This window comes from Neobacillus sp. GCM10023253, assembly GCF_042653105.1.
GTDB classification, from domain to species: Bacteria; Bacillota; Bacilli; order Bacillales; family Cytobacillaceae; genus Neobacillus; species Neobacillus citreus.
On the sequence record NZ_JBHSHV010000026.1, the window covers coordinates 57672 to 115342 of the forward strand.

45 protein-coding genes (2 of these 45 cut by a window edge) are annotated in these 57671 nt (G+C 44.6%); 3 read left to right on the forward strand and 42 right to left on the reverse strand.

Annotation, left to right across the window (positions count from 1 at the left end; genetic code table 11):
• The 11 genes from ACFPA1_RS22975 to ACFPA1_RS23025 all read right to left on the reverse strand — a co-directional run.
• Positions 1-554: the 5' portion of a DUF917 domain-containing protein gene (locus ACFPA1_RS22975; protein ID WP_378585993.1), read on the reverse strand. 508 nt of this gene lie to the left of the window's left edge; 554 of the gene's 1062 nt are visible here — the first part of the coding sequence; it begins with the start codon at positions 552-554; its stop codon lies off the left edge, out of view.
• Between the two features lie 60 nt (positions 555-614).
• Positions 615-2234: an OPT/YSL family transporter gene (locus ACFPA1_RS22980; RefSeq protein ID WP_378585995.1), complete on the reverse strand. Its 1620-nt coding sequence runs from the start codon at positions 2232-2234 to the stop codon at positions 615-617.
• 75 nt (positions 2235-2309) lie between these two features.
• Positions 2310-3209 (reverse strand): DMT family transporter, encoded by a 900-nt coding sequence (locus ACFPA1_RS22985; protein ID WP_378585998.1) that lies wholly within the window; start codon positions 3207-3209, stop codon positions 2310-2312.
• Positions 3210-3257: 48 nt separating this feature from the next.
• Positions 3258-3914: an aspartate/glutamate racemase family protein gene (locus ACFPA1_RS22990; protein ID WP_378586000.1), complete on the reverse strand. Its 657-nt coding sequence runs from the start codon at positions 3912-3914 to the stop codon at positions 3258-3260.
• Positions 3915-4075: 161 nt separating this feature from the next.
• Positions 4076-5602 carry a PucR family transcriptional regulator gene (locus tag ACFPA1_RS22995; RefSeq protein WP_378586003.1) on the reverse strand — a complete coding sequence of 509 codons (1527 nt, stop codon included), beginning with the start codon at positions 5600-5602 and terminating at the stop codon, positions 4076-4078.
• 137 nt (positions 5603-5739) lie between these two features.
• The gene (locus ACFPA1_RS23000) at positions 5740-6579 is read right to left on the reverse strand and encodes a sulfite exporter TauE/SafE family protein (protein WP_378586006.1); all 840 of its coding nucleotides are present in this window, start codon (positions 6577-6579) and stop codon (positions 5740-5742) included.
• A gap of 23 nt (positions 6580-6602) precedes the next feature.
• Positions 6603-7859 (reverse strand): anaerobic sulfatase maturase, encoded by a 1257-nt coding sequence (locus ACFPA1_RS23005; protein ID WP_378586008.1) that lies wholly within the window; start codon positions 7857-7859, stop codon positions 6603-6605.
• A gap of 42 nt (positions 7860-7901) precedes the next feature.
• On the reverse strand, positions 7902-9410 hold the full coding sequence (locus ACFPA1_RS23010; RefSeq protein WP_378586011.1) for a sulfatase: 1509 nt from the start codon (positions 9408-9410) through the stop codon (positions 7902-7904).
• Between the two features lie 59 nt (positions 9411-9469).
• Entirely contained in the window at positions 9470-10309 is an 840-nt protein-coding gene (locus ACFPA1_RS23015) for a carbohydrate ABC transporter permease (RefSeq protein WP_378586013.1), read from the reverse strand.
• A gap of 18 nt (positions 10310-10327) precedes the next feature.
• The gene (locus tag ACFPA1_RS23020; protein ID WP_378586016.1) at positions 10328-11209 is read right to left on the reverse strand and encodes a carbohydrate ABC transporter permease; all 882 of its coding nucleotides are present in this window, start codon (positions 11207-11209) and stop codon (positions 10328-10330) included.
• A gap of 64 nt (positions 11210-11273) precedes the next feature.
• The gene (locus ACFPA1_RS23025) at positions 11274-12578 is read right to left on the reverse strand and encodes an ABC transporter substrate-binding protein (protein WP_378586018.1); all 1305 of its coding nucleotides are present in this window, start codon (positions 12576-12578) and stop codon (positions 11274-11276) included.
• Positions 12579-12866: 288 nt separating this feature from the next.
• On the opposite strand from ACFPA1_RS23025, the gene ACFPA1_RS23030 reads away from it, so the two are divergent.
• Positions 12867-14279 (forward strand): sulfatase-like hydrolase/transferase, encoded by a 1413-nt coding sequence (locus tag ACFPA1_RS23030; RefSeq protein ID WP_378586021.1) that lies wholly within the window; start codon positions 12867-12869, stop codon positions 14277-14279.
• 384 nt (positions 14280-14663) lie between these two features.
• On the opposite strand, the gene ACFPA1_RS23035 is transcribed toward ACFPA1_RS23030, so the two are convergent.
• From ACFPA1_RS23035 to ACFPA1_RS23095, 13 genes are all read right to left on the reverse strand, one after another.
• Positions 14664-17288 carry a polysaccharide lyase 8 family protein gene (locus tag ACFPA1_RS23035; protein ID WP_378586024.1) on the reverse strand — a complete coding sequence of 875 codons (2625 nt, stop codon included), beginning with the start codon at positions 17286-17288 and terminating at the stop codon, positions 14664-14666.
• Positions 17289-17356: 68 nt separating this feature from the next.
• Positions 17357-18133 carry a 2-dehydro-3-deoxy-D-gluconate 5-dehydrogenase KduD gene (gene kduD / locus ACFPA1_RS23040; RefSeq protein ID WP_378586027.1) on the reverse strand — a complete coding sequence of 259 codons (777 nt, stop codon included), beginning with the start codon at positions 18131-18133 and terminating at the stop codon, positions 17357-17359.
• A 100-nt stretch (positions 18134-18233) separates the two neighbouring features.
• The gene (gene kduI / locus ACFPA1_RS23045; protein ID WP_378586029.1) at positions 18234-19064 is read right to left on the reverse strand and encodes a 5-dehydro-4-deoxy-D-glucuronate isomerase; all 831 of its coding nucleotides are present in this window, start codon (positions 19062-19064) and stop codon (positions 18234-18236) included.
• Positions 19065-19239: 175 nt separating this feature from the next.
• The gene (locus tag ACFPA1_RS23050; protein ID WP_378586032.1) at positions 19240-20253 is read right to left on the reverse strand and encodes a PfkB family carbohydrate kinase; all 1014 of its coding nucleotides are present in this window, start codon (positions 20251-20253) and stop codon (positions 19240-19242) included.
• Entirely contained in the window at positions 20250-20903 is a 654-nt protein-coding gene (locus ACFPA1_RS23055; RefSeq protein ID WP_378586034.1) for a bifunctional 4-hydroxy-2-oxoglutarate aldolase/2-dehydro-3-deoxy-phosphogluconate aldolase, read from the reverse strand. Before ACFPA1_RS23055 ends, ACFPA1_RS23050 begins: the two co-directional genes overlap by 4 nt.
• Before the next feature lie 12 nt (positions 20904-20915).
• Complete coding sequence (locus ACFPA1_RS23060; RefSeq protein ID WP_378586037.1) at positions 20916-21107, reverse strand: hypothetical protein; 192 nt, start codon at positions 21105-21107, stop codon at positions 20916-20918.
• A gap of 33 nt (positions 21108-21140) precedes the next feature.
• Positions 21141-21752: a YesL family protein gene (locus tag ACFPA1_RS23065; protein WP_378586040.1), complete on the reverse strand. Its 612-nt coding sequence runs from the start codon at positions 21750-21752 to the stop codon at positions 21141-21143.
• A gap of 32 nt (positions 21753-21784) precedes the next feature.
• Positions 21785-22984, reverse strand: a complete 1200-nt coding sequence (locus ACFPA1_RS23070) for a glycoside hydrolase family 88 protein (RefSeq protein WP_378586042.1) — start codon at positions 22982-22984, stop codon at positions 21785-21787.
• On the reverse strand, positions 22981-24414 hold the full coding sequence (locus ACFPA1_RS23075) for a sulfatase (RefSeq protein ID WP_378586045.1): 1434 nt from the start codon (positions 24412-24414) through the stop codon (positions 22981-22983). The genes ACFPA1_RS23070 and ACFPA1_RS23075 overlap by 4 nt, the downstream gene beginning before the upstream one ends.
• A 26-nt stretch (positions 24415-24440) precedes the next feature.
• A complete protein-coding gene (locus ACFPA1_RS23080; RefSeq protein ID WP_378586047.1) occupies positions 24441-27854 on the reverse strand; it encodes a polysaccharide lyase family 8 super-sandwich domain-containing protein in 3414 nt (1137 codons plus the stop codon).
• A 12-nt stretch (positions 27855-27866) separates the two neighbouring features.
• Positions 27867-28739 (reverse strand): carbohydrate ABC transporter permease, encoded by an 873-nt coding sequence (locus tag ACFPA1_RS23085; protein WP_213117518.1) that lies wholly within the window; start codon positions 28737-28739, stop codon positions 27867-27869.
• Positions 28740-28777: 38 nt separating this feature from the next.
• Complete coding sequence (locus tag ACFPA1_RS23090; RefSeq protein ID WP_378586051.1) at positions 28778-29677, reverse strand: carbohydrate ABC transporter permease; 900 nt, start codon at positions 29675-29677, stop codon at positions 28778-28780.
• Between the two features lie 76 nt (positions 29678-29753).
• Positions 29754-31055: an ABC transporter substrate-binding protein gene (locus ACFPA1_RS23095; protein WP_378586055.1), complete on the reverse strand. Its 1302-nt coding sequence runs from the start codon at positions 31053-31055 to the stop codon at positions 29754-29756.
• Positions 31056-31505: 450 nt separating this feature from the next.
• Here ACFPA1_RS23095 and ACFPA1_RS23100 point away from each other — a divergent pair, with 450 nt between their 5' ends.
• Both ACFPA1_RS23100 and ACFPA1_RS23105 read left to right on the forward strand, forming a co-directional pair.
• Entirely contained in the window at positions 31506-32678 is a 1173-nt protein-coding gene (locus tag ACFPA1_RS23100) for a sensor histidine kinase (protein ID WP_378586057.1), read from the forward strand.
• Between the two features lie 32 nt (positions 32679-32710).
• On the forward strand, positions 32711-33394 hold the full coding sequence (locus tag ACFPA1_RS23105) for a response regulator (protein WP_378586059.1): 684 nt from the start codon (positions 32711-32713) through the stop codon (positions 33392-33394).
• Between the two features lie 51 nt (positions 33395-33445).
• Here ACFPA1_RS23105 and ACFPA1_RS23110 read toward each other — a convergent pair whose 3' ends face one another.
• The 18 genes from ACFPA1_RS23110 to ACFPA1_RS23195 all read right to left on the reverse strand — a co-directional run.
• Positions 33446-36658 carry a chondroitinase family polysaccharide lyase gene (locus tag ACFPA1_RS23110; RefSeq protein ID WP_378586062.1) on the reverse strand — a complete coding sequence of 1071 codons (3213 nt, stop codon included), beginning with the start codon at positions 36656-36658 and terminating at the stop codon, positions 33446-33448.
• Positions 36659-36967: 309 nt separating this feature from the next.
• Entirely contained in the window at positions 36968-37969 is a 1002-nt protein-coding gene (gene lacD, locus ACFPA1_RS23115; RefSeq protein ID WP_378586065.1) for a tagatose-bisphosphate aldolase, read from the reverse strand.
• A gap of 15 nt (positions 37970-37984) precedes the next feature.
• Complete coding sequence (lacC, locus tag ACFPA1_RS23120) at positions 37985-38920, reverse strand: tagatose-6-phosphate kinase (RefSeq protein WP_378586068.1); 936 nt, start codon at positions 38918-38920, stop codon at positions 37985-37987.
• Positions 38917-40095, reverse strand: a complete 1179-nt coding sequence (gene nagA, locus ACFPA1_RS23125; RefSeq protein WP_378586071.1) for an N-acetylglucosamine-6-phosphate deacetylase — start codon at positions 40093-40095, stop codon at positions 38917-38919. Before nagA ends, lacC begins: the two co-directional genes overlap by 4 nt.
• A 41-nt stretch (positions 40096-40136) precedes the next feature.
• Positions 40137-41306 (reverse strand): SIS domain-containing protein, encoded by a 1170-nt coding sequence (locus ACFPA1_RS23130; protein WP_378586074.1) that lies wholly within the window; start codon positions 41304-41306, stop codon positions 40137-40139.
• Positions 41307-41319: 13 nt separating this feature from the next.
• Complete coding sequence (locus ACFPA1_RS23135; protein WP_378586076.1) at positions 41320-42222, reverse strand: ROK family protein; 903 nt, start codon at positions 42220-42222, stop codon at positions 41320-41322.
• Between the two features lie 179 nt (positions 42223-42401).
• On the reverse strand, positions 42402-43136 hold the full coding sequence (locus ACFPA1_RS23140; RefSeq protein ID WP_378586079.1) for a GntR family transcriptional regulator: 735 nt from the start codon (positions 43134-43136) through the stop codon (positions 42402-42404).
• Between the two features lie 147 nt (positions 43137-43283).
• Positions 43284-44201, reverse strand: coding sequence for a DMT family transporter (locus tag ACFPA1_RS23145; RefSeq protein WP_378586082.1), 918 nt, complete (start codon positions 44199-44201; stop codon positions 43284-43286).
• 150 nt (positions 44202-44351) lie between these two features.
• Positions 44352-45119, reverse strand: a complete 768-nt coding sequence (locus ACFPA1_RS23150) for an SDR family oxidoreductase (RefSeq protein WP_378586084.1) — start codon at positions 45117-45119, stop codon at positions 44352-44354.
• Positions 45120-45231: 112 nt separating this feature from the next.
• The gene (locus ACFPA1_RS23155) at positions 45232-45618 is read right to left on the reverse strand and encodes an FxsA family protein (protein WP_378586086.1); all 387 of its coding nucleotides are present in this window, start codon (positions 45616-45618) and stop codon (positions 45232-45234) included.
• Positions 45619-45660: 42 nt separating this feature from the next.
• Positions 45661-46146: an SRPBCC family protein gene (locus tag ACFPA1_RS23160; RefSeq protein WP_378586089.1), complete on the reverse strand. Its 486-nt coding sequence runs from the start codon at positions 46144-46146 to the stop codon at positions 45661-45663.
• Between the two features lie 152 nt (positions 46147-46298).
• The gene (locus ACFPA1_RS23165; protein ID WP_378586091.1) at positions 46299-46619 is read right to left on the reverse strand and encodes a hypothetical protein; all 321 of its coding nucleotides are present in this window, start codon (positions 46617-46619) and stop codon (positions 46299-46301) included.
• A 21-nt stretch (positions 46620-46640) separates the two neighbouring features.
• Positions 46641-52367 (reverse strand): hypothetical protein, encoded by a 5727-nt coding sequence (locus tag ACFPA1_RS23170; protein ID WP_378586094.1) that lies wholly within the window; start codon positions 52365-52367, stop codon positions 46641-46643.
• Between the two features lie 532 nt (positions 52368-52899).
• Positions 52900-53721, reverse strand: a complete 822-nt coding sequence (locus ACFPA1_RS23175) for a hypothetical protein (protein ID WP_378586096.1) — start codon at positions 53719-53721, stop codon at positions 52900-52902.
• A 12-nt stretch (positions 53722-53733) separates the two neighbouring features.
• Positions 53734-55422 carry a serine/threonine protein kinase gene (locus tag ACFPA1_RS23180; RefSeq protein ID WP_378586099.1) on the reverse strand — a complete coding sequence of 563 codons (1689 nt, stop codon included), beginning with the start codon at positions 55420-55422 and terminating at the stop codon, positions 53734-53736.
• A 15-nt stretch (positions 55423-55437) separates the two neighbouring features.
• Positions 55438-56208 (reverse strand): PP2C family protein-serine/threonine phosphatase, encoded by a 771-nt coding sequence (locus ACFPA1_RS23185; RefSeq protein ID WP_213143952.1) that lies wholly within the window; start codon positions 56206-56208, stop codon positions 55438-55440.
• A 143-nt stretch (positions 56209-56351) separates the two neighbouring features.
• A complete protein-coding gene (locus tag ACFPA1_RS23190; protein ID WP_378586102.1) occupies positions 56352-57614 on the reverse strand; it encodes an FHA domain-containing protein in 1263 nt (420 codons plus the stop codon).
• Positions 57615-57642: 28 nt separating this feature from the next.
• A protein-coding gene (locus ACFPA1_RS23195) for a WXG100 family type VII secretion target (RefSeq protein WP_378586104.1) crosses the window boundary here: on the reverse strand, positions 57643-57671 show its 3' end. The gene runs 277 nt beyond the window's last position; the window shows 29 of its 306 coding nt (coding positions 278-306); its start codon lies beyond the right edge, outside the window; the stop codon is at positions 57643-57645.

Below are 57671 nucleotides of genomic sequence, written 5' to 3' on the forward strand. Positions count from 1 at the left end.
GCCTCAACAGAAGCCTTCCGGACCATCGTGGCTACCTTATCAAGGGAACCAGTTAAACTTAGCTCCATAAAATTTGCACCTTTTCCACCAACGGCAGCCTGATGAGAAACATAATCAGACAGCTCAGAGAGATTCATCGACCCCATCGAGCCAGTTGGATGGGCCCGCCCGTTACAAGGTATGTCAATGACCGGAATGCCTGTTACAGCTGCTTGAAACCAGCCATTCACCGATGTTCCAGCGCCATTTTCATTTGTGATAATCCCCTGTATCGGCCGGCCGATTTTTTGTGAAAGCAGCTCCAGCGCTCTTGAATAATGGATCGGTTTCAAAAATTTATCCTTGGCTGCCGGTGCCCCGACTAATGACACAGTCACAAGCAAATCTTCATCTTTCAGTTCATCCACGGTATAAAGCTCAGGCTGGCCAACCTCAACAGCCAGATTGCCAATTTGCAGGCCCTCTTCGATCCAGCCTCCGCCTCCGCCGCCCAGAACGGCGCCGCCATACACTGCATATTCGACCATTTTTTTATCTAAGGTAATCTTTGTCAAAATATTTCGCCTCACTCTTTTAAAAATCGTTAACTGCTTGGACCGCTATTTTTTCAAAAATTACTTACCCATCTTGAAGATAGAGTTAAAGAAGCTGAATAATGCATCTCCGGCAATGAAGCCTGCCGCTAAAATGCTCATTGGCGCCTCTGCTTCTTTGCCTTTTGCTTTTGTCCAAATAATGCGGATTAAGATACCGCTAAGAACAGCCCAGCATGCATAAGGTGTTAGGATTAACAAACCTGTTGCAAACAAGACCCCTAATTGACGGCTTGGACCGCCGATAAACTGCACAATCGCACCAGGTATCGCCCAAAGAAGCAGCTTCAGGGCAACATCCGAAGAAGCACCTGCTTCAATTGTTGAAACATACACCGTATCAATCGGTGGAACGAGGTTTTGAGCAAAATAACCTTTGTACGTAACGATAACCGTTAATAAAGCAACACCGAAGCCAATCATGGCGGTAACATATTGCTGTTTTCTACCTGCCACCTCAAACTCTTTATCCTTACCTTCACCGCGAAGGATATGACCAGTCTTAAAGTCGTAGCCCATATCGGCAAAAGCAGGACCTGTAGCGGCGCTAAAACCGGCAAGCAATGCCAGAGCCACTGGAGGGAAACCAATCATCATCCCGATTAACAACGTGATAAATGCAACCGCAAAGGCCGGGAACCAACCGGAGTGCATGGCGGCAATCCCAACAATCAACTCGTGAACAAAGGCTGCAAATGCGGCAAAAACCATGAAACCAATCAACATGCCAGCGGACATATGGGTGATCATCCCGCCGGTAATAGCGATGATTAAAGCAATGGCTAGATACGCAATGAAACCAAGTCCAAGTGCCCGTTTTGCTTCCTTAATCGGGCGGGTAAAGGCCGCATCATCCGCTTCAATCGCGGCAGCCACCTCATTTTCGGTAGACTTGGAAGCTCCTTTTTGTTTTGCAAAAATTAACATTGAAACCTGGATTAAAGCAACAATACCTGCACCAATCATGATGCCGTGAGCAATATAAAGCTTGTTCACGTCAATTCCGAACCATGGAACCGAATACTGACGAATCATCAAACCGATTCCAAACATCGTAAGAGCCCAGATATTTCCGATAAACGCAACCCCGAACGCGGACATCGGAATATGCAGGAAGGAACCTAAAATCCCAATCCCAGTCCCTATTCCAAGAAGTCCGGCCCGCTTGCCGCCTTTATCCCCGGCAAGGATGGATTCCGCGGTTGCTACACCAGGCGCCCAAGTATTCTTTGCAGGGAAAAGCTTGGAATCAAATAGCTTATAAAGGATGCCAGCGTCGACAAACATAGCTAGCGCAGCACCAATTAACATTGGAAAAATCAATTCTGTTTTTCCCATTAAAAATGGAATACCGATTGGGATTAACAAGCTATTTGCTGCCCCAAACGTAGCGGCAGAAATAGACGTTTGAACAAGGTTCTGACGGTGAATCGATTTAAATCTCTTAAAAATTTCAATTGGTATCCTTGCAATTAACATGGCGATTAAAGCGCCAATGATCGAGGTATTAGGTGTTACCCCAAGGGTTGTAACGATTTGCATACCGATAATAGAACCAAATACTGCGGTGATAATCGTCAGAATGAGAGCTGCAGGCTCGAATACCCTAGGATGGCTTTTTTCGACTTTTTCATGATTCATATGATAGCCTCCAGTCAAAATTAGTGGTTTTAAAAAGATTTGAAAGAATGCAAAAACTCTCGGTACACAATTCTATTATTTTTCCAATGCCTTGTTTGCCTGAAAGAAGTTTTTCCTAAGAAAACCTCTTTGCACAGTTCCTAAAAGAATTCCGATAAACACAAGTCCCGCGCCGGCCAGCTTGGCGCCCGTAAGAGGCGTCTGATTAATGAAAAAGTCCAGCAGCATCGTCATGATCGGCTGAAGATTAAGCACAATCGCTGCTTTCGCTGCCCCTACATCATTCATAGCCTTATTCCAAAGCAGCGACGTTATACCTTGGCCAATCAGCACGGACAGGACGGCAAACATCCAAATGGATATAGACACGCTCCAGCCCACCTTCGTTCCTATGACTAGAAAGGGATCATAGATAACTGCAGCAAACAAAAAGCTATACGTTGTAATGATGAACGGTGATAGCCGTTTCGAAAGCAGCCTGACAAAGATGAGGTTGCACGCAAACGTCGTCGTTGCCCCCAGCAATAGTAAATCACCCACATTGAATCGGAATTGTCCTTTCACTGATAAAACAAAATATAATCCGATTATGGCTACTACACTTCCGAGAATCATCTGCGGTGTGATTTTTTCTTTTAGAAAGACCGCTGCCAAGCCGGCGGTAATGAGCGGCGCCATGCTAAAAATTAACGAGGCATTGGCCGCTGTGGAATACTTTAACCCGGTAAACAAAAAGACTTGGTTGGCTGTCAGTCCGATTAATCCGGCGCAGCAGAAAAGGATGAACTCCTTCCGCTTTAGCCGCGCAAAAGATTTGCTGAAAAAAGCGATCACGCAAAAGAATACCGAAATCACCGTCAAGCTGAAAGCGGATAGAAAATAAGGAGAAAATTCCTTTAGCAAGAACTGCCGGGCCAGATAGTTCCCTGCCCAAATCAGCACACAAGCCAAAAGGATGAGATAAGACTTAACCAAGGATTTACCCTTCTTTCAAAGGTGAACTAATGAAATACTTGACACCCATTACTGGACATTTTTTGAAAAAAGCTGCTTGTAAAGTGCGGAAGCAAATAATCCTTCTGCCTCCACGGCATCAATAATTGGAACCTGTAATTCTTCCCGGAGCAGGCCGGCCAATCCAATCGTTGAGAACCCGGTGCAGGCAAACACTATCGCCTTCGCTCCTTTGTTTAATAACTGCTGCGCAGCCTCTAATCCTTTCTCACGTCCGGACGGAGTCAGCAAATCGGTGGTGTTGGTTACACCTTCAGGGCGGACATAACCGACCAACTGATCACCCAAGAGGTTCTTGATTACGTCCGGCGCCGTTTCTGTAATCCCAAGAACGCCTACAGGCTGTCCAATAGCCAAAGCAGTAAGGGCCGCTGCACTTCCTGCTCCAATAACCGGGATGGAGATTTCTTCGCGAAGTTCCTTAATAGCTGGGTCAGCAGCACAACTAATCACCAAAACCTGACAGTCCTCCTGCTCCAGTTCTTTTCCCAATTGGACGATTTTAGGAACTGCCAGTTCCTCTGTTTCATCATTATAAATTCCTAAAGGCTGATCAGGAATGCATCTGCTGATGGTAGGGAGATCATAATTCTGTGATATAATTTTTCCGTGCTGTTCAAGGATTTCTTCCTTGTCCGTTGTAAAAACCCTTATCACACCAATCATTCGAACAACTCCTTTCTGATTGACTTTCTATAATTTCTGAAAAGATAGAAAGTATAGAATGTTTAAATTCTAAAATAGTTTTCCCCTCCTGAACACGTCCCAGCAAACCAAAAATAAAGAGGGTCCTTTGTGCCGTGAGCACAAAGGACCCAAAATAAGCCCTATTCATTTTTTAACAGATGATAGCTAAGACAAAAGAAAAGAACAACTCTTTCATGACTATTTTCGATGTCAAAACCGAATAGCTCGAGGGTTTTATCAATTCTGTATTTTACAGAATTTCGATGTAAAAACATATGCTTGGCTGTTTCCTTCAGGCTTCCGCGGGTAAATAAATAATAGTAAAAGGTTTTCAATAAGTCTGTTCCGTTCTTTTGGTCATATTGAGAAAGCCTTCCGATTCTTTTCTCAACAAATTTGTCTATATCTACATATTCCGCGGCATCCATGATTAACTGAAACAATTCGATTTCCTCAAAGGTAAAAACCTTTTTCATATTATCTACTCTCGAGCCCAACATAATCGCTGATTTAGCTTGCAAATAGCTTTGCTGTACGTCCCAAAGAAGCATCTTTTCGCCGAAGCCGAACCGAATTCCCTTCCATTCACAAATGCATGACTGCAATTTTTCCCGCCAAGTAGTCTGTTCCGTACGTTGATGATTCGATTGGGATTCCTGATTGTGAGAACCAAGCAGCAAAATCAGGCGATCTCCAAGCCAATGGATATGGGACTTTACAGGCAGCTTTTGTGATTCATCGGAAAGAAATCTACTTAGCTTTTCCATGAATGAAGAGATATCTGCCTTGTCGCCCTCAACGATGACTATTTCCCACAAGGCATCTGGTTTTAAGCCTAATTGGTTCCCTTTACTAATGATTTCCTGTTTAGACAACGGCAGACCGGACAGTAGTTCCTCAATAAAATTACTGCGCAGCTTTTTCTCAGTATCCAAAGCTGTTTTTCTTCTCATTAATTCCAGTGCAAAGACGAGCCGAGCTTGCTCGATACAAACCTGATCGAGTTCACCCAGTTCATCCTTATCAACGAACAGTTTACCCGCTGTTTCCTTGTCCACCCTTATCACCCAGGAACGCGCATGGGGGGAAGAATGGAAGTGGGCTTCAGATGGTGAAGCAACGATTGTTTCTCCAGTATTATCAATCAGCCAGATCGGAGAATTCAGCAATGCGGCAACATTATCTGCAACGGTTTGGATACCAGTGTTTTCGAGAACCAACATGGTGAGCATCTTATGAATTTCTTCCGATTTTCGAAGCAGAGAGGATTGCTTATCGATGATTTGTTCCATTACCGCCTGCGTAATATCTATGTAGGGAATTCCTTTTGGAAGCTGGATGATGGGTAAATCAAAAGTATTGCTCATTTGAATCATCGCAGCAGGAATTTCATGGATAAATCGTTCCGGCTTGATTGCTAGCGCCGCAGCATTAGCCTCCGCCATTTCCTTGACTAGTTTCGGAAGCAAGCCCAGTTCGTGACGGATGGAATAGGCAGTCGTCAGCAGCAGCATACCCTCCCGAAGCCAGCCGCTTATATCCGGCACCTCCATGATATCGATATATCTTACAATCCGGTTTAACCCTTTCTCCCCGCTAATCACCCTAGCATCCTTTAAAACCGGAAGTTGAAGCAGCTCATTCAAAGTAATCCCCGCAGAATTCACCAAACTCACCTATTTCGTAACAAAATAAACTATCAACAGTTTACCACAATCGTCCCGATTTATCGCATAAGCGAAGCACGGGGACGGTTCTTGTGCCTCACAATTGTGAGGCATCGGAACCGTCCCCGTGCTTCATTTTAGGAAAAATACATCCGAACCCCAATAAATATTAACAGTACAGATAGCATTTGGATGATGACTTTGCCGGGGATTTTTTGAGAGAGCAGGACCCCGATTTGTGAACCGACGATCACACCGATACCGCCAAAGATGACAGCTGGCCAATCAACATGGCCATAGAATAGCTGCGCCATCACACCGATCGTTGAATAAAGACATAGCGAAAAAATGGACGTGGCCGCCGCATTGTGCGTCGGTACTTTAAATACATAGATTAAGATGGGAACAAGAAGCCAGCCGCCGCCGATTCCGAGATAACTGGATAAAATGCCGATCACTAACCCGAGCGGGATCAGCCATTTTTTCAACGATTGGCTCTCTTTCTCGTCCTTGATAACCTCCGTATCAAAAGAACCCGCATTTCCCCCGGAAGCACTGACCGCTATGTATGCATACCCATCAGAAGGCTGGTGTCTTTTTAATTTATCCGGAAGATTTTTGGTAAATAAAAAGATACCCAATCCAACCAACAACGTAGCAAATATCACATAGAAGTAACTAGATGAATAGAGTTGGAGCAGCCAAACCCCAAGAAAGGAACCAGGCAGGGCACCAATAGCGAGCGTAAGCCCCGTTCTATATTGAATCTTCTCTTGCTTTGCATAACCAACTACACCAGACAAAGAATTAATTAACACGATAATAAGTCCTGATCCTGCAGCAATTGCAGGCTCCATTTTAAAAAGAAGCAGCAGTGCCGGCACAAAAATAAAGCCGCCGCCGGCACCGACAATCGTTCCATAACCTCCAGCCAGGATCCCAATCAGTAAAAGCAAGAAGCCTGTTGTTAGATCCATTTTCATTCCCCCATTAAGGAAAGTTAAACCATTTGAACAAATTTTTCACAGCATTTTTTGAACTTCTTCCCGCTCCCACACAGGCACAAATCATTTCTTTCAGGCTTTGGGCGCCCTGCCTTAAGATGATTTTGCAGCCATTGAAGCTTTATACTTTCTGCTAATCTTTCCATCCGTTCATGTCCATGCTTATAAACCTGCATGTAGCTTTCACAGAAATAATCTGGATTCACCTTCTCATCTGCTTGGTTCCAGGCTCGATTTCTTGGACAGCCGCCATGGCATAGCTTTAAGAACTCACAGCTTTTGCACTTCTCCGGCAAAGTAGGCTTCAAGCCAAGAAAATCATCATACTTTGGACTATTAAGGATGTCGATTAGTGAATCCTGACCAACATTCCCAAGCATATAATCATCATTAATATAAAAATCGCACGGATAGGCGTCGCCATTTTGTTCTAGAATCAGCGTTTTTGGACAGGTCTGACGGTGAATACATAATTCCGCCTCCTGATGCAGATAGGCACTCAGAATGTTATCGAAGAAACGGACAGACCGGTTCGGATTGCCGTCGTTATACCAGATGTCAAACGCCTCACATAAAAACTGACCGTATTGTTCCGGAGTAATCAGATATTGCCCCGGCTTATTTGGCTCCTGCGCCCGAAAGTCCATACAAGGTATAAACTGCACATGAGAAAAGCCTTCTTGCTGATAAAACTCCATCAGCTCTTTTGCCCGCCACACATTGTCTTGATGAATGACCGTTAAGATATTAAAATCGACATGATGCTTTCGCAAGTAATCAATTCCACGCATTACCCGGTCAAAGCTTCCCTTCCCATGCCCGGTCACCCTTCTCGCATCATTGACTTCCTTTGGGCCATCAAGACTGACACCAATGAGGAAATTGTATTGTTTAAAAAATCCTGCCCATTCCTCGGTAATCAGCGTCGCATTCGTTTGCAGCGAGTTGCTGATGATGGTATTTTTTGGTGCGTACTTTGCTTGCAGAAACACAACCTGTTTAAAAAAATCCAAGCCGGCTAATAGCGGTTCCCCTCCCTGCCAGGCAAAGGAGGCTACCCCGTTGGTCAGCACCATATATTCTTTGATGAATTTTTCAAGGATAGCTGGATCGATTTTATCAATTTTCCCGGGCTGGCCGCCGCAGCCGCTATAATAACAATAATCACAAGCGAGATTGCACGCTTCGGAAACGGTTTTCCACATGACACCGATATGTGAATGTTGTTGGGAAGTTAAACAGCCCTGCGCCATTTTGATTATCTCCTTCTTGTTGTAAAATTTGGTCCTTCGTCCTTATGCATGTGAAATTCTCGGCATTGGCAGCTGCTCTTTATGCAGCTCTGCCCAGGCGTATTTTAATAGAAGCTCTTTTTTCAACTCTTGATAGTCAGGATGGTCCCATAAATTATTTACTTCCTTTGGGTCCTCCTTGAGGTCAAATATTTCACCATAGGTTTGCCGATAATAGATGGTTATTTTATATCGATCATCCACGTAGGTTTTTTGATGAATAGTCGTTGGCTCGTGGCGGAACTCACATAGGATGTGATCCCTTGCTTTTTCTTTGCTGCCAAGCCAAACATCCTTTTGGTTTTCGCCCGACATAATGGGCGGGACAGGGATGCCGGCTATTGATAAAAAGGTCGGAGCCAAATCAACCAGCGATTGCATGGCATGCGATTCCTTTTGCGCTGGAACCTTGCCAGGATAGCGGACAATAAATGGAAGTTTAATCAAATCCTCATAATGAAACCCGCCTTTGTACTGCAACCCATGCTGGCCGAAGAAATGACCGTGATCTGTTGTAAACACAGCAATGGTATCATCGGCGATGCCCAATTCATCCAGCTTATCTAGAATCTTACCAATATACTTATCCATAAAACTAATCATACCATAGTAGTTCGCCACTAATTTTTTTCGGTCGTCTTCCGGCAGCAGGTGGGAGTGATAGCCGTGAATGCCAAAGCCTGTTTCCGCCAGGTAGGAAAAATCAGGATTCTCCTCCTGCGTCTTTTGAAAATGCGGCGGATTCTTCTCATGTTCTCCCGGGGAAAGTTCCGGAATCGTCAGCTTATCAGGGTCATACATTGAGGCCCACGGTTCAGGAACTAAATAAGGAGGATGCGGGTCGGGAAAACTCGCCCATAGGAAGAAATTTTCGTCCTGCTCTTGGTAGGTTTCGAGAAGCTCATTTGTTTTTTCCGCAATAAAACTATTATAGTGATATTCTTCAGGAATCCCCCACTGATAGGTGATAGACGGATCCATCGTTCCAGTTGGCGGCATATAATACTGCTTCCAGTCATGGTACCCCTTCTCCTCCAGCCAAGCCACATAATGCTGACCTACTAAATATTCATTGGTGTGGTTACGAAGCAGTTCGATTTTTTCAAAGCCATAGAATGGCTGATTGAAAGATTTCCAGAACTCGATATCCTGAAGGAGCGGCATTGACTCCAGCGACGTGTATTCATCCGTTGCTCGCGTCGGTTGGAAATGAGCTTTGCCTACAAGTGCAGTCCGATAGCCATTTTCAACGAAAACATCTCCGACTGTCAGATGATCCTCGTTTAGTTTTGTTCCTAGTGTCCAGGCACCGTGCTGGCTTGGATAGGTGCCAGTGATAATGGACGACCTTGCCGGCGTACAGGTAGGATTCGGACAATAGGCGCGCTGAAATGTCGTTCCTTCCCTTGCCAGCCGGTCGAGGTTCGGGGTTGAAATCTCAGGGTTAAAGGCACCGATTGTATCGTAGTGCTGCTGGTCGCTGGTGATTAGTAAGATATTTGGCTTTTTCATAATCTTAACACCCCTCCGATTGAAAAATATTATATTTGTATTCCGAAGGATTTGATAAGCTACTTCCCGCTTCCGGCTGTCATCCCTTCAATAACACGATCAGAGAGCCAGAAATAGAACAGTAGAATTGGGGTAATAACTATAATAACTCCTGCCAACAGTCCTACCCAATCCGAGTTATACTGCATGGATAAATAGAATTGATACAACCCAACTGACAACGTATATTTATCATCCACGTTTATATATGCTTTAGCTAAAAGAAACTCATTCCATAACCCCACGGCGTTTAAGGTTACCACTGTAATAATACCTGGTCGGGCCATAGGCAACATGATTTTCCAAAACGTTTGGTTTGCGGTAGCTCCATCAATAGCAGCAGCTTCCTCAATTTCTGTCGATAATGTGTTAAAAAAGCCAGTTAAAATAAAGATTGAAAACGGTAAGGATAAAGCAACATATACAACAATTAATCCAAAAAGGGTATTGATTATTCCCAGTTTTAATAGAACAAGATAAATAGGAATTAGGACTGCTTGATATGGAATCCCTATCCCAATAACAAATGAATTCGTGATAAATTCTCTTCCTTTAAAACCTATTCGGGACAATACGTAGGCAGCTGGAGCTGAAACTGCAACAATCCCGATAACAGACAGTGTAACTACAAAAATAGTATTTAAAAAGTAACTAGCTAAATCTGATTGTATCCATGCTGTATAATAATTTCCCCATTGAAATTCTTTTGGCCAAGACCAAATACTCGTAAATAGTTCCTGATTGGTTTTTAGGGATGATAGGAATACCCAAAAAAGCAACAATAAAATAAAGAGGGCCCATAGATAAACAAATCCCTTTCCAAGAAAAGAAAAAGCCCCGAAAAAAATCTTTTTTCCCATTATCGATTCCCCCCCAATTTAAAATTCATAAACATCTCGTCTAAATAACTTTCTTCCAAAAACTACAAAGATTACAACAATCAATACCATTGAAACCGCAATAGCACTTGAATATCCCAAATCATAAATCGGTGTCCGTTCACCAAACCCTAACAAATATTGATACAGTGCTGTATTCCAGATTCTCACTGGCGGTTCTGCTCCCCCTAGTGCAAAAAGGAAGTCAAACAAGCGGATAGCATGAATTCCCCATAGAATAATAGCAATGGACATTACATCCCAGATTAGGGGCAAGGTAATCTTCACGAAAATTTGAAAGGTTGAAGCTCCCTCGATTCTTGCTGCCTCAAAAAGTGTATTAGGAATCTTATCCACACCCGCAAGTAAAAGAACCAGATACAAACCTACACTATACCAAACAATACTTATGAGTGCTGACGACATGATATTTTGAGGCCCGGTCCAATTTATAGGATCTACATTAAACGCACCAAGAATTGAGTTAAATAATCCAATGTCATACCGATATAGATAATTCCAAATAACAGCCATAGCAACTGGAGCGATTATATGAGGGAAAAAAATAATGGCCCGAATTGCTTTTTTTGCCTTTAGTCCATGACTCATCAACGCAGTAAATAAAAAGCTGATGAGGAAAACATAAATTCCCCCGACTACTAAGATTAACATCATGTTTTTAAAAGAACTCCAATAAACAGGATCTCTAAAAATGCGAGAATAATTTTCTAAACCTACAAACTGCATTGCTTCGTTAAACCCAGACCACTTTTGAAAACTAATATACCCCCCATAAAAAGCTGGGATAAGGAAAAACCCTAGATATAATATAATAGCTGGCAATAAATAAGGAACAATGAGTTTTTTTCTACTTCGTTCCATCAAACAGCCTCCTTTAATGAACCCGTCTTCTAAGGGAGTAAGAAGACGGGTCACCTGTATTACCTTAATTTTTTTGCCAATACTTGATAGACTGAGCTTTTAATTCTTTTATAAAATCCGAAGCAGTAATTTCTCCAAAAACCAACTTATCATCTAATGGTAAAAACACTGTCTTCCACCATTCAGGATAAGCTTCTCTTAATCCATCATATACCGGGTGATAACCCGTACTTGTTTCAATCATAGATTTAAAATCTTTAAGAGTTTCTGGTGCTGGAATATCTTTACGAGAACTAATAACACTTGATTTACCACTTAATTCTTGCTGATATTTCTTCTGCATCGCAAAAGCTAAGAAGTCTTTTGCTGATCCCACGTTACCACCCTTAGGTACAGTCCAGCCAATTAAATAAAATTCTGTACTATGATAGTCCCCTTTACCACCTTCTACCTGAGGAAAAGGGAAAGCACGATAACTAAATCCTGCAGGGGCATAGGAACTTGTTTCCTTTGAAAGCCAGCTACCATTAAGAGTCATCCCCGATTTACCTTGGGCCCATGCAGTTTGTGCAGCTGGATATTGACTGCCCTGATATCCCTCCATAAAGAACCCTGCTTTAACGATTTCTTCAATTTTTTCAGCCGCTTGTAAGAAGCCCGGGTCATCCCATGATGCACCTGTTTTATCTCCAGCTGCCTCTTTGAATTTTGAAGGTCCGAGAATTCTATTCGTTAGCCAATAATAATAGTAAGCATTATAAAAATCGATATTTCCATCTTGAGCCAGCGGTGCGATACCTTCTGATTTCATCTTTTTACCGATTGAAACAAATTCATCCCATGTTTTTGGTGCAGATACCCCAAGTTCTTTAAATAACTTTTCGTTATAGTGAAAACCTGAATTAATCACTTCATAGGGAATAAAGACTACATTGTCTTTGTATGTTACTTTTTCTAGCAAGTTATCAATTAATACACTTTCAAATGGGACTTTTTCATTTGGTATCTGTTTTTCAAGTAAGTCGTTTAAAGGCTCTGTCAAATCCTTACTGATCAAAGTTCCCATCAATTCATCAAAAGATTTATCAGTCAAATCAGGTGCGTCGTTTGATAATGAAGCAGTTCGGACCTTTGCCAAAACCTGCCTCCCCATCCATTGAACGTCTATATCTACATTTGGATTAGCTTTTTCATAGTCATCAATGATTTTTTGAATGACGATCTGCTGAGCTTCACCTTTGTTCCACATGGACCAATACTTTAGTGTAACTTTGTCTGCTTTTGTACTCGAAGCCGAATTACTGCATGCTGTTGCCAGCAATAATGAAAAGATCATTAAACCAACCGTAAACAATTTTATTAGTTTCATTAGTACCCCCCTATTCTTCGAAACCCTTAATTGCCTTTATAACATCAACCGATAATTTGAAAAAATACTTTGTTGCATCCCACCCCCCAAGACTATTAAGCTCCGAATTTAATTCGTTCTGTAAATTGCATTTATTCTGAAATTTATTTATAATTATAAATGTTAACGGGTTGTTGGGTCAACCCGTTATAGGTATATAATTATTAAAATACTTTGTTGAACCCCTAACTACGCGGTGTTTCAGTGTAACAACAAAATATATAATCAAATTTCCTGGGAGGATTTCCTATGACTTTTAAAAACTCACAAAACAAGCCGAACATTGTTTTTATCCTTTCGGATGACCAAGGTGCATGGGCAATGGGGTGTGCAGGTAATACCGAAATTAAAACCCCAAATTTAGACCGTCTTGCAACAAATGGCATTAGATTTGAAAACTTTTTTTGTACTTCACCAGTGTGTTCACCTGCTAGAGCATCCATGCTAACGGGGCGTATCCCTTCTCAGCATGGAGTACATGATTGGATAAGAGAAGGTAATACAAAAGATAATCCAATTGAATACTTAGAAAACCAATTAACTTACGTAGATTTGTTAGCAAAAAGTAACTATACTTGTGGCATTAGCGGTAAGTGGCACCTAGGTAATAGCACGTTACCACAAAAAGGCTTTACCCATTGGTATGTACATGAATCAGGCGGCGGCCCATACTATAATGCCCCAATGATTCGTAATGGCGAAAGAATAATAGAACCGGAATACATTACAGATGCAATTACAAATGATGCCCTTCAATTCATTGATAAAAATTCAAAATCCGATCAACCTTTTTATTTGAGTGTCCATTACACAGCGCCTCATAGTCCATGGGTTGGTCATCACCCTCAGGAATACCTAGATTTATATTCAGATTGTACTTTTGATTCTTGCCCCATAGAAGAAAACCATCCATGGATGATCAAAAATCCACCTGGATATCAACATTCAAGAGAGAAGAATCTCCAGGGATACTATGCTGCAGTTTCTGCAATGGATATGAACATCGGACGTATTCTTGATAAACTTGAGCAACTTGGATTATCAGAAAATACACTTGTTTGTTTCTTTGGGGACAATGGTATGAACATGGGTCATCATGGAATTTGGGGAAAAGGAAATGGTACGTTCCCACAAAACATGTACGACACTTCTGTAAAAGTTCCAGCCATTTTGAGTCAACCCGGAAGAATTCCACTCGGCAAAGTAAACGATTCACTTTTAAGTGGCTATGATTTTATGCCTACCATCCTTGAGTATGTAGGTATTGAAAATCCTATCTCCAACGAACTCCCTGGAAAAAGTTTTAACTATATACTAGAAGATAAGGAGATAGAAGAAAGAGAGAGTGTCGTCGTTTTTGATGAATATGGTCCTGTAAGAATGATCAGAAGCAAGGAATGGAAATATGTTCATAGATATCCTTATGGACCTCACGAACTGTATGATTTAGTTAATGACCCAGACGAAAAGAATAATTTAATTGATGTGCCTCAACTGAACGATATTGTTTCTAAAATGAGAGAACAATTGGACGAATGGTTTTTCCAATTTGTAGACCCTGCTATAGACGGTGCCCGTGAACCTGTATACGGAAATGGTCAAATTTCATTAGCCGGAAAAAAGAGTAAGGGAAAGAAATCTTACGCAACATGGGATGAGTAATTAATAGAAAGATTTTTTAATAGAAAAAGATTTTTTAGATTAAAAGAAAGGCCGGTGGTTATTTTTGATTCACCGGCCTTTCTTATTATTCTTTCCAGTCATAACATCCCAATTTGCATCCTAAAGCGGTAGCATTTTAATCTACAAATATGCCTAACTCGACAATGGTAGCTTGAATTAAAGACATTTTAGACTCTTACTTATGCCGATTTGTCTTTTAAGAAGCCTCATCAAAGACATTTTTGTCTTCTTCTCATGCCGTTTTGTCTTTAAGAAGCTTCATCAAAGACATTTTTGCCTTCTTCTCATGCCGTTTTGTCTTTAAGAAGCCTCATCAAAGACATTTTTGACTTCTCCTCATGGTGTTTTGTCTCTAAAGCCAGATTACCCTTTAATCTTGAACTTAATTTCAAAGCTCTTTCCATTAGAATTCTTAGAGTCAATATGAATTAAAGCTTTTTTACTAGATACGGATACTTTCACACCCTCGCTTGCTTCCACTACTACTGGCTTCGGCAACGCAACTTCAAGCTTCATTTTTTCCAAGCTGAGCGTCGGGTCGGAGACGGCAACGGTTACCGTATCGCCATCCTTCTTTACTAGAATTGATGCTGGATTATAGGATGTTACATTACTGACCGTTCTCTTTTTATCACCAAAAAAGTTAAATCCTTTTAGCCCAAGCTTCGTCTGCTCAACAGCATGGACATCCTCGGTGTTAGCTAAAATTTTCACACCTGGATTATTTGCATACTGTTCCGTTTCGTTTTCACCAAAGTTCGGCAAAATTACATAAGCATATTTAGCATTTTGCGGATTTTCTCCATGTTCCATTCCTAAGGTAAAGAAGTTTTTAGTAACCTTAGTATCCGGATTGCCAGTACGGATTTTTCTTAGGCTTTCCGTTACCGTGTTTGTTGAAACCTGGATATTGGAAAGCTCAGGGAAGTAATAACCTACCTTTGTTCCTTCTCCATTCGTATTGAAATGAATCCATTTTAGGTCGTATTGACCATTAGCCGGGTTCGCTAATTTAACATTTTCATAGGTTTCCCCAGCCACGGAACTCGTTTCATTTTTGTCGAACATACGGTTATCAATAGTAGAAATAACCTCTCTCCCCAGCTGATCCTGAATACCAGAACCTAACAGGACGATTTCGTCATCAAACATAAAGGCTGATTTATTGGCATTGGCATTTTTATATGCGACAAAGTCTTCAGGGAGCAGCCCTGCCTGTTTATCCCGATAACCAATCTCATCACCAAGCTGGATACCGGAAACTCCGTATTTCCCAAGCTTGACTCCTCCAGAGTAATGATTTGTTCCTACTGGAAAATAAACATAATCATTTTGCGAAACTGACGATGCATAGAAATTTAATGGATGATTGGTATTTTCATAGAAAAGCTTTCCACCATACAGCTCGGGAATAGTTTTTCTCTCCTCTACAGGCACAGTGGTCCCTGGGAGTTTATAAGGATCAATGGCTGCCAAGTAATCAGCCCCAAATGACTTTGTCTGATCCCTTCCTGATAAATATAAGTAATACGCGCCATCGCCTTGGAACCATGGCATTAAGTTTTCGCCACTCATATACTCATACTTGCTGATTCGGTCAGAGCTTCTAGAAAAAGCAAACGCAAAGGAATCCCGTAAATGAACTGTTTTATCCATTAAATTAAACGCATAATGATTTTCTTCCGCAATCGCGTCTTTAGCCTCAATTTGGCTATCTGCCATGATGTTGTTAAAGGTAATAATGGCATTATAGGAGGTGAAGGAGTTTGGATTAATCCCTCCTTTGGACGTTTGCGCAATATATTTGATGTAGGATTTTAAACGCTTACTGTCCTCCTTATTTAGTTTGTTCGATAAATCTAGCATTGCTTCCACGATGCTTGTTACATCCTGATACCCTGTCCCCGTTCTTGAAACTGCTCGACCTTTGACGATTTCCATCATATACCCTTCAAAGATAACGGGGGAGAACCCTTGATATAACCAATTCTGAACGGTTGGAACCAATATTTCTTCCGGATTGTAAGAACTGCCGTTTAAAATATTCATGGTTTGCATAATCCGATTTAAGAGAACTTTTCCATAAGAACCGGTATAAGCAACTCGGTGGTGCTGGATAAATGAGCCGTCCTCATAAAATCCATCCGTATTCCCATTCACAATATGATTAGGGTCGATCGTTTGAAAAACAGTCAGGATATTGGCCACTGCCTTTGAAACCCGCTGCCCATCTCCAGTAAGTGCCCCTTGGATAATTCGGTTGGTGGCAATATCGGCAAGGTTGGCGCCTGTGTGTTGACGGGCGGTTAAATCAATATCTCCGTCTTTTCCATTTCTTAAATAAAGGTCCATGGACTTAACATAGTTATCGATTAATTCCGGTTTAGAAGCTCTAATCTCATCCTCTAATAAAAGCAGGATTTTCGTAACATTGATTGGGGCGCCTATTTCCCATTCATACCAGTTCCCGTAGTAACCCTTTTCCTGGTCTGCAAAGTGATTGGCATACAGCCAATCCAACCCATCAATGACCTTATTGATCAGTTCCTTATTTTCGTAAAAATTATTCCCGGCTTGGCTAGGATCTTTATAGGTCTTGGCAGCCAGCGCCATTTGGTATAAATATAAAAAGGAGTTGCTTAAATTTTTGGGATCTTCTCCAAGAACGACGCCTTTGAACAGACCTTGTGCCCTTCCCTCTATTGGAAGGAAATCCCCAAGTCTAGTATTGGCTGTATTATGGACAGAATTGATTTTACTGACTAGCGATGGGTTCGTATTCAAACTTTCATTGCCAACCAGATACTCTTTAAAGTTTACCTTTAATTGATTAAGGTCGTTTACAGTCTCTGCTGGGTTTGTCTCGGTGACAGCAGATGCCGACGGTTCAGAAGCCTGAACAGAGTTGTTGAAATCTATCGCCGGAACTGTTAAAAAGGTCGTTAATGTTACGGATGTCGCTAAAATTTTCTTTAGATTTTTCCCCATAAATACACCATCCTAAAAAGAAATTTTTTGAGACACAGATCTTATAACCCAAGTGGACAGATAGAGTTTTACCTCGCCAGCCAGCCGCCGTCGACTGCCAGAACATGCCCATTCATATAATCGGAGGCCTTGCTCGCTAAAAAAACAACGGTGCCCATCAGGTCAGACGGGTCTGCCCATCGTGCTGCCGGAATACGCGACAGGATTTCAACGTTTCGCTTTTCATCGGCTCGAATTGGGGCCGTATTGTCTGTCGCAATATAGCCCGGTGCAATCGCATTGATTTGAATATTATGTTCAGCCAATTCATTGGCAAAGGCCTTTGTCAGTCCCGCAACGGCATGTTTGCTGGCTGTATACGGAGGGACAAACTTGCCGCCCTGGAACGAAAGCATCGAGGCGATATTGATGATTTTTCCGCTCTTTTGCTCCACCATCACTTTCGCTGCCTCCTGGCTTAACAGGTACAACGAATTCAAATTGACCTCCATGACGGTATCCCAATCTTCCTCCTTGTACTCGACTAACGGTGAACGAAGGATGGTGCCGGCATTGTTGACCAAAATATCCACTTTCCCATATACCTTTAAACACTCGGGAACAACTTGCTTGACCGCAGCCCGGTCACTTAAATCTGCTTGAAAAAATTCGGCTCTGCTGCCCGTTTCTTCAATTAAGGCCCGAGTTTCTTCACAATCTCCGCTTCTCGCGACAACAAAAAGATCGGCACCGGCCTTGGCAAGCGCCACAGCATATGCCTGCCCCAACCCTTTATTGGCCCCTGTAACAATCGCTACTTTCCCAGCAAGACTAAAGTAATCCAGTGAAAATGATGTAAGAGTCATTCTATTTACCTCCAAAATGATATTTTTCTAGAATTTAACGTCTAAGCCCCGCAAAGCTAGCGCGCTTGTCGGGGCTCATGATGCATCTTCTGTGTTTTAATTAGCGCAAATCTTCCATTTTTACATGGTCCATGTCGCTATACGTAATGTTTTCGCCGCACATGCCCCAGATAAAGGTATAATTGCTTGTTGCGGTACCTGTATGGATGGACCAGCTTGGTGAAATCGTTGCCTGTTCGTTTTTCATGACTATATGTCTTGTTTCATCCGGTTTCCCCATGAAATGGAAAACGCGAGTTTCCGGTTCCATATCAAAGTATAAATACACTTCCATCCGGCGCTCATGGGTATGGCATGGCATCGTGTTCCACACGCTTCCCGGTGCAAGCATCGTCAAGCCCATTTGCAGCTGACAGCTCTGACAAACGTTAGGATGTACATATTGATAGATTTTTCGCTCGTTCAATGTTTCCGGAGCTCCCATCTGCAGCGGATCGATTTTGTTAATATCGATTTTAACGGTTGGGTACGTATGGTGAGCCGGTGCAGAGTTGATATAAAACTTCGCCGGATTGGCCGCATCCTTGGAACGGAATAACACTTCCTTAGTACCTTTGCCGACATAAAGACCGTCACGCTGTTGCATTTCATATTCCGTACCGTCAAGGACAACGGAGCCTTCACCGCCAATATTGATAATTCCGAGTTCGCGGCGTTCTAAGAAATACTCGACTCCCAATTCTTTGTCGAGCTTAATTGTTAATTCCTGATCCGCAGGCGTTACCCCGCCAAAAATCATCCGGTCCACATGCGTATAGGTTAAATGGACCTGACCTGGTTCAAATAATGTTTCGACAAGGAATTCTCTTCTTAACTCCTCGGTTGTGTATTTTTTCATATCCTCTGGATGGTGAGCATAACGTGTTTCCATAATTCATATCTCCTTTTTTTGTAATTTTTTTAGATGATTACCGCGAATCGCCGATAGAACCTTGATATTCGCTGATAGAATGCAAAAATTCGCCGATAGAACGTCGAAATTCGCCGGTAGGACCTCAAAATTCGCCGATAGAGTGTAAAATTACAACCCCAAAAGCCAAAGAATCTTACCGCTTAATTGCTCCCGATTCCGTAGCAGCAAACTGAAGAACTTCTTCCCAAGTAAACGGATTACAGTCCCCCTGAACGGTGTGCTTTAATGCAGAGGCAGCTGTTCCGAAAGAAATGATCTGCTGTGCAGGCAGTCCTTCCAAAATGCCCGCCAAAATTCCTGCTGCAAACGAATCACCCCCTCCAACGCGGTCAACAATCGGCTCAATCCGATGCACTTTCGATTGAAACAGCTCCCCATTAACAAAGAGGTTTCCTTGCAATCGATTGCTCGATGCCGAAAGCACTGTGCGGGATGTAGAACTCAAATATTCAAGATTCGGATAAAGTTCTTTTATCCTCTGATAATAGATTTTTAGCCGTTCCTCCGGAGGTACTTCCGTATTAACTTGGGGAAGCCCAAGCAAATGCACAGCGTCCAATTCGCCACAGAAACAAATGTCGATATACGGCATCAGCTGTTGAAACGCTTCGGCTGCCTCCTGCTGCGACCATAGCTTGGAACGATAGTTAAAATCAAAACTGACTTTTATCTCCATATCCTTTGCTTTTTGAAAAATCTTCAAGACAAGCTCGCGTAAAGAGGCAGACAGGGCCAGGGTGATTCCCGTAATATGGATTAAAGAAGCTCCAGCCAAGATCCTCTCAATCTCTACCTCTTCGGCTTCAAGCCTAGAAAAACTCGAGTACTTTCGGTCATAGGTCACCTGTGCACTTCGCTCGCCTACCCCGGTTTCGATATAGTAGGCTCCCAGCCGTTCTCCGCCTTTGATGAGGTAATCGGTTTGGACTCCATGGGATTTCAGATGCCGTTCGACCGCCATGCCTAGCGGGTTGGAAGGAATCTTGCTTACAAAATAGGCCTGATAACCAAAATTGGCTAAAGAAACAGCAACATTTGCCTCGGCTCCCCCATAATTCACGCTCAGTTGATCTGCCTGTTTTAGAAGAACTCCCTCCCGTGTCGATAAACGCAGCATGATTTCTCCCAGTGTGACAACCTTTTTCATCCTAATCCCCCGCGTGCCCGATGAACTCTCTCTACATATTGCCGCGCAATTTCAGTAATTTTCTCGTAATCTCCTGTTTTCGCCGGTGCTACCAGATTGCCTCCGACACCAACAGCGGCACAGCCATTTTGAATCCATTGTTCTACATTATCGAGATTGACTCCGCCGGTCGGCATGATATTCACCTGTGGCAGCGGAGCCTTGACTGCTTTCACAAAGCCCGGTCCCAACGTATCACCTGGGAATAATTTAATCAGGTCCACTCCATGTTCCAGCGCATTCTTGATTTCTGTAATCGTCATGCAGCCCGGCATATAGGGAATTTGATATAAGTGGCAAAGCTTGGCTGTCGGTTCATCAAAGCAAGGGCTGACAACAAATTGAGCACCCGCCATAATCGCGATTCTCGCGGTAACCTCATCCAATACCGTCCCTGCCCCGATGATAACCTCCGGGCGCTCCGAAAAATAAGAAGCCAATTCCTTAATGACCACCTCGGCATCCTGGATAGTAAATGTAATTTCGATGGCGTTTATTCCGCCTGCCACACAAGCCTCAGAAATAGCAATCGCCTCTTCTTTGCTATCTGCTCTAACAACCGCGACAACACCAGACTCAATCACGCCGCTTAAAACTTTATACTTTTTCATGGCCGCCCCTCCTTAAAAAAACGTCACTTTCTTGCCATTATGTAAAACAGTCAGTTTATGATAAAGGTGCACTTCTTTTGCGTGAGTCATCCCTTCAGGAAGCTCTAAGATGGATAGATTCGGATTGTCCCCCATTAAATAGAAGAGAGCAGATTGGACACTGGACGGGAATCCTCCATGTCCCGTCACTAAAATCTGATACATGATTGCCCCTTCTTTCATGATGAAATTGAAATGTTAAAAAGCAGCTGTCTGGCCATTAGTTTGAACTTTTCTCTCCGTATGAAACCCCTTTGATACCAAGGCATAAATTAGGTAGGCAGCAACGCTAAAGACCAACATTGAAGCTGCTGGGAAGTAAAAAACAATCCCCACTGCCCCGGCGATAATCACAAGGGAAAGCAGCGTGAAATGAAGCTTGCCAAGCGAAAGCAGCATGGCATTCTTAATCGCGCCTTTCCAAGATACCCGGTAATGAACGATGACAGGAAAAATCGTAATCGACGCAAACAGGTATACGATGGTTAATAGGAAGAAAAACGCAAATAGTGCGTATTTTAGGCCCGAATTCAGTTGGTTCGTGATGATAAAATCGCCGATTAGCGCACAGGTAAAGACGATCCATAAAATGCCAAGAACAAAGCTTTGCTTAAAGTTTCCTTTAAAGTGACGGAAATAAGCGGAAATGACGCGAATATCTTTTTGCTTTTGCCATTCCCGGACCACCCCAAACATGGCTGTAGTGGCAGGGAAAATGGTCAGGATGGGCAGGCACATCACCAGCCAAAGTGCATTCAACAAAAACGCGTTCATGATAAACTCCATTGTTTTATAAAGCTTGCCATCCATCCTAACATTTCCCCTTTCAAATCATTAAAGATTTACCAGTACATCTTCCAATCCTTCACAAGTCTGATTAACGCTTCGAAATAGTAATAGTCGCCCCAGATGCAGCTTTCGTCCACGCCGCGGCCGCCGGCTTTGTAGTAGACCGCATGCTTGAGGATTCCATTTGCTTCACTGTCGATCTCGGTCCGATAGTTTTCATATAGTGACTGCACCATTTTTAAGGCAGCATTTTCATAGATTTGTTTTTCCGGGTCGGTTAACGGCATGTGCTTTGCCATCTCGAGCAGGCCGCAGATTGTAATCGCTGCCGCTGAGCTGTCCCGCTCCTCGTCACCCTCTGTAAAAATTAAATCCCAGTAGCAAATCTCATCTTCCGGCAAACGGTTTAAATAATAGTTTGTTAGTTTCTTCGCTACCTCAACTAAACTCCAATCACTTGTATAGTGGTAGCTGAGCGGAAACCCATAGATACCCCAAGCTTGCCCGCGCGCCCAGCACGAGTCATCAGCAAAGCCTTGGTGAGTATTGCCGTACAATGGGTCGCCTGTTTCCGGATCCATGTAATACGTATGGAAAGTGGAGGCGTCTTCACGGACAATATATTTGGCTGCCTGCTTGACATGCGACTGGGCCATTTCCCGATAATGTGGCTTTCCAGTTACCTCCGATGCCCAATAAAGCAACGGCAGGTTCAGGTTGCAGTCAATGATCATCCGGCCGCGCTGCTTCGGATCGTTAAGGTCGCCCCAGGCCTGGATAATACCGGCTTTATCGTAATAGCGGGTAATGAGCAAATCTGCTGCTTTTAAGGCGATTTCCTTTGCTTCTTCATTGCCAGTCAATTTATAGGCACTAACACAGCTTAATGTGTAGAGGAAGCCCAGGTCATGATGGTCAACTTCAATTTGTTTTTCGATCCGTTCTTTAAAACTCTGAATCTGCTTCTCTGCTACTTTCCGGTATTTTTCTTCCCCGGTGTACTCATAAGCAAGCCACAGCATCCCGGTCCAGAAGCTCGTTGTCCATTCCACGTTTTCAATCGGTTTGTAGACAAGATTCTCACTGTTGGAATCAGGAAACTTGTCTGTAAATACATCTAGACTCTGGTCAATTTTGGCCAACACATGCTGAATGGCTTTTTCCACAAAAGCGTGGTCAACTGCCGGATCTTTTGTAAAACGTTCAATGTTTTTAATGTCTTCCTTGCGTACTTCGGCTGCATATACGGTCATTTCATAACACCTCTAAGTTTGTTGTAAAAAGGATCATTTAAGTCGTTCAGCCAGCGGCACAGCTTTCCTTCAAGCACCACTGCGACCGGATGGCCGGATGGATTTTCAATCTGTTCCGGGTGAAGCTGGTATTGATCATTTTTCAAATCATATAGCAAACGGACCAATCCATCACCAGGGGCATAGCCATGGTGAATCACATAGGTAAAGTCATGGGTTCGAACGGCTCTCCAGCCAAATTCCCGATTATCCAGTCCCGCTTCACGAAACGCTTCAATCGCTTCCTTTCGGCCCGGATAGGCGCTGATATACGCCTCCCCCGGTCCTCCGCTCTGGCGGTTCAGGATATACCCGGATAAATCCGTCCCCTCTACCGAACTAGGAATCTCTAAATCCAGCAGCCTCAACAGGGTCGGCATAATATCGACGGTGTTCAGCAGAAGATCCGTTCTTGTTTGCGGTATCACCCCTGGCCAGCGAACACAAAAAGGAATGCCGATTGATTCCTCATACCACACATGCTTCGCCATCAAGCCATGGGACCCCATCATTTCACCATGGTCCGAGGTCAACACAACAATCGTGTTTTCTTCCAAATTTTCTCCCTTTAAAAATTGCAAAATTCTTCCGAACTGGTCATCGATTCCTGAGATGGCAGCAAAATAGTTTAATTGTTTGTCCTTTAATTCCTCGATACCGCCGTCCACTGGTTCCCCGGTATGCACCAAAAAGGTGGACTGGTTCACGTTTTCCCTTAAGGTAATTTGCTCCCTGTCGTACAGCTTCCGGTATTTTTCCGGCACCTGATCAAACGGGCTGTGCGGCGGATTCCACGATAAGAATAAGGCAAACGGCTGCTCTTTATCCCGGTGTTGAAGATACTTAAGGGTCTGGTCCGTTTCATGCTCAACCGACCATTGGTTGACTTTGATTTTTTCCGGACTGTCCTGCCAGTAATGCGGAGCGAGATGCTCATCCCATGCCCCGTAGGAATACCAGTATTGGAAGCCGTGCCGTTTCGGTCCAGGCGGAGTATAGGCATCCCAGCCGGAGGCCCCGGATTCCGGCTTGTCGGTCACGTTTAATTCCGGCAAATCAAGATGCCACTTGCCAATATAGGCCGTCTGGTAGCCGTTCTCCAAGAGCACATCACTGATACAAGTTTCATCAGGATTCAACATAACATCCGCCCCGACCTTGCAATTGGTATAGACTCCCGTGCTGTTTGGGTACCTTCCCGTCAGCAAAGAGGCCCGATGAGGAGAGCACAATGGAGAGCAGGTGACAGCATGGGAAAAAATCGTCCCCTCCTGCGCAAAAGCATCGATATTTGGCGTAATCACCTGGTCCTCCTCTTCATAGCCGACAGCCTGACGGCGCCATTGATCGGCAAAAATATAGATGAGATTCGGTCTTTGTTGACTCTCCATTTGTCTCGCTCCTTTTTTTCTTACGTTTATCTAATCGAATGTGGACTGTTTCCTTTTACACTTGGAATCATTTTTAATTTGACAGTGAAGGACTTTCCATGTGCTTGGTTGACGTTCACTTTCAATTTAATGGAAGGCTTCGTTTCCACAACCTGCACCTGTTCATCGGCTTCGAGTACCTCGAAGGCTTTTCCGTCAAAATCAATGTCAATCATGCCGGTATTTTGCATCGTTGGGTCGGAAACAGCCAGTGTCAGCACGCCATCCTTCTCCTGCATCGTTACCGACGCCTTTTGATAAACGGTTAACGGCCCAACTGTTTGTTTTTCATCCAGCCAGAAGTTTGCCCCGATGATATTTTCCTTCAGTTCCTGCACTGCTTGAACGGCCGTGTCATTTCGTAAAATTGAAATCTCCGGCTGGGCGGCATATTGGCTTGTTTGTTCCGTTGTTAAGCCCGGCAGCAGCACGTAGGAATACGTGTCATTTGCCGGATTCACGCCGTGGTCAAACCACATCGTGGCGTAGGAACGCGTAATAGATTTCGCTGGTTCGGTATAATTGATATCCTTCCAGGCGCCAGTCCGTTGTTCTTTTTTCACGGTAAGGGTTTTTCCTTCAGGGAAATAGTAGCCGATATCAGACCCCGGCACATTTCCTTCCAGGAACGCCCACTTGGCTTCAGCGGTATGGTTTTGCCCATTGGTTAAGTCTGGTTTTTCCCCATTGATGATCAGTTCGTTTGAGCCGTTGTCACGGATTTTTCGATTCTCTACAATCGTTTCAATTGTTCTGTTGTCCCCGCTTGTGATTCCTGCGCCAAGCGCGACAATTTCGTTATTGAACATAAACCATGATTTTTTCGCTGTTAAAGAACTATTCCAAGCTTTGTAAGACATGCCTGCTGTACCAAATCGGTCAAGCGTAGATCCTCCAACCCAAGACTCTGGTGAATTATGTTCCCCGCTGCCGTCTGCCCTCCTCATCGTATCAACCGTCGTTCCAGGCATCCGATAAGGGTCAACAGTAGGCCAGAAATCATCGCTGTATTGGGCGAGATCGGCATTGTACAGATAGGTCATCCCTTCGCCTGTGTACCATCCTTTGCGGTTTTCATCATTCATATCTTCATAGTTTTGGATCCGGTTGGAATACATGCTGATGCCAAAAGCATAGCCTTGTTTCTTGTTCACCACACGGTCCATCGATGCGAAGATCTTATGGTAATCAAGCTCGCCCCGTGGCTTAATGTCTTGATTGTCCAACAGCTGTTTAGCCAGGACCATGTCCTTGAAATTGCTGGAACTTGATAAATAATCCAAGTACGTATCTTCCTGAAGCCATGATTTGGCCATGCTCTTATATTTCGCTGCATACGGCTCCGGTGCAAATTGCGCCAGCCTAATCACTACTTTGGTAATCGTTTGCCCGGCCTGATGGTCCTGAAGGAAACTGCGGGAAATCGCTCTTCCTCTGACCATATCCATCAATGCGCCTTTATACATGAATGGTTCAAAGGCGTTTTCAATCCAGTCATAGACATTGGACACCTTAGGGTCCGTTACAGCCCAGGTCGAACCGCTTAATAAATCAAGCATATCGGTCAACCCTTCGATTAATACATTTCCATAAGAACCGGTGTAGGCAACGTCCTCATGCTGAACAAACGAACCATCTTCATAAAAACCATCGCCTGACGTCACGTTTTCAAAGGTTTGGCTCAGTGCATCGCGAGCTGCTGTGATTTTCGCACCATCCTTCACAAGAACGCCGCGTACGCCGACTACCTTACTGACATCTATACGGTTGGCGCCGACTGCTTCACGGTAATTACTAGGAGTCGTCGCACCTGATTTAGTCGGATCCGGTTGAAAATGATCAATCACATTCAGATAGCGGTGAATCGTTTCCTGATCCAAATAATCATATAAAAGCACCATGATACTGTTTAGTTCATTCGGCACGCCGATTTCCCAGTGCCACCAGTTGCTGTACTGCTGAATATTCTCGTTATAGCGGTTTTGATAAAGCCACTCTAAGGCATCCTCAATATCCTTTAACAATTGCGGGTTGCGATAAAGGGCCGAATTTTCATTGGCAAATGCCTTAGCCATAGTCGTCAGATTCCGGTAGCTGTCACGAATATCGGCGGAATTATCAGTGCTTCTGTACTCATACCAAAGGAAGGAACGGTCTTTGTTCTTAACCATTGTCCTCCATAAGGACTGCGCCGATTTCGTTTGGCTTGATACCATTTGCTTCATTCGTTCATTCGAAGCATCGTAGTAGTCGAGACTGGTCATTTGGTTTTCCCACTTATGACGAAGCTTGTCGTATTCATCCACGACAGCTGCTGTAACAGTGACCTGACTTTCACTTTTAATCTCCCCATCAGCTGTCGCGACAGAAATGACCGCTGTTCCCGGAGCTTTCGCTTCCACAAGACCGTTATTTACTGAAGCGACCTCTTCATTGGAAGACGTCCAGACAAGCTGCCCGGTGTCTGCATTTTCCGGAGTAACCTGCGTTTGTAGCAGGCGGAGCTGCCCTGCCGTTAATGATAGTTTTTTTGGTGACAATTCCAATTGTTCAATCGCTGGCCGTTCAAGGGCGTCATTTCTTAAAACCTTGACCGTACTAGTGGCAGTCAGGCCATTATCCGTTACTGCCATAATCACGGCATCACCGGCTTTTACTCCTGTTACCGTGCCGTTGTTATCCACTGTGGCAACAGAATTGTCGCTTGAGAACCAGGAAATTTTCGAGCTGGCATCAGCTGGTTCCATTTTGGTATTCAAAACCGCTGTCTCCTGCTCTTTAATCGTCACTTCCTTATTTTCAATCGCAATCGATGTAGCCGGGTCAATCAACTGTAAGGAAACGTCATCAAACATGACGGTTCCTGTTCCTGTTTCAAAGAAAAGCTGGACTCGGATGCTATCGCAATTTTGCGGAGGCTTTACCTCCATTTTGATTTGTGACCAATCATGAGTCCCGGTTAGCCGAGTTGAGTAAAGCAGGTCGAGCTGCTGCCCTTTCTCAAAGGTGGTCACTCTGATCCGTGCCCCCTGGCCGCTGACGATATTATCCGTCTTCAGCCACGTGCTTAATAAATAGGTTTTGCCGCCTTTTACAAGGACATCCTGATTTACAGATTCTCGTGCGGTTTCGGCGGCGGTAATTTTCAGCCCATATTTTCCAGTGTGGCTTGCATCCTCGGAAATCGACACAATTGGTTTTCCTGTAGGCTTCCACACGCTCCAGTTGGCTGCACCTAATTGGTCCCAGCCAGACGCAGCCTTCTGGGTTTCTTCAAATCCTGTGTTTACTAAACGATTAGCGGTATCATCAGCAAAAATCAATGGTACATTGACGGACATGGTAATGAGTAAAGACAGTATGATCAGAACAGATAATCCTTTTGCAGGCTTTTTGTTCATCAGTTCGCTCCTTTATCCTTTGATTCCCGTGTTGGCAACTCCCTTGATGAAATGGTCCTGTGCTAAGAAATAAACAATGATGGTTGGCACAACAGCCGATACCGCTGCCGCCATTAGCAGGGAATACTCGGTGTTATACTCAGTGATAAAATGCTGGATGCCCAGCTGCAATGTGTATAAATGATCCGATGTCAGATAGATTAACGGTCCCAAGAAATCATTCCAGGAATGCATGAATGAGAAAATGACGAGTGTCGCGATGGCTGGTTTGGATAATGGCAGGATAATCCGCCAGTAGATGCCAAACTCACTCAAGCCGTCGATTCTTGCTGCTTCCAGCAATTCATCCGGGATCGATAGGAAGAACTGGCGGAACAGGAACACGCCAAATGGATTAAAGGCGCCAAGAATAATCAGTGCCCAGTGAGAATTCACAAGTCCAAGCTGTTTCATCAGCATAAATTGCGGAATCATCATGACCTGATAAGGAATCATCATTGTGGCTACATAGATAAAAAATAACCGGTTGCTTTCCGGAAATTTAATTTTGGCAAACGCATAGCCTGCAAGGGAACTGTTGATAATCACCAAAATCGTCGTGATGACGGCAATTTTCAACGTATTCAAGTAATAAATATGGAAGGGAACAGCTGTCCAAACTTCCTTGTAATTTTCCCAACGGAAGGTTTCCGGGATCCACTTGATGGGAAATCCAAAAATCTCCGTTTCCAGTTTCAAAGAAGCAGACAGCATCCAAACAAACGGAAGGACCATCGTCAAGGAAACTAAAATAACCACAATGTACTTGATGGCTTGGCCAACCGCGAACTTTTTCTTCTTTTTTACTTCTGGTGTATAGACTTGAGCTTCAGTGGCAATATTCATACAATACTTCCGCTCCTTTCTGTCGGTTTAGTCATAGGTTAATAGTTCACCCATTTTTTCTGCCCACTAAATTGGATGATGGAGATGATTAGAATCACCAAGAACAATACATAAGCCATCGCTGAGGCGTACCCGTACTCAAATTGTTTAAAGGCTGTATTGTAGATGTCGTAGACGAGCACATGGGTCGACCGGCCTGGTCCTCCCCCTGTCAGCACATAGATTAAATCAAATACTTTAAATGAGTTAATCACACCAATAATGGTCGTAAAGAACAATACAGGAGATAACGATGGCAGCGTGATATGGAAAAACTTCGTAATCGGTCCCGCGCCGTCCAATTCGGCTGCTTCATAAAGATAATCTGGGATGTTTTGCAGCCCCGCTAAAAATAGAATCATATAATAGCCGACTGAATGCCAAATATAGACGATCGATACGGAGATTAGTGCCCAGGTTGGCGATGAAAGCCAGCCGGGAGGAGAATCAATCCCCAGCTTCATCAATGTTCCATTAATAGGACCCATTGAAGGATTAAAAATGAGCTGCCAGACAGCCGCAACCGCAATTGTCGCCGTTACATATGGCAGGAAAACGGCCGTCCGGAATACTTTGACAAAGCGGATACCCCGGTTTAGGGCGATGGCGATCAACACCGAAATAAATAACGTAATCGGGACAGAGATTAACATGAACAGGATGCTATTAATAAATGAAATTTTGAAATTAGCATCCTTCAACAGCTGTTTATAGTTATCTAGTCCAATAAATTCGATATTCCCAAAGCCATTCCAAGAGGTGAAACTCATAAAGAATGAGGCAATCACGGGAACGAAGATAAATACAAGGAAGCCAATAATATTTGGCAGAAGAAAGGTATAAGCGGTGATTCGATTTCGCCGAATCGCTTTCGATTTTACAGCTTTACCAGGCTTCATACTGTTTCATCCTTTCTTTTAAAAAAATTGGCACTGCTGTATGAAGACCTTAGAGCAGTGCCAAGTTCGATGCTAATTACTTTTCTCCATACTTACTTGCCCATTCGTCTTTTACGCGTTTCGTGATGTCTTTGATGGTGTCATCAACTGATTTTTGGCCAATTAATGCAAGCTCTCCCTCTTGCTTGAAGATTTGTTCAACGACCACGTTTTTCACACCTGGCAGCATTGGGTATTCTGGATATTCTTTTGTTTCCAAGAAATAATGAAGGTTCTTTGGCTTTTGTGAACCGTCGCCAAGATAAGCCGCTTCCACATCCTTGTCCATATATCCAGTTAAATAGCCTGCTCCAGCAAGAAGCTCTGCCCCTTCTTTACCTGTCATGTACTTCAGGAATTCAAATGCTTCTTTTGGATGTTTCGTATTTTTGTTCATCATGATCGAAACTGGCAATGCCAATGAAGTATTCTTGGCAACGCCTTCTGGATGCGGAATTGGAACAACATCCCAATCAAACTTTAAGGTTCCTTCTTTTTCCCCCTGACGAAGCTGAGCAACATGCCAATCGCCAATGATGTTCATCGCAATATTTCCTTTTTGGAAGGCGGCATTATAATGTGCTCCTGTTGATACCTGTTCAGACCATTTCATGATTGAACCGTCCTTTTCAAGGTCAACCCTGGTTTGCAAGGCATCCTTAAATGGTTTCAGGTCTTTATCAATAATCGATGCTCCCTTTTGAACAGCACCCATGTACCAAGTTTGCGGCCATTGCTGCAGGTATGCTCCGTATACTTTGTTTTCTCCGCTGCCGCTTGTCATCTTCTTGGCTAATTCACGGAACTCATCCCACGTCATATCATCGCTTGGATATGGAACGCCTTTTTGATCGAATAAAGTCTTGTTATAGTAGAGCATCCAATTGGACTTACGGTAAGGAAGGCTGAGTACTTTTCCATCATATTTATAGGTGTCATACATCGACCCGTATCCGGAAACATCGACGCCGCTGTCTTTAATGTACTTATCTAGCGGTGCCAGAATTCCTGTGTCTACCATGTTATCCATTTGACCAGTAAATAGGTCATAGCCTTCTCCGCCAGAAAGCTGCATGCGGATTTTTTCATAATATTGCTGTTGCGGGAAGGTTTCAAATGTAATGTCGACATTCGGATGATCCTTTTTGAAATTTTCATAGCCTTGTTTAAAAATAGCTTCATCTGCAGGGAAAACAGCCATTTTCAAACTTACTTTTTCATTGGAACTCTTCTCTTCTTTTGGTTTTGCGCTGCTCTTTTCTGTTTCCCCATTGGAACAGCCAACAATCAAACTAAAACATAAAAGCAATAATGCCACTAAACTAAAACGTTTTTTCATACATTGTCCCCCTTAAAATTTTTAATAGTTTGTTATATACTCAGTGTAAGGGTTTCCACTTTTCGAAATAAGTCGAAAATTTTCTTCCCCCTTTTTTGGCAGCCGGGAGTGACGATTGTGATTTTTCTATGCTTGATTTTTATGGTTTTTTTAATCTTTTTTATCTATAAATACCTTAGCAGCAGATCCATTTTCTTTTTATGTACATTGACAATTGGGTGGATTTTGGCCTATATTTCATTCACCCTCTATTTATCAAAATTTAATTATTACTATAATGTTGTCAATCAATTCATTGATTTTGGCCCAGGAACCTGGAATCGACTTGTCCTGAAAAACTTTGATGCTCATACGTTAATTCGGCTGTTTAACCTAGGGATTATCTTATTTTATTTTTCCTTCCTTAGTTTTTCTATTTCGTTTATCAGCAGTCTCAGGAGTCATCCTAGATTGCGTTTCATTTACCTGGGACTAGGGATTGTCGGGATCGTTCAGTTTCTTTTTTACGATCCAAGTCTTAATCTAATGCTTCAGGATTTGGCCTTTAACGCAGGTAAAATTGATCTTTATGAGCAATGGAGCCATACGGGCGATATTGTCTTTCAAGTGATGAATGATACGTATCTGGTTCTTAGCCTTTCCTTATTTTTGTACCATTACATCCGTTATTACCAATTAAGATCGATTCGGGACCATACATTCTATATCACTATTAGTTTGCTCCCATTAACTTTTGTACACCTGTTCATTTTTTACTGGGCACCTGCCAACTTTGTCAGAATCACCTTCAGTAAAAGCTTTATCAATTATGTCCAGCCTTCGATTAACTTGTTTTTAATGGAATATCGCTTTTTCCCGCTCTTGGCAATTGGAGCAATCGGCATCATGCTCTATAATATTTACAAATTCAAAGCAAACGAAGCGCGCTATTCCAACATCAATATCATTACCAAAAAGAAAATTGACACCGCCTCACTTGGGATTCGAGCCTTCACCCATGCGATCAAAAATCATCTGCTGGCAATCCGCTCCGAGGCTGAATATTTACAGGAGAAATTCGCGGATGATGAAGATGCACTGTACAGCCTGAAACTCATTACAGAGTCGTGCGAGCAGTCGTTCCAAAGCATTAATCAAGCAAACGATAAGCTCAAGCAAATCACTTTAAACATTAAGGCTGTTCCGCTCGACGTACCCATCGAAAGAGCCATTCAGCGGTTTCGTTCAAGCTTGACGAATGTTGAAATTCATTTTGAAAAAACAGATTCTAGCATTCTTGTCTACATGGATGAAGAATACATCTACGAAGTGCTCAATAATATCCTTAAAAATTCGGTGGAGGCACTTTCTAATTCCGGCGGGTCTATTTGGATCAACGTAAACTATGTAGATCAGTGGGGAACGATTTCAATTCGGGACAACGGACCAGGAATCGAAGCGGATCATGTGGAAGAAATTTTTACCCCCTTCTTCTCGACAAAACCGAGCATCACCAATTGGGGAATCGGCCTGTCATTCTGCCACAAGGTAATCACAGCACATAGCGGCAAGATTGAGGTTAAAAGTGAATTAGGTAAATATACACAGTTTGATATTCTATTGCCACTGGTAAAAAGGGTATAAAATATACCCCGTATCTGGGGGGAGGTATTTTCGTGGAAAATATTCATATTTTAATAGCAGACGACATGGAAGCCCATCGCAGAAGGCTTGAAAGAATCATCAACAGTGTGGACAGCCTTTCGATCGCAGCTTCTGCCAAGAGCGGCTATGAGGCTGTCGCCTATGCGGCCATTAAGAAACCGGATATTGTTTTGATGGACATTGAAATGGAGAGTCAAATGGCGGGCGTTAAGGCTGCTTCAGAGATTCATAAGATTCTACCCGATACAAAAATCATTATGCTGACGGTTCACCAGGATAATAATATTGTATTTGCCGCCTTCCAAACCGGCATCGTCGACTATTTAATGAAAGCGGCACCAAAGGAAGAAATCATTGAAGCGATTTATTCGGCTTACAACAACCAATCGCCCATCCGCCCGATTATCGCCGAAAAAATTAGAACGGAGTTTGCCCGTATCAAAAAATCAGAGGATCAATTAACGCACTTTTTTAAAATCATTGCCAACCTAACTCAATCCGAACTCGAGATATTAAAGCTGCTTTGCAGCGGCTTAAAGCGTAAGGAAATTGCTGACATCCGCGCCGTCGAAGTCGAAACCATCAAAAAGCAAATCAGCAGCCTATTGAAAAAATTCGACAAAAACAGCACCAAAGAAATCATCACAGAAGTCAACGAACTGCGACTGTTTGATTTGATTAAGGATATATCATGATGCATGGGGACGGTTCTTCTGCTTCAAAAGCAGAAGAACCGTCCCCTCGTCTTATTTTGACTGCAGGACAACTTCTAGTGGCTGTGCATCCTTGCTATCAAACTCTATTACGGTGCGGCCATTCTCTGATGAAAGAATTCTGATGCGGGAATCTGTTGAAGCAAGTGTCCATTCCCCCTCAATAGTCAGCTTCATCGGACGCATGATACTTTCTGCATGACGCCATTTACGGGAATAGATGCTGACTTCCTTTTGCACCCCATTTTCATCATATTGATCCGCTTCGGTACCCTCGTATAAGCGTAAATCAGGGTCAACCGCGCTAAGGACTAACTTTGCACCGTCCATCTTAGTCATGACCATTGCTGGTGTATCGACGGCACGCACAATTCCTTGATTGATAGAGTCGTTTGCTTCAAACAAGGCATAGCCTGTAATCCCAGTTAGACGGTCTTGAACGATATGGGCCAACCGATTCTGCTGGAGGACCGTGTAAGGGGTCTTGCCAGGGTCTTCCATGGAGGCAGCAAAATCGGCCATTTGATTTTCATTCGTATTCACCAAAACAGCATACTGGTACTTTCCATCCTTTGGTGCTTTCCCGTGATCAATCCAAGCCGTTGAAAAATTCCCTGACGTGTCTGATCCGTCCTTCTGGTTTTTGGACTGCTGCAAAGACCTTGAAATGGATATGGTTTGTCCGGACGGTACATAAAAACCATTATGCTTATTGTCAACCAGCCATGCGTCTTGGGTGAGTGCGAGCTGATTTTGATAAGGGAATGCTGAAATCGCGCCTGTGTTGGACATCCACACCGGCTCCGCTTCTGTTTCCATGTAATTTTGGAACAGTGTCGTCTCGGTTGGATATTCACTGTTATTATTTTCAATATCCGAACCAAGGGCAACAATTCGATTGTCAAAGAAGAAATAGGATTTCCGTGCCCGATGGGTTCCATCATATTTTGGATGCTCATGCAGCTTCATGGCGAACATGCCATTCTGTCCTTGAAGGCTCAAGCTTCCGGAATAGGTCTCATCGGAAATCAGCATTTCTTCGATGCCGCTAAAACGGTCAACGTTTCGGACATCGGAACGCAATTTATCAAACGGCAGATGAATCGTCGTTGTCCCCGGCCAGCGGTTCCAATCCCAGCCTTCCTGCACATAGCCGCTGTCCCGGTGATTAGAGGCCCCCATGATTTGCATTTGCCCATAGGACATATAACGACCATATAAATTGGCATCCTGATAGGTCTCATTCCCCCATAAATAGCGGCTATAGCCCTTCACACCGACAAGCCAATTGTCCCGTCTTTGAATGCCAAGATTAGCGTAATTCATCGACCAAAATCCGGTTGGGGCTGCCTCTGCCGTTATACCCTGCTGCTTAAACTGCTTAGACCATGTATCATCCTTGTCGATGAGCCTTAAATAAGCGGCCGCCACTTCATGGTCAATCGGCTCTTTCCCATCTGGGGATCCCGCCAACGCCATATACCGGAATGGAGGCAGTGTCAACGCACCTTTTCCGTCCGGATGGCGACCGGCTACACTGATCAGCCATTGGGTTTTGTTTGAATACAGGCGCATCGACATCAATGCTTTTTTCAATGTTTCATGAGCATCCTCGGTAACTCTAAAAGGACCTCCTGATAATACATACATAATCGGTGTAACCCCGGTGAAGGCATCCTTTGCATACGCTGGGTAATGATTGTCATGGTGATAGGCAGAACCGTCCTTCTTAAAGGCAGGGTCTAAACCTTTCGCCGGAACAAGTCCTTGCGACAGCCAAGAGGTGAAGCTTTCCATATCTCTTATTTTTTCCTTCGAATCCTCCTGGACAAGGATACTGGCCAGCATTCCATTTAAGGTGGTGTTTAGGATGTCGATATTACTGACAACCTCTTCTTTAGGTGTATAAATTTTTCCTGCACCACTTAACCAAAACAGAGCTTTTTGAGTCCGCTCCAGAAGACCGGCTTCTTTTAAAACATCCCGCATCAGGAAGGCGGATGAATAAAACCCGCGGATATTATAGCCGAGATGGTGCATCGTTCCTTGCCCGCTCCCGTCGGCCCAGCCTTGATCGGCCAAATGGTCGGACAAGTCGATATACATTTGTTTAAGCTCATTTTTGGTTGTCTCATCCGTGGCAGACAGATACGTGTTAGCGACTAAATCCATGAAGTCAGTGAAAGCCCTAAGATCGGCTGTATTGCTAAGCTCTTTAAAATCCGGTTTTATGGCCGCCGGAGCCTGGTCAAAGTGCGGCATAAACAGGGAAGCACCGTGTATTCCATATTCATCACGGGATATTCCGAATGACGCATAGCGGCTGCGAATGTCAGCTAGCAGTGTATCTGTTACCTTTTGCTTTTTAGAAAGTAACTCTGTGAATTTTGTTTCGATTTGGCGAATACCAGCCAGGCTTTCTTCGGTTACATTGGTTTGAGGTTCTGGTGGTGTAAGCTTGGAATAATTCAGGAGACCAAGCCAATGGGCGTTTGCCGCTTCCATCACGTCCGGATTCACAAATGGTGCTTGAGCATCCGGGGTATGGTGCCGCGGGTCAATTGGAGTTGATAGCATCATGGAGTCAAAATACAATGTCCCTGATTCGGATTTAGGTGCAACAACTGTCATGCGGTTCATGTGCGGGTGTGGCGTTCCTTGCATATCACGTTCAAATGATACCCAGACGGTCCGCCATCCTGTAAAGTTCAGGTTCATGTCAAACCAGCTGTCGACGTTATTGCCTCGGCCAAATTGAAAGGTGGCTGTGTCGTTGACAGGCTTTTCATTATAGACCCAGACGACAAAGGACTTGATCGATTGGTCTTGATTGTTGGGGACAAATGGTGTAAATCCAATTTTCTCATTGACGATTAGCTTGGACCCGCTCGTGTAGTTCCATTTCAGCGAATTTTTGCCGTCCTTAGAGTGGTGGCCATCCAGCTCGAGAGCCGCACCCTTGTCTGTCTTGAACGTCTTCGGGATGCCGTTTTCAAACAAGAAAAGCGGGATTCCTAGAGCTTTTGCATCACTTTCTAGCTGCGTGGCACGAGTTGATAGGTCCTCCTCACCTGCAGAAGTGGCCGTACTAGAGGCGGCCAATGCCGTTTTTGGGCTGATTGTTTCAGGCGGTACAATCGTCAATGGCACTGTCAAGGCCGCTGTTAACGTCAAGGCGGTGAGCCGTTTTCCATAACCCTTGTCCTCTTTCTGCTTTTTCTTAAAATCTCTCATTCTTTTTTCCATCTCCTTCCCCTTCTATAAGCTAAAACGCTTACAATTACCATTCTAGGGAGAAACAAAGAGATGACGGAAGGTGAAAACTTTATACCCCTGGCGCTTCACCGCATTATCGAGAATAGGTCAAAAGCCCAGTTTGTTAACGTTTAAAGATTGGCTTTTAAACACAAAAAACCCTTGTGTGTAAGGGGAAAAGACCTCTTTTATTTGCCTTCTTAAAGACAAAACCACACCGCCTGAGGAGGAAAATGTCTTTAAGAGGGCTTTTTTCGGACGGTTCTTTTGCTTTTGAGGCAAAAGAACCGTCCCCGTGCATCAGCGATAGATTCCTAGAGCGGTCTTTTCAAACCAAGAACTGGCCGTTTCTTTCAGGACTGCGTTCAGTTCTTGGATATTTCTACTCCCAGTACCCTGGAGCCATGCACGGCTTGCGTCTTCACCTTGTTCGGCAAATGGAGCAACACCGTTCTTCCAGGTAGCCCGGCCGCATAAGACACCGTTAAAGGTGGACCCGGATGCCTTGGCAAATTTCAATGTTTCCTGGAACAATTGGGCACTTACCCCGGCGCTTAAGAAGATAAACGGAAGGTCCGTTGCCTCGCTTTGCTCCTTGAAATATCCGGCTGCTTCTTCCTTCGAATAAGCGACGTCCCCATCTGTATACCCTTCTACAAAGTTCATATCAACAGGCACTTCTACCTTCAAAACGTCCACCTGGTACTGCGGCTTAGAGAATTCTCTCATCGCCTCAATGACTTTATGCGGCTTCACTTTCGCATATTCCAAGCTTTTCACATCTTCGTTTTTGGCATCGTAGGTAACAATCTCAAGGAAGAACGGAATATCCTCTGCAGCACACTCAGAGCCTACACGCTCCATATAAACATGCTTGTATTCATTAATTTTTGCATCTTCATCCACATCATAATACAGCAGGAATTTTACTGCATCGGCTCCAGCTTCCTTCAGGCGCCGTACCGACCAGTCCGCCAATAAATCAGGCAAGCGGCCCACAGCGGACGCATCGTAGCCTGTTTTTTCATAGGCCACTAATAAACCTGCTTCTGGATGACGGACTTTTGCTGCAGGGAGCCCATATTCCGGGTCTAATAGAATCGAAGTTGCATAGGGAGTCAACTCTTGCGAAACTAATTCCTTAAAGCGGACGATGCCCTCATCCCCGACAGGACTTTTGCTCCCGGAGGCAATCATCTTCTTCAATGAACCGCGCTGGTCAATCGCCAATGCACCAATAATCCCATTTTCATCTGACAAACGTTTAAGCGCTTCTTGTTTATTTTTTGTTAGCTTTAACATGGTCAATCACCCCTATTAATCTATTTTTTCCACTTGAACCAATTCAAAAAATCGACTGAAATGAGCAGTATTAATATGGCCTGTGGCTGCTTCCATCGTATTTAACATTCCCGTGGTCATTGCCGTTTTCAGCACCACCGGGACGGGCTGCTTGTGTTTCAAAGCCACAGCAAGCCCGGCAACCGTTGCGTCACCAGAGCCGACCGGGTTCACCACATCAATCGGAGGGATGGTAACCCTGTAAAAATCTGATTCGTGCTTTACAAAGGCCCCAGCCCCGCCCATGGAGACGACAATCCACTCGATCCCTTGAAACATATCGTCTTCTAACGCCTGCGACAGGCTGCTAATGCTTTGTTCCACTTCCCTGCCGAGCAGCTGCGTTAGCTCCGTGATATTGGGTTTAATGGCAAATGGCTTTACGTTATGTAACAGAACTTGCCGCAGCGGCTCCCCTGATGTATCAACAATGACAGGAATCCCCTTGTCTCGGCCCATTCCCACCATATGCTGGTAAAAGCTAGAAGCCAGACCTTTCGGTAAACTGCCCGAGATGGTTACCAAAGATACATTAGAAAGAAGAGTTTCGTATTTTGCTAGAAAGGCAGACCCATCTTCCGCAGTCAAGGTCGGTCCCGATTCCAAAATTTCTGTCTGCTTGCCGTCATGGAGAATCGCGATGCAGTTTCTTGATTCTTGGTTTATTTTTAAAAAATTGTTTTCAATTTCGGCTTTCGTCAATTCCTGAATGATGTAGTCGCCAATCGTTCCACCCAGCACTCCTGTCGTGAGAACGTCCTCGCCCAGCTGCTTGATGACGCGGGACACATTTAGGCCCTTGCCGCCTGCGGTTTTGCTGTCGGCTTCGACCCGGTTTACATCATCGAGCTTGAAATGTGGGATTGGATAGGAAATGTCAACAGATGGGTTCATCGTGACCGTTAAAATCATCGAACTCCCTCCTTCTGCGTGAAGTTTTCGGCCTTGTACCGGCAAACACCGTCAAGGTACGTAGCCATAAGCTCCAGATCCGGTGTCAGTACAATAAAATCGGCTGCAAGACCGCTTGTGATTTTGCCGCATTCCCGGTCCAGCTGAATACTTTTCGCAGGTGCGGTACTTGCCATATAAATAGCTTCCTCAGGGGTTGCAATCCCCCAATCCACTACATTTTTAACAGCTTCGATTAATTGCAAAATACTCCCCGCCAGACTTCCGCTCTCCAAACGGGCAGCCCCGTCCTTCACTACAACTGGAAATTCACCGAGCTGATAACGGCCATCCGGCATCCCGCCCGCCATCATGCAATCGGTAACGAGAACGGTTTCCTTCCTGCCCCGTGCATTCATTAAAATATGGGCGGCTGCAGGATGGACATGGTGACCATCACAAATAATTTCCGCAAAGACATCCGGCAGAGTCATCGCCGCACCTGCCATCCCCGGCTCACGATGATGCAGGCCGCTCATGCCGTTAAAGGTATGAACAAAGATTGATGCACCCTTTTCAACCGCCTGTTTTGCCTCTTCATAAGTGGCATCACTATGCGCTAACGCCACCATCACCTGATTTTTCACAGCATGTTCGATAAATTCCAGAGCCCCGTTCCGTTCCGGGGCAAGGGCAATTTTTCTAATAAAACAATTTGATTTTTCTTGCCAGGTTTCCAGCTTTTCCACTGATGGGTCACAGAAATATTTAGTGTTTTGCGCGCCTTTATGTTTTTCTGTGAAAAATGGACCTTCTAAAAAGATTCCTCGGATTTTTGCTCCTTGAACGCTTGAATAATGTTTGCCAATCATCGTGACCACATCGTTCAATGCCTCAGTGGATGAGGTTAGCGTTGTCGGCAAAAACGAGGTGACACCGCACGAGAGCAGTCCCTCAGAAATTGCCTTTAACCCCTCGGGATCATTGTCCATGACATCATGATTTCGGAAGCCATGAATATGCGTATCAACCAAACCCGGAGCGATCCAATAGCCGGAATAATCGATGACTGTCGCAGACGGATTCGGCAGTTGATGATGGTAATAGGAAAATTTGCCCTCTTTAATTTCCAAAAAACCTGGTCCTGCCACCCCGTCCTCAAGAAAAAACTGATCTGCATAAATAAATAGCTCCATACCTGCACCTCTATGAATAATGGATGCGGATGACATCCTTCTTAATTTTTGTACTCGTGAATGGTTACTCCCTTAACTACCCGATTAACGGTTCCGCTCGGTGATGGCGTATCCGGTGTATTCCCTACTTTTATGGAAGAAAGCAGAGCGATAGTCTGCCCAACCATCACAAACGGCAGTGACAGATAAGCATCCGGTACAATGCCCGCCTCACGGTCAAATAAAAAGCTGTCACCCGAATAATTGCTATCCCCGTCGACGCTAATCGCACAAATGAGACTCGCAACCTGATCCTGCTTCAATTCATTCAACATATCCAGATCGTACTTACGGGTATAGTACTGATTGGAGACAAAAGTAAATATGACAGCTTTATCATTCACAAATGATTTCGGACCGTGTCGGAATCCGAGCGATGAATCAAAAGCAGTGGCTATTTTTCCAGCAGTTAATTCAAGAATTTTCAACTGTGCTTCTCTCGCCAATCCCTCAAAACCGCCCGATCCAAGATAAATAATCCGTTCAAAATCCACTGCAAGCATTTCTGAGATTTCCGCTTCTCTGCTGATGACACTTTCCCCCATAGTGCGGATGGTTTTAACAATCTGTCCCTTTTCTTCATCTGACAATGTATCGAAAATAAGCAGGGCAGTTAGCGCCATACAGGTGTAGCTTCCGGTCATTGCAAAGCCTTGGTCATTGGATTTCTCCGGCATTAATAATAGAAGATTCTCATCATCTCCTGCTGCCCGCTGCGCCAATTGACCTTCCTTTGAACAGGTAATCGTGATTTGATAGAGATTCGTAACGATTTGCTGTGCAAGCTCAACGGTCGCCACACTTTCCGGACTGTTGCCGCTTCTAGCAAAAGAAACCAGCAAAGTCGGGATATCGGCTTTCAAAAATTGATAAGGGTTGGACACAATCGCTGTCGTTGGAACACTCTGCACATCCCACTGTTTTTCATCGACTTTTCCTTTTAAATATGGAGTAACGGTGTCGCCGACATAAGCAGAAGTTCCAGCCCCTGTAAAAATAACGCGAACCCGGCCATGCTTTTCTGTAATGTTCTGCAAAAATGCTTGGATTTTTTCAATTTTCTCATTATAAAGTGTAAACGTTTCTGCCCATAATTCAGGCTGCTGTTTAATTTCCGCTGTGGTAATCTCCGCACCTAACGGCTTTAATTTTTCCAAACTTAACGTAAACATTCTCGACACTCCTTTAATTTTCTTCAAATACCTTGAGGCCCGCACCGATGATGCCGTTATCCTGCTTGATGGTACTGACAGACATCCGGTGTAATACATGCTGTTGTTGAGGAATTTGATAGGATTTTAGTTTTTCTTTTATGATTTCAAGTAAAAAAGGATTATTGGCGATCACGCTGCCGCCAAACACGATTTTATGCGGATCTAATAGACAAGAAATCGAATAGAGACCCTGTGCCCAATAATCCGTTACTTCATCGATGATTGGCTGATACTCAGGCACTCCAGCTTGATAGCGCTCAAAAACATCTTTAGTTGATACAATCTCCTCCAGCACTGTTTCAGCCAGTTTTGCAATTGCCGGCCCAGCAGCCGCTTTTTCCAATCGCTCCAATTTCAGGCCGGGTGCCTTTGATAGAATCGGAATTAATCCAAACTCTCCGGCAAAACCCGCCCCCCGGAAAAAGGAACCTTGATGAAGGATCGCACAGGAGATGCCCGTGCTAATCGTTACATAGACAAACGTTTCATTTTTGTTGCCGCCGGCAGCCTTCCACTCGGCAAAGGCGGCCGTATAGACATCATTGTCAATTTCAATTCGCTCGAGTCCAAATTGTTCCCTAAGGCGGTCAGCGACCGGAAACTGGGCCCAAGGCAGATTATTTTGAAAAACAGCAATTCCGGTCTCCCGATCCACCTTGCCCGGTACGCCGACACCAATACCTTCTATGTCAGTAAGCGATAAAGAAGAATCGTTCAGAACCTGTTCTACCGCTTCAACAACTCTAGTAAACATATGCTCTCGATCTGAAGGATCACTTTTCACTTCGGCGCGCTTTAGCAATTTACCGTTTTCTGAGATGAATCCCGCGGCAATCTTGGTCCCGCCGATATCAAGGCCAATGGCTTTTTTCATACTTAGCACCTCGACTGTAAAAAAATTTATGTAAGGATGGGTTGTTGGTACAAGTTAAATTTAAAGAAAAACTCATAGACTAGAATGCTATGAGTTGATTATTTTCATAATATTATTATAACACGCTTACTTGTAGGGTCAACCCAACATATAAAATATAGTATAACATTTTCAAATGATTACGTAAGTTCCGTGTAAAAACGGCAGCGATCACCGCGTACAATCGAACGGCAAAATTCCACCGGCTTCCCGCTCGTGTCAAAAGCAGTCCGTTCTAACAATAGAGCTGGTTTTCCGGGTTCTGTCTTTAGGTATTGGCTTTCATCTGGACGGATTAATACAGGTTCAAACGCCTCTCTTGCCCTGCTGACAACGACGTTAAATTCCGCCTCAAGCAAATCATACAAGGAGGTCTCCCCCACCCTTTTCAATGGCTCGATATTTGGTACAACCCTTTTGGGAAAAAAGGAGGATTCCAGAATATATGGGTCATCATCGACACAGCGAAGGCGCTTCATTTCAATGACCTGTTCATCGCCGGTTACCTGCAGTTCTTCCATGATCTCCGGGGTTGGTTTGACTTCCCGGATGTCTATGACAATGTCATTAGGGACCATCCCTTTTTCCTTAAAGCCCTTGCTGAAGCTATATAAGCCCATTAAGGATTGCTGCATCAGCTTCGGCTTCGCCACAAACGTGCCTTTTCCCTGAATTCGATAAAGCAGCCCGTCCTGAACGAGTTCCTCAATTGCTTTTTTTGCGGTATTTCTACTAACATTATAATCATTCATTAATTGATGCTCGGATGGAATTTGATCCCCAGGCTTCCAGTCACCACTATCAATCGACTGTTTTAATCTTTCCTTAAGCTGATGATAAAGCGGGATCACACTATCACTTTGCAATGGTTTCATCGTAATCTACCTTCCTCACGATATGACAGGTTCAGGCTCATTATACCATCAATTGTACCATCAATCCATCAAGTTTTACATAAAAATGATGCATAGGGACGGTTCTTATGCATCAAAATAGTGAGGCATGAGAACCGTCCCCATGCATCACAGTGGGGGCTGGACGCTTACTGGTTCGATTGCTGGTGTGTGTTTTTTGGATCCGAGTGTGTTGACGACGATAACACCGGCAATGGCAACTGCGCCCCCGATGATGGAAATGAAGCTTGGCTGTTCTTTGATCCAAATCCAGGCAATGAGGATGGCGAATACCGGTTCAAAATATATCATGCTCATAACCGACCCGGATTTTCCTAAGGAGAGGGCAATAGTCCATGTGACATAGCCAATCGCAGTTGGAAAAATCCCTAAATAAATAGCCGATAAATGGGCATCCAAGGTTGCGTGCTGCAGTTCTTGAAAATATCCCGGAAAGTAAATGAAAAAAGGAATCGTTCCAACCCAGGTAAAGTAGGCTGTTAATTCTATCGATGAATAGCGTCTCAAGAGAGGCTTTTGAAAGGCAAACATCACCGATGTCCCCAAGGCAGCGATTAATAGTAGGAACACCCCGCTGGAGATATGGAAAGACGAGCCTGCTGTTTCAAGTGCAATGATACCGATTCCCAAAAATCCCAAACCTAAGCCAATCCAGCCAAACAACCCTAGCCGTTCCCTTAATACGAATAGAGCAATTAGGGCAGTAAAAATAGGCGTTGACGAAATCAGCATCGCCGCGACTCCTGCATTTACGGTTTTCTCACCGAAAGCAACGCCGATATGATAAATACTGATCCCTACAAACCCCAATATCACAATTTTCAGTATATCCCCTTTTTGTGGCAGACGGAATTTAACACCGGGCCATAGCGCGTAAATCGCAAATAGTGCCGAAGCGATAAGGTATCGAGTGAGGATTAGATGCCCTGGAGAATAGCCTCCATGTAAAATCACACGAATGGCAGGGAAAGATGCTCCCCATATCATAACGGTAAACAACGCAATGGTTAAAGCTTTTATGTTCAAAATCCCCTCACCTCTTTTTTTCTACATAATCTCAAGGTTATCACGGTGATAACATTGTTTCAATTCAAAAATATGGAAGGGGTAGATTTTAATTTAGGACTGGATTCGTATTCAGTAGCTTTTCACCAATGTGGCCATTTTTTGTGGCCTTCAGCCTTGCCAATCCGGGTTATTTTTCAAAAATCCTTCCCATGCCTTTTGGCTTCCTTTTAAATTTTCTTCTCTTTTTGCTTTAAGCCGGTTCTCAGTTTCGCCATAGCCTATTTCTTGCCGGTTATTTTCGAAACCTTGGAAAATGGTGTCAGCAAAATCGTCCAAAGGTGCCCCGAAGGTATGCAGTCCCACCCCGCCTAAATCTGTATTCACTGCTGGAGGGAAAATTTCAACCACCTCTATACTCGTTTCTGCTAATTGCTGCCTTAAGGAAACTGTAAAGGAATGAAGAGCTGCTTTTGTCGCACTATAGATTGGGACCCATACACCCGGCATCAGCGCCAATCCAGAGGAAACATTAATGATGGCCGCGTCCTTCTGGTTCGTTAACTGCGGGATTAAGAGCATCGAAAGATGAATGGGTCCTTCGACGTTAATGGCGATTTCATTTTGGTAATAGCCCCAATCCTTATCTGGTTTGAGGAGATTCACTCGCTGCTGAATGCCGGCATTGTTGACCAAAATATTTAAAGAAGGAAATTCTTTTGTAACCCATTCCGAAAGCTTGACCCGGTCCTCTATTTTAGATATATCACAAGCATGTATATGTAGTTTAGGATACATTGCCTTTGCTTCTTCAAGCTTTTCCTGGCGGCGGCCCACTATGATGACCTCGTTCCCTCTTTCCAAAAACCGCTCCGCAAACGCCAGGCCAATACCAGAGGAACCGCCGGTTATTAAAATCGTGTTACCTGATAAATTCATCTGTTTACCCCCTTTTATTTTTTAAAAATTAACTTTATCGAATAAAACAGGGGCCCTCCCCGCTGCTTTGCCGCATTAAACTTTTGCAGAAGCAGGGTTTCAGGCCCCTTGCCTATTTTATGATTCGTATATTGCCTTTTTCTATTCGTTTTCTTAGTGCGTTAATCATAAGAAATTTAACCGGCTTTCGAGTTGGAGGGAATAGGAGCAGGAAGCCGAATATGTCACTCAAGAATCCCGGTGTTAACAGCAGGATTCCGCCGATCATGATACAAATGCCGTCCAAAACCGCTTCGCCCGGGATTTGTCCCATTCGAAGCTGCTCCTGGGCCTTCCTAATAGTTTGTAGTCCCTCTCTTTTGGCTAAGTATGCTCCTAACACACCGGTCAAAATAATTAGCACGATGGTAGGCCATACCCCAATTGCTTTTCCCGAAAGAAGCAGAAAACCAATTTCCGCTGCCGGAACGACTATGATTAATAACAGTAAATACCGCATAAAGTTCTCCTTCCAAATGTGTCTATTTCCAGTCCGATCCTTTTATGCATTTGGAGACACTTTCTCAACAGCTTGTTTATATTCCTCATACCACTTTTTCCATTCTTCCATCCGTTCGATGGATTCGCCTTCCATCAAAGCCTTAATCACCTCAAGGCATACATGCCAGCCGGCAAGGTCCTTTGGGGTATGGGGCGTGATTTTTTCAATCTTTTCTATTAAAAATAGCTTGCAGCCGGGAGCTTCCGTGGAAAGTTCGAATCGTACTGCCATGTTACTTCCCCAAGTAAACTCCAATACGGATTGATCTTTGAGGTCCGTGATGGCCATCTTCTCAAAGTTTCCGTCGCCCATATCGAACTTCATAAACCCGCCTTCGCGCAGCTCACCAACACGAAGCTCGTTAAACCACTTGGCTAATTTTTCGTTGTCCGTTAACCAGGACCATACCTCCTCAACGGAATGATCAAAATGCCGCTCGAATCGTGCGTTGTAGCCACTTTCTAATTGTTCTATGACTGCTAGCATCGGTTTCCTTCCTCCCGTAAAGAATATTGTTATTTCCATTATAGGAGAAAAGACGTTTAATTAAAAATAGGAACTCTATTTTTCAAAAGGAAGCATAAAAAATAAGGCTTGCCAAAACGGCAAGCCTCTAAACATATGGCACAAATAGGGAATCAGGTCCCTTCTTCTTTTCTGTAGCCGCGCGGTGTGTTGCATTGTGGACAGGCAGCGTTGTTGGAGTCGAATGGGCTCCCGCAGTTACGGCAAAAGACTACTCCTGCACCAGCAGCAACGGCAGGCTTTGACTGCCCGCCAGCCTGCTTCTCTTTTTGCACCGAGGCCTCCACTGCTACAGCGGCGTGCCCAGCATCCAACATCACCGCCTCTTTTTTAAACTTCTTTAAAACCCCAACGACTACGATCAACGTAATAATATTCACAACCAATCCGGCGGCTGCAATGATCAAAACGAGAAGTGATGTATCTTTAAGCATGATTACGTCTCCCTCCTCTCATTACTTTTCAATAGTCTCGGCTCCATAAGTTTTCCTCTTCCGGACAAGGACTAGCGCCGTAATTACAGCTGCCAGGCTGCCGACACCGCCAATGGATCCCATAAACAAGGTCTTATTGTTATACCAGCGGACAATCGGGTTGGTGGAAACGAGAATGTCATTAACCTTTTTGCTCAGTTCGTTTCCGGCCGCATCTACCGCAATAATCTTCACATTCTGCTTGGAGTTTAAGCTTTGGATATCAAACGTGTAGTTTTCGCCGTCCGCCTTGTGCTCCACTTTTTTTCCATTTAGATAGATTTCGGTATCCTTAAGCACAAGATTATCCTTAACAGAAACCGTTACGTCCTTCGTATCAACAGGATACTGCTCCCCGCTCTCAATATCGATCGGCACAATCACCGGTGCGGTCTTGTCGATACCAAAGGAGATTTCAGCCTGCTTCTTCTCATCGATATTCTCATTGATGTTACCTGCTGCATCTTCGGAATAAAGCGCAACGGTATATTTGCCATCGCCGGTAAATAGCGATTTTTTCACCACATACTTGTATTGACTCCACTGCCCGGCGCCGCCGGTTTCAGTTACGGTATAATCCTTACCCTCCGCCAAATCAGAAGGCGTACCGTTCTTCGTCATTTTGACTTGAATCGTATCAGCTTTCAGGCTATCAACGTTCGTTTCGGTCACGATGACGTCCGTTTCCTTCTGCACATATTTTCCGTCAATCGCCTTCAACGCATCATCGAACACATAAACCGAACCAAAGCGGTTCACAGAGAATCGAATCGTTTTGGAGGTTTCATTTCCGGCAAAGTCCACAAGCGTCGCCGTTAACGTATAAAGGTCATCGATTTCTTTTTTCTTCTCGAAGTTTTTAAACGTAAACACCTGGCCGTTTGGCGCATCGGCATAGTTGCCATCGAGCGCTGCCGGGCCGTGATTCGCTCCTGTCAGCTTGATGCTTACAGCCTTCTGATTGAAATTCGTATCGGAGTACGTAATTACCGGAATTACATCGCCATTGTTAGCCGACTGATCCTGGACACCCGAAATGGTCAGTTCAGGTGCCGTTTGGTCAACGGTGAACTCCTCTGCCTTATAATCGGCCGCAATATTCCCAGCCTTGTCGGTAAAATCAATATCAAAGCTGTACTTGCCATCCACAGCATATTGAATCGTCGCTGTGTGGACGTCACCCTTCGAACTCCAGCCGCTCACTTTCGGGAATGCCGCGGCTGACCCATTATCGCTGGCCGTACCTGTCACCCTTACACGCCCGGCATCAAAGTTATGCTCGGTAATCGAAATCGTTGCCGTCCGGCTGGCTCGATAATAGTTGCCGTTGGCCGCCGAGCCATTATTATAGGAGACTTTAATAACAGGAATGGTTTTATCAATCGTAAACTTCTGCTGCGGCACTGCTGGTGCCGCATTTCCGGCATTATCCTTATACTTGATATCAAAGGTATAATCACCATCCGCGCTGAATTTCACTGTTGCTGTGTGTGTCGTCTTATCCGGGTCCGCCGTATTAACTGCGGTAGTCCAGCCAACCAACGAAGGTAAAGCCCCATCTGTATTTGTAATCAAATGCTCAACATCTTTTGAATTAAAGTTCCGCTCGGTTACCACAACGGTTGCCGTCCGGTCTGCTTTATAAAAATCAGGATAATCCTGATCCGGCGAATTGTTGTCATAAGTCACCTTGATCTGCGGCGCGGTCTTGTCGATACTGAACGTCAGCTCTTTTTCCGACGTGTTGCCAGCCCGGTCCGTCACCTTCGCCTTGACCACAATAGCGTTGCTATTGTTGCTGACCGCAATCGTTTTAGTCATCTCGGTAATAAGGTTTTTATCAGTCTTCTCTACCTGCCAGCCGTCTGAATTGCTGCCAGCCGCAAACGAGCCGTCATTATTAATCTGCAGGCGTCCGCCTTGGTTATTCGCCGTATCATAAGGTGCTACCACCGACCATTCTACCTCATTCAAGCCTGAGTAAGTGTCGGTCACGGTTAGCTTCACATCCACGTTATTCGGGTAAAGCTCGAGACCCTGATTGTCACGATAAGATGTTTCTGCTTTTTCAAGCGTAATATGAGCCTCTTTGGCGTGCTGTGCTTCATCCTCAATGACCGTGCCGTCCGGTGTGGCAAAAGCACTTGTATTATTGACATGGTCCGTCGCTTTAGCAAAAATCTGTCCTTTAAATGCCGCCGGGACATTAAAGCTGAATTCACCTGATGTCGGAACAGCGGCAATGCTGTCAACGGCCGTTGACGTGATTTCCTGCAGCGAACCATCCGCAAGCACCGCATAGAATTTGCCATTCTCGTAATCTTGCAGATAAATCACCATCGATTTAACTTCGCTCGTCGCTTCAAAGCCAATCACCGGGTCCTCCGCTTTCACCGTCACCCGAATCGGCTTTTTGAAAAAGAAGCCATATTCCGTTAGTTCAACTGCTTCCTGAAGACTCTCGGTTGCATCCTGCTGATGGTCATCTGTTGAAAAATGAAAATCGGTAATCATTGGGCTCGATTGGTCTATGAAAATAGTTTTTTCAACCTGTGCCGCATTTCCAGCATTATCAACAGTTTCAACGGCAATATGGTAGGAACCATCTTCATTTCTGGCAATCCTGGAATCACCGGTATCCGTCGCCGCCAAATCTGGGCGATGCTGGACCGCCGACTCTTCATGGTAAAAATACTCATCAACAGGCTGGTCGTTCACGTTGATTTTGACCGCATTGACACCAGAATCGGCATCCTGCACATCGACATCGTACATGACTTCGCCGTTGTAAAACTCTTTTGTATCATCATCCACATAGGATGAAACGCCGTCTTTAGCGGTAATATTGATAGCTGCAGCAGGTGCTGTTTTTTCAATCATCACAACACCGCTATCCTTGGCCTTGATATTCGAATTGCTCGAATTCACCAAATATGGCGTCTGGTTCTTGTTATTCACGTTGTCCGTGACTTCGACTTGGAACGTTCCCTTGAAACGGTCCACATCCAGAGTGTAGGTCGCTTCGGCGGTTAGACCTTGGGTTTCAAAGCTTTCCCGAGTTAACGCCGGTGCCTCTTCCCCCGCGTTCTCTGGAACAGCATTTACCTTTAAGTCCTTTATTCCGGAAGCGTCATCCTTGACCTTCACTGTCACTTCTATTTTTTTATTAAAAAATGTTCCAAAACTAAGGTAGTTTAACACCTTGGCAATCGTGCTGTCGTTGATGACAGCAAAAGTGACCGCCTCACCATCAGCTAGAACCGGTGCGTTTTCATCAATAAAAATTTTCTTTGGTGCTGCATCCGTTTTATTGCCAGCATTATCTTTTACCGTAACGGAAAAATCGTATAAGCGATTTTCTTGATCAAGCGTGCTTGTGTCAATCGCTTCAATCGCCGGACTTACTTGCTTTTCTTGTGAAAAATCATATTCTTTATATTTCTTATCATTTAGATTAATAGTCACCGTGTTGACACCGGATTCTTGGTCTTCTGCTTTGATGTTTACTTTCGCATCACCGCTGTAAAACTCAGTATCATTAACCACATACGGATTTTTTTCTGAGGCAACCGTTAATTCCGCGGTCGGTGCCTTCCGGTCAATCATGAAGTGTCCGTTGCCTTCCGGTTCGATATTCGTTTCGTTAACATCATAGTTTTGTTTGTTATTTACATTGTCGGCTACTTCAACGGAAAACGTCCCTTCGAAACTATCGTCATCAAGGACGAACACGGCCTCTGCTGTCCGAGTATCTTTGCTGAAGGTTTCGGAAACTAATGGAACAACCTTTTTATCAGTCGAATTAGTTGATATGGCATACAACGTAATCTTCTGAACGCCAGATTCCCCATCCTTGGCATCGACGGTCACCTGAATTCCTTTGTTAAAAAACATTCCGAATGTCAGGATGTTTAAAACTTGGGACCAAGTGTCATCGTTAATTTGTTCGACTTTCACAGCTTTGCCGTCAGCTAGTGTCGGGTTCGTCTGGTCGATGTTAATGTTGATTAGTTTTTCGGTGGATTGGTTCCCCGCCTTGTCAACAGCCCAAACTTTGTATTGGCCTTTTTCGACTGGGCCAAAGGTGTAGCGGTTGGTTTTTACATCGAATGTTGCCTCGCTTGGAGCATCCGCGGCATTGCTGTAAAAAACTTTTTCAATAGGAGTAGAGTAGGCAACGCCGTCAAAGCTTTGGGTTCCGTTATCGATTTCACCGGAAACGGTCACGGTGTCACTGAACCATGTCACGTTATTGATGGTGGTTTTGTTTTTTCCATCCAGTGCAGGCTCGCTGACGGCTGGACCTTGGTTATCGAATACCAACAAGATATCGCCATCCATGTTAACCGTTTGCTCGCTCTTTTTCGTGCCTGCAATCTTCACCTTCATGTCTTTAATTGAAGTGGGTTTATTAAAGGTGTACTCCGTTTGCCACTTTTTGCTGGAGCCGGCGGAGGTTTGCAGATTGATAAGGTTGTAGCTTCCAATTGGTGCAATCTTCACCACAGCATCCTTGGAATAGACGCGGATTTCTTTGCCGCCTTCTTTATACGAGTTGAGTAATGCACCGGCGGTTGGTGTAATCGAAACGAATTGCGACCAAGTTCCGTCTAGTATCGGGATTTTCTCAAAGGTTACTTCGATTGAAATTGGCTCTTTTATGTTTTTAACCGTGTAAGAATAAGTCCCGTCCTCATTTTCTGTAAAATTCGCATCAGCGGCGAGATCCACAGCCGTTCCGTTTACCTTGATGGAGGCTACTCGGTAGTCCTGGTTTGGTGTCATCGTGGCTGTTGCTGCGCCGTCATAATCGACTGTGGATTTATCCAGCTTCACATCTCCGTTGCCGCCGCTGACACTGGTTGTTACGGCGTAGGTATTGATGGCAAACTCGATCTTCACGTCGTGATTGGCTGTGACATTTGTGAAAGTGTACTTATAGCTGTCCGGCTCGATTAATGTTACAACCTTGGCTAGGTCGAGGTCGCTGCCATCCAAGTTGATACTTTTGACATGGAATCCGGTTACCGGGGTGACCGTGAAAAATGAGTCCTTGCCGTGCTGAACGTTAACCGTTCCGCCCAAGGAGCTAATCGTTTTGTTTGCGTCGTCCTTTACCGTCCCTTCCTGTTCGTTGTAGGTAAAGGTGACGGTATACGATTTTAATAAAAATTTGACAGTAACGGTCATATCGGCAGAAATTGCAGGGATTGTGCCTGTAAATTTCTGTTTGTCTGAAACATTTTGCGTGATTTCGCCGATGGTAACAGACTCAATGTCATAATTGTCGTCGGGGATGATTTCGACTGATATGTCTTCGTTTGCTGGTACCTCAACCGGATCGTTCTTATATTCCTGCTCATGAACGATTACTTTACCAGATCCGGACTCGACCTTAACTGAGACTTTATAGGAAGTAGCTGTTGCAGTCTGGTCGATTGGACTCTGGGATTCGGTCTGCGTTCCGGATTCGGTTGTCCCTCCTGGAGCCGTTGTTCCACTTGTATTGGTCTGTGTGGTGGTTGGCTCTCCTGATTCCGTTGCTGCCCCGCCAGTTGCTGCAGTTTGACCAGTCCCTACATCTACGGTGTCTGTTGTTTGGGCAAACACCGGCATGATGGCGCCGGCCGGTATGTTAAAGGCAACCAGCAGAATGGAAAGGATGACTGCCAAGAAGCGGGTCGCCCTTGAATTTCTCTTTGTGAACACTTTTTCTCCTCCCCTTGAAAAAATACTATTTTATTAAAATACCTATTGGTTACCACTTTTGGCGATTTTTTTACGTTTGGGTTACTAAGACCCTTATTGGTTACCATATCGGCAATCTTTTGGCGGCTTCGGGCGCCAATAGACCGTATTGATTACCGTTTCGGCAATCTTTTGCCGATTTCGGGCGCCAATAGACTGTATTGGTTACCTTTCCAGTAATCTTTTAGCGGTTTCGGGCACCAATAGACTATATTGGTTACCTTTCCAGCAATCCTTTGGTGGTTTCGGGCGCCAATAGACTGTATTAGTTACCTTCCCAGCAATCTTTTGCTGGTTTCGGGCGCCAATAGACTGTATTGGTTACCTTTCCAGCAATCCTTTGGCGGTTTCGGGCGCCAATAGACTATATTGGTTACCTTTCCAGCAATCCTTTGGTGGTTTCGGGCGCCAATAGACTGTATTGGTTACCTTTCCAGCAATCCTTTGGTGGTTTCGGGCGCCAATAGACTGTATTGGTTACCTTTCCCCGCTTCTAAATCACTTCATCCGTATGCGTAATCTTGATATCTCTAATTATCCTAAATTCTACCTTTGCAATTGGGGCATTTTCTTCATCTTCCAATTCAACGGCAGAGTTTAATACGGTTGTTTCATTTGTTTCTATTAAAACCTCCGTGCCGCTTTCCAAGACTTCGGTTCCTGAATCCAGCAACACTACGCTTGGCTCAAATGCCTCTGTACTTTCGTACAGCACCTCCGTACTGCTCTCAAGAAGGACTTCGGTTTCATTTAAAAGGACAGCCGTACCTTCTGATAGTTGTTCATCAGCCTGGAAAAGCACCTCCGTCCCTTCATTTGCCAGCACTTCAGTTGCTTCAGAGGAGCCACTCTCGAAAACTCTAGGATCTACTTTTCCAGTAAAACCCGTGTTTATAGTATTAAACTCGGTGCCAGTACTTACCGTATTCCCTCTAGCCATCCCAGTAAATCCAGGGCTAACAGTATCCCCCGGCCTCGCCGTACCACCAGACGTGTTCCCGTTCATGACCGTATTTCCGGTCTTACTGGTCCTGCCTGTATTCCCAGTCCGCCCCGTCCACAGCCTGCGAACCCCGACCGGCTCCGTCAACGACCCGCGATCAAGGTTAAAGGCATCCGGCTGGTGGCGCTTGCTGCCCGTCATTTTGTTTCGTTCGCGGATTTCCTCGATCTGCCTGGCGGCGGTTCGACCAGACAAATCGCCGATGATGGCCAAAATGTTCATTTTGAAAAATAAAACTACCGCAACAATAAACAATACGGCGGCGAGGGAATATCCGACGATGGAAATGATTTGCCATGCTGTTGCTCCCATGTTCGTCACCCCCTATTCCTTCCGAAAAGCGTTATCAACAGCTTTTTCGGTGAGGGCAAAGCGATCGATAACGTCCTTCTTAATGGTTTCCGTCTTCTCAGCGGTGACCTCGACATCCTTGGTGCTCTGCTTGACGGCCTCTGTCACTGCACGAAGGTCGCTTTCCTTCACGCCATCCAATTTAAACTTCCTGGCATAAGTTTCTATCGAATACATCGTCAATTTATAGAGTTCGAGTTTAACAATTTCACTCTCTTCAGGGCTTTTATCAACCATTTTTATCAGCCCCTTGATGTTTTCCCAATACGGCTTGTATTTGCCTTTATCGGATGCCTCTTCAATATGGAGAGTGATATTCTGATTAAACTGGCCGATATCGCGGTAAATCAAGGCCATCTCGTAATAATCGCTTTTTTTCGAGCCGTACTGGACGGCATCCTCGAACCATTGGATGGAGCTTTTCATTCTCGTAATCTGGTTGTCGCTATTTTCACTCTTTCCATAGTCGTAGTAATACCAATACATCTTACCGACTTCAAAAGCGAGGTCAGGATACTCTGGATTGTCGCGAAACTCGATAAGGTGGGCGTTGATTTTTTTCTTAAACTGCTCCTCCTCCTCGACTGAAAAAGCAGCATCCCCCTTAAATGCGCCGAGCAATCCCAAATAGGCCTTCGTTTCAACCGGCTTAATATCGATTGCTTTTAAAAAATAATCAATCTTCGCCTGATCGGTTGCAGCCTTCTCCGCCATCTGAACCGTTTTATTGTAATCGGCATTATTCGTTTGAATGTTCATCACCTGTCCAAGAATGCCAATGCCCAGGCTCAACACAGCAGCACCCGCCAACGCATAAAAACCGCGCAGCTTCTTCTTTTGCTTGGCGCGATAAAGGTCATCAGCCTCTTCGTAATGGTTCAGCGCATACATCAGCTCGGCACACGATTGATAACGATCATCCGGATTCAGCTGGGTGCATTTTTCAATAATCCGTTCCAAACCGCCCGACAACGACGGGTTCCATTGGCGGATGGGGTAAAGCTCATAAGGAGGCTCGGATGGGTTGTGCCCGGTCACCAGATGATAGAGCGTCACGCCCAAACAGTAAACATCGGTCCGTGGGTCGGTCTGACCCTTCCCGCCGAACTGCTCCGGAGCCGCGTAACCCTTCGTTCCTAAGCTGACGGTATCTGCAAGATTCTGCTCCTTATACTCACGGGCAATCCCAAAGTCAATTAGCTTCAGATTGCCATCCGGCTTCAGCATCACGTTCGCCGGCTTCATATCCCGATAAATAATCGGCGGATTGCAGGTATGTAAATAATCGAGCACCTCACAAAGCTGCTTCGCCCATTCAATCACCAGATCCTGGGGCTGGGCGCCATACTCCTCCATAATCTTGCTCAGAGGCTCCCCTTCGATATAATCCATGATGACAAAAATAACTTTGCCGTTGTCGATGATGTCGACAATCCGAGGCAAAGAAGGGTGGTCGAGGCGTTTAATCATGTTCGCTTCGGCGATGGCACTCTGGATAATGACCTCGTTGTTTTTGTCCCTGCCTCTTTTTTCAATCTCTTTCACGGCCCACTGCTTGTTGAGGCGTTTGTCCATGGCCAGGTACACCTTGGACATCCCGCCTTGGCCGATCTGCTTCAGTATTTCATATTTTCCATCTATAACGGATCCAATTGCTGCCACGTGAAATCCCCATCCCTACTGAATTTTTACAAGCAGCACAGTGATATTGTCTGTTTCCTGTCTTTGCTTATTAAGCTCCACTAAAGTGATTGCGTGTGTTTCCATTACCGCTTCGTCCGTCAATACCTGCGGGGAGAATGCTTGAAAAATTTCCTCCTCGGTAAGCATGTGGCGGAACCCGTCGGAACAAAGCATATAGACTTCGCCAGGGGTTGCGCGGCCATGGATAAATTCAGGCTCAACCAGCTTTGATGCCCCGATGCACTGTAGGAGGACATTTCGCCGAGGGTCAGTTTTAGCCTGCTCCGGCGTAATCGTACCCCGCTTGAGGTCTCTAGCGACCACCGTCTGGTCCTCTGTCAGGATTTCAAGCTGCCTCTCCCCGATTCGATAAACGCGCGAGTCGCCGACATGGCCAATCAGCATGAACGTGGTGTCGATGAGAAGCAGCGCAGTAATCGTCGTGCCTAGCTGGATTCTCACCCTGCGCCCATACTCGGCAATCCGTTGGTTTTGCTCTTTGATGATCCGCTCCCAGCGATACTGGATATCGTCCCAATCCTTCCGGGCAAGCTGTTCCGGAAGTTCAGTTTCAAACCACTCTGAAAACGCACGAACGACACTGGCACTGGCCACTTCCCCTTTGGAGAGTCCGCCCATCCCATCGCAAATGACAGCTAAAACGACCTCTCCCATCGATGTTTCGGCAACCTTTATAAGCAGGCTGTCCTGATTCGTCGGTTTCTTAATCCCCTTATCTGTAACTGCCGTGGATAACACTTCCATTGTCTAAACTCCTCGCCTAAATAATCGGTGCCTTGCCTTCGGACATTTCCTCTGATTTTTCCAACGGTTTTGTCCGTAGACGCCATTCCTACGGACACTTCCTCTACTTTTCCCATTGGTTTTGTCCGTAGACGCCAAACAGTCTATATATAAAAAGTAAAGTCCTCATTAGCTAGGCGCAGCTTTGTACCTGAAAAGATTTCAATCTCCTTCATAACCGGAATCACCCGGCCATCGACATAAGTCTTGTTGGTAGAATTATTGTCGACGATATAATAGCGGCCGCCCTTTGTGATAATATCTGCATGACTGCGGCTGATGGCATTATTGCTGGAAACGAAATAATCGCAAAAGCTGCGCTCCTTGCCAATCCGAAAGGCGGGTTTGTCGACGCTGATTTCTTCCTGCGTCTTCTCCCTGACCAGATAAGGGAAGCGGGGTTCTTCGTACACATCAGCCTCAAGTACCGTTGTCCCGCCAATATCCTCAACACCCAAAACCGTCGTTCCACTGAAATGTTCCGTTTCGGATGGCACCGCCGCAAAAGGCTCTTTTATTTCCGCAGCAGCCTTAAGCCTGCCCGCCAGCCCCTCCAAGGGCGCCCCGCACGCCGAGCAAAATTTGGCATCTTCCATACTGTTGGCCCCGCACTGCGGACATGCCTTTAATTTTTTTGAAAAATCATATTGATTGCCAAACGGATTATAGGCAATGCTCGAGGGGCGAGCTTTTTCGCTGGCCGCATTCCCGGTCTTCCCAGCTCCGGTCCCATACCCAATCCTCCCGGATTCCCGCGGACCTTCGCCCACACTGCCCGTCGAACCGGACGGCAGGTACCCCTTGTTGTCGACTGTTTTCCCCAGCAATTCAAACAATAATTTTTCAAAACCATTAATTGAAAATGGGCTATGGCTGCGGAAATATTGCAAATAGGAGGTCACATAGCCATTGTCTTCGTGTTTATTAAACACCACCCGAAAGGTAATATCGTTAAAAAAGTCAGGCACTACACTCGCGTTTTGGTTGTTGACAATCGGCCAGTAAATGCATTTGACCTCTTTCGTCCGCGGGTCGAGAAAAATCGTTTCCCAATTCAACATGAGATTGCTTACATTTAGCAAGTTTTTCTCACATTCCTTGGCAACCGCCGCAATTCTGGCCATCGTCCCCAAGAACATTTTCTTACTGACAATCCCGCTGAAATAGGATTGCAGCGTCATCATCCCCTCGACATAACACCTTAGAACGAGTCCCTTTTTCGTCTTCTCGGCCGTAACCGGCAAAAGACTGCCAGACAGTCCCGCTGCAATGCCCTTCAGTTCCCGTTCATTAATGGCCTCGGGTACAATCAGCTTGTTCACGACCAAATATTTATTTGCCTGCTGTTCAACAGTTGTTTTTCCCATAGCTATCTCCTGCTTTAAAATACTAAACCTATAAACTATTCACTCGATCAATCGCCT

What these genes read in the sequence shown, in the direction of transcription:
- ACFPA1_RS22980 (WP_378585995.1), bottom strand. Translation starts at nt 2,234, where the DNA reads ATGAATCATGAAAAAGTCGAAAAAAGCCATCCTAGGGTATTCGAGCCT.
- ACFPA1_RS22990 (WP_378586000.1), bottom strand. Translation starts at nt 3,914, where the DNA reads ATGATTGGTGTGATAAGGGTTTTTACAACGGACAAGGAAGAAATCCTT.
- ACFPA1_RS23000 (WP_378586006.1), bottom strand. Translation starts at nt 6,579, where the DNA reads ATGGATCTAACAACAGGCTTCTTGCTTTTACTGATTGGGATCCTGGCT.
- ACFPA1_RS23005 (WP_378586008.1), bottom strand. Translation starts at nt 7,859, where the DNA reads ATGGCGCAGGGCTGTTTAACTTCCCAACAACATTCACATATCGGTGTC.
- ACFPA1_RS23010 (WP_378586011.1), bottom strand. Translation starts at nt 9,410, where the DNA reads ATGAAAAAGCCAAATATCTTACTAATCACCAGCGACCAGCAGCACTAC.
- ACFPA1_RS23015 (WP_378586013.1), bottom strand. Translation starts at nt 10,309, where the DNA reads ATGGGAAAAAAGATTTTTTTCGGGGCTTTTTCTTTTCTTGGAAAGGGA.
- ACFPA1_RS23020 (WP_378586016.1), bottom strand. Translation starts at nt 11,209, where the DNA reads ATGGAACGAAGTAGAAAAAAACTCATTGTTCCTTATTTATTGCCAGCT.
- ACFPA1_RS23025 (WP_378586018.1), bottom strand. Translation starts at nt 12,578, where the DNA reads ATGAAACTAATAAAATTGTTTACGGTTGGTTTAATGATCTTTTCATTA.
- ACFPA1_RS23030 (WP_378586021.1), top strand. Translation starts at nt 12,867, where the DNA reads ATGACTTTTAAAAACTCACAAAACAAGCCGAACATTGTTTTTATCCTT.
- ACFPA1_RS23035 (WP_378586024.1), bottom strand. Translation starts at nt 17,288, where the DNA reads ATGGGGAAAAATCTAAAGAAAATTTTAGCGACATCCGTAACATTAACG.
- kduD (WP_378586027.1), bottom strand. Translation starts at nt 18,133, where the DNA reads ATGACTCTTACATCATTTTCACTGGATTACTTTAGTCTTGCTGGGAAA.
- kduI (WP_378586029.1), bottom strand. Translation starts at nt 19,064, where the DNA reads ATGGAAACACGTTATGCTCACCATCCAGAGGATATGAAAAAATACACA.
- ACFPA1_RS23050 (WP_378586032.1), bottom strand. Translation starts at nt 20,253, where the DNA reads ATGAAAAAGGTTGTCACACTGGGAGAAATCATGCTGCGTTTATCGACA.
- ACFPA1_RS23055 (WP_378586034.1), bottom strand. Translation starts at nt 20,903, where the DNA reads ATGAAAAAGTATAAAGTTTTAAGCGGCGTGATTGAGTCTGGTGTTGTC.
- ACFPA1_RS23060 (WP_378586037.1), bottom strand. Translation starts at nt 21,107, where the DNA reads ATGTATCAGATTTTAGTGACGGGACATGGAGGATTCCCGTCCAGTGTC.
- ACFPA1_RS23065 (WP_378586040.1), bottom strand. Translation starts at nt 21,752, where the DNA reads ATGGATGGCAAGCTTTATAAAACAATGGAGTTTATCATGAACGCGTTT.
- ACFPA1_RS23070 (WP_378586042.1), bottom strand. Translation starts at nt 22,984, where the DNA reads ATGACCGTATATGCAGCCGAAGTACGCAAGGAAGACATTAAAAACATT.
- ACFPA1_RS23075 (WP_378586045.1), bottom strand. Translation starts at nt 24,414, where the DNA reads ATGGAGAGTCAACAAAGACCGAATCTCATCTATATTTTTGCCGATCAA.
- ACFPA1_RS23080 (WP_378586047.1), bottom strand. Translation starts at nt 27,854, where the DNA reads ATGAACAAAAAGCCTGCAAAAGGATTATCTGTTCTGATCATACTGTCT.
- ACFPA1_RS23085 (WP_213117518.1), bottom strand. Translation starts at nt 28,739, where the DNA reads ATGAATATTGCCACTGAAGCTCAAGTCTATACACCAGAAGTAAAAAAG.
- ACFPA1_RS23090 (WP_378586051.1), bottom strand. Translation starts at nt 29,677, where the DNA reads ATGAAGCCTGGTAAAGCTGTAAAATCGAAAGCGATTCGGCGAAATCGA.
- ACFPA1_RS23095 (WP_378586055.1), bottom strand. Translation starts at nt 31,055, where the DNA reads ATGAAAAAACGTTTTAGTTTAGTGGCATTATTGCTTTTATGTTTTAGT.
- ACFPA1_RS23110 (WP_378586062.1), bottom strand. Translation starts at nt 36,658, where the DNA reads ATGGAAAAAAGAATGAGAGATTTTAAGAAAAAGCAGAAAGAGGACAAG.
- lacD (WP_378586065.1), bottom strand. Translation starts at nt 37,969, where the DNA reads ATGTTAAAGCTAACAAAAAATAAACAAGAAGCGCTTAAACGTTTGTCA.
- lacC (WP_378586068.1), bottom strand. Translation starts at nt 38,920, where the DNA reads ATGATTTTAACGGTCACGATGAACCCATCTGTTGACATTTCCTATCCA.
- nagA (WP_378586071.1), bottom strand. Translation starts at nt 40,095, where the DNA reads ATGGAGCTATTTATTTATGCAGATCAGTTTTTTCTTGAGGACGGGGTG.
- ACFPA1_RS23130 (WP_378586074.1), bottom strand. Translation starts at nt 41,306, where the DNA reads ATGTTTACGTTAAGTTTGGAAAAATTAAAGCCGTTAGGTGCGGAGATT.
- ACFPA1_RS23135 (WP_378586076.1), bottom strand. Translation starts at nt 42,222, where the DNA reads ATGAAAAAAGCCATTGGCCTTGATATCGGCGGGACCAAGATTGCCGCG.
- ACFPA1_RS23140 (WP_378586079.1), bottom strand. Translation starts at nt 43,136, where the DNA reads ATGAAACCATTGCAAAGTGATAGTGTGATCCCGCTTTATCATCAGCTT.
- ACFPA1_RS23150 (WP_378586084.1), bottom strand. Translation starts at nt 45,119, where the DNA reads ATGAATTTATCAGGTAACACGATTTTAATAACCGGCGGTTCCTCTGGT.
- ACFPA1_RS23155 (WP_378586086.1), bottom strand. Translation starts at nt 45,618, where the DNA reads ATGCGGTATTTACTGTTATTAATCATAGTCGTTCCGGCAGCGGAAATT.
- ACFPA1_RS23160 (WP_378586089.1), bottom strand. Translation starts at nt 46,146, where the DNA reads ATGCTAGCAGTCATAGAACAATTAGAAAGTGGCTACAACGCACGATTC.
- ACFPA1_RS23165 (WP_378586091.1), bottom strand. Translation starts at nt 46,619, where the DNA reads ATGCTTAAAGATACATCACTTCTCGTTTTGATCATTGCAGCCGCCGGA.
- ACFPA1_RS23175 (WP_378586096.1), bottom strand. Translation starts at nt 53,721, where the DNA reads ATGGGAGCAACAGCATGGCAAATCATTTCCATCGTCGGATATTCCCTC.
- ACFPA1_RS23185 (WP_213143952.1), bottom strand. Translation starts at nt 56,208, where the DNA reads ATGGAAGTGTTATCCACGGCAGTTACAGATAAGGGGATTAAGAAACCG.
- ACFPA1_RS23190 (WP_378586102.1), bottom strand. Translation starts at nt 57,614, where the DNA reads ATGGGAAAAACAACTGTTGAACAGCAGGCAAATAAATATTTGGTCGTG.